Source organism: Paenibacillus sp. NPDC058174, assembly GCF_042883865.1.
Taxonomy (GTDB): domain Bacteria; phylum Bacillota; class Bacilli; order Paenibacillales; family Paenibacillaceae; genus Pristimantibacillus.
In genome coordinates this window covers 127,038-183,706 of the sequence record NZ_JBHVUY010000007.1, presented here as the reverse complement: position 1 = coordinate 183,706, position 56,669 = coordinate 127,038, and the positions used below count along the sequence as shown (strand labels likewise).

Annotated in this window: 58 protein-coding genes (1 of these 58 only partly in view); 45 read left to right on the top strand and 13 right to left on the bottom strand. The window is 49.7% G+C overall.

Features of this window, described 5'->3' with window-relative positions:
• The 3 genes in view from ACFVVF_RS25160 to ACFVVF_RS25150 are tightly spaced (at most 28 nt apart) and all read left to right on the top strand, a layout consistent with a single transcriptional unit that may run on beyond the window.
• On the top strand, positions 1–1,195 hold the 3' portion of the coding sequence (locus ACFVVF_RS25160) for a glycosyl hydrolase (protein ID WP_387815399.1). Its footprint begins 425 nt before the window's first position; the window shows 1,195 of its 1,620 coding nt (coding positions 426–1,620); its start codon lies off the left edge, out of view; the stop codon is at positions 1,193–1,195.
• Positions 1,196–1,223: 28 nt separating this feature from the next.
• Positions 1,224–1,619 carry a hypothetical protein gene (locus tag ACFVVF_RS25155; protein WP_387815398.1) on the top strand — a complete coding sequence of 132 codons (396 nt, stop codon included), beginning with the start codon at positions 1,224–1,226 and terminating at the stop codon, positions 1,617–1,619.
• A gap of 25 nt (positions 1,620–1,644) precedes the next feature.
• Complete coding sequence (locus tag ACFVVF_RS25150) at positions 1,645–1,932, top strand: YqkE family protein (RefSeq protein WP_387815396.1); 288 nt, start codon at positions 1,645–1,647, stop codon at positions 1,930–1,932.
• 17 nt (positions 1,933–1,949) lie between these two features.
• Here the strand turns inward: ACFVVF_RS25150 and ACFVVF_RS25145 are convergent, their stop codons facing one another.
• Both ACFVVF_RS25145 and ACFVVF_RS25140 read right to left on the bottom strand, forming a co-directional pair.
• Positions 1,950–2,168 (bottom strand): hypothetical protein, encoded by a 219-nt coding sequence (locus tag ACFVVF_RS25145; RefSeq protein WP_387815394.1) that lies wholly within the window; start codon positions 2,166–2,168, stop codon positions 1,950–1,952.
• 76 nt (positions 2,169–2,244) lie between these two features.
• Positions 2,245–2,721 (bottom strand): DL-endopeptidase inhibitor IseA family protein, encoded by a 477-nt coding sequence (locus tag ACFVVF_RS25140; RefSeq protein ID WP_387815392.1) that lies wholly within the window; start codon positions 2,719–2,721, stop codon positions 2,245–2,247.
• Between the two features lie 146 nt (positions 2,722–2,867).
• Here ACFVVF_RS25140 and ACFVVF_RS25135 point away from each other — a divergent pair, with 146 nt between their 5' ends.
• Both ACFVVF_RS25135 and ACFVVF_RS25130 read left to right on the top strand, forming a co-directional pair.
• Positions 2,868–3,605: a metallophosphoesterase gene (locus ACFVVF_RS25135; RefSeq protein WP_387815390.1), complete on the top strand. Its 738-nt coding sequence runs from the start codon at positions 2,868–2,870 to the stop codon at positions 3,603–3,605.
• Positions 3,606–3,795: 190 nt separating this feature from the next.
• Positions 3,796–5,694 carry an ATP-binding protein gene (locus ACFVVF_RS25130; protein ID WP_387815389.1) on the top strand — a complete coding sequence of 633 codons (1,899 nt, stop codon included), beginning with the start codon at positions 3,796–3,798 and terminating at the stop codon, positions 5,692–5,694.
• Positions 5,695–5,723: 29 nt separating this feature from the next.
• Here the strand turns inward: ACFVVF_RS25130 and ACFVVF_RS25125 are convergent, their stop codons facing one another.
• The 3 genes from ACFVVF_RS25125 to ACFVVF_RS25115 all read right to left on the bottom strand — a co-directional run bounded on the left by ACFVVF_RS25125 (position 5,724) and on the right by ACFVVF_RS25115 (position 7,773).
• Positions 5,724–5,972, bottom strand: coding sequence for an NHLP leader peptide family RiPP precursor (locus ACFVVF_RS25125; RefSeq protein ID WP_387815387.1), 249 nt, complete (start codon positions 5,970–5,972; stop codon positions 5,724–5,726).
• A gap of 103 nt (positions 5,973–6,075) precedes the next feature.
• Positions 6,076–7,005, bottom strand: a complete 930-nt coding sequence (locus ACFVVF_RS25120; protein ID WP_387815385.1) for a class 1 isoprenoid biosynthesis enzyme — start codon at positions 7,003–7,005, stop codon at positions 6,076–6,078.
• 12 nt (positions 7,006–7,017) lie between these two features.
• Positions 7,018–7,773 (bottom strand): class I SAM-dependent methyltransferase, encoded by a 756-nt coding sequence (locus tag ACFVVF_RS25115; protein WP_387815383.1) that lies wholly within the window; start codon positions 7,771–7,773, stop codon positions 7,018–7,020.
• 285 nt (positions 7,774–8,058) lie between these two features.
• Here ACFVVF_RS25115 and ACFVVF_RS25110 point away from each other — a divergent pair, with 285 nt between their 5' ends.
• Positions 8,059–8,643 carry a hypothetical protein gene (locus tag ACFVVF_RS25110; protein ID WP_387815381.1) on the top strand — a complete coding sequence of 195 codons (585 nt, stop codon included), beginning with the start codon at positions 8,059–8,061 and terminating at the stop codon, positions 8,641–8,643.
• 157 nt (positions 8,644–8,800) lie between these two features.
• Here ACFVVF_RS25110 and ACFVVF_RS25105 read toward each other — a convergent pair whose 3' ends face one another.
• Positions 8,801–9,676, bottom strand: a complete 876-nt coding sequence (locus ACFVVF_RS25105; RefSeq protein WP_387815379.1) for an SDR family oxidoreductase — start codon at positions 9,674–9,676, stop codon at positions 8,801–8,803.
• Between the two features lie 177 nt (positions 9,677–9,853).
• On the opposite strand from ACFVVF_RS25105, the gene efeO reads away from it, so the two are divergent.
• The 8 genes from efeO (at position 9,854) to trhA (ending at position 17,868) form a co-directional block, all read left to right on the top strand.
• Entirely contained in the window at positions 9,854–10,720 is an 867-nt protein-coding gene (gene efeO, locus ACFVVF_RS25100) for an iron uptake system protein EfeO (protein WP_387815377.1), read from the top strand.
• A 3-nt stretch (positions 10,721–10,723) separates the two neighbouring features.
• Positions 10,724–12,058, top strand: coding sequence for an iron uptake transporter deferrochelatase/peroxidase subunit (efeB, locus tag ACFVVF_RS25095; RefSeq protein ID WP_387815375.1), 1,335 nt, complete (start codon positions 10,724–10,726; stop codon positions 12,056–12,058).
• Between the two features lie 45 nt (positions 12,059–12,103).
• A complete protein-coding gene (locus ACFVVF_RS25090; protein WP_387815373.1) occupies positions 12,104–13,954 on the top strand; it encodes an FTR1 family iron permease in 1,851 nt (616 codons plus the stop codon).
• A 106-nt stretch (positions 13,955–14,060) separates the two neighbouring features.
• Positions 14,061–14,417: a LapA family protein gene (locus ACFVVF_RS25085; protein ID WP_387815371.1), complete on the top strand. Its 357-nt coding sequence runs from the start codon at positions 14,061–14,063 to the stop codon at positions 14,415–14,417.
• A gap of 89 nt (positions 14,418–14,506) precedes the next feature.
• Positions 14,507–14,716: a hypothetical protein gene (locus tag ACFVVF_RS25080; RefSeq protein WP_387815370.1), complete on the top strand. Its 210-nt coding sequence runs from the start codon at positions 14,507–14,509 to the stop codon at positions 14,714–14,716.
• A 225-nt stretch (positions 14,717–14,941) separates the two neighbouring features.
• Positions 14,942–16,378, top strand: coding sequence for a glycosyl hydrolase (locus ACFVVF_RS25075; RefSeq protein ID WP_387815368.1), 1,437 nt, complete (start codon positions 14,942–14,944; stop codon positions 16,376–16,378).
• A 70-nt stretch (positions 16,379–16,448) separates the two neighbouring features.
• A complete protein-coding gene (locus tag ACFVVF_RS25070; protein ID WP_387815366.1) occupies positions 16,449–17,150 on the top strand; it encodes a hypothetical protein in 702 nt (233 codons plus the stop codon).
• Between the two features lie 70 nt (positions 17,151–17,220).
• A complete protein-coding gene (trhA, locus tag ACFVVF_RS25065; protein WP_387815364.1) occupies positions 17,221–17,868 on the top strand; it encodes a PAQR family membrane homeostasis protein TrhA in 648 nt (215 codons plus the stop codon).
• Between the two features lie 84 nt (positions 17,869–17,952).
• Here trhA and ACFVVF_RS25060 read toward each other — a convergent pair whose 3' ends face one another.
• Positions 17,953–18,786: a lipase family protein gene (locus ACFVVF_RS25060; protein WP_387815362.1), complete on the bottom strand. Its 834-nt coding sequence runs from the start codon at positions 18,784–18,786 to the stop codon at positions 17,953–17,955.
• A gap of 184 nt (positions 18,787–18,970) precedes the next feature.
• On the opposite strand from ACFVVF_RS25060, the gene ACFVVF_RS25055 reads away from it, so the two are divergent.
• Positions 18,971–19,942 carry a Gfo/Idh/MocA family protein gene (locus tag ACFVVF_RS25055; protein ID WP_387815360.1) on the top strand — a complete coding sequence of 324 codons (972 nt, stop codon included), beginning with the start codon at positions 18,971–18,973 and terminating at the stop codon, positions 19,940–19,942.
• 535 nt (positions 19,943–20,477) lie between these two features.
• Here the strand turns inward: ACFVVF_RS25055 and ACFVVF_RS25050 are convergent.
• Positions 20,478–21,704, bottom strand: coding sequence for a magnesium transporter CorA family protein (locus ACFVVF_RS25050; protein WP_387815358.1), 1,227 nt, complete (start codon positions 21,702–21,704; stop codon positions 20,478–20,480).
• Between the two features lie 133 nt (positions 21,705–21,837).
• On the opposite strand from ACFVVF_RS25050, the gene ACFVVF_RS25045 reads away from it, so the two are divergent.
• On the top strand, positions 21,838–22,368 hold the full coding sequence (locus ACFVVF_RS25045) for a hypothetical protein (protein ID WP_387815356.1): 531 nt from the start codon (positions 21,838–21,840) through the stop codon (positions 22,366–22,368).
• A gap of 65 nt (positions 22,369–22,433) precedes the next feature.
• Here ACFVVF_RS25045 and ACFVVF_RS25040 read toward each other — a convergent pair whose 3' ends face one another.
• On the bottom strand, positions 22,434–23,675 hold the full coding sequence (locus tag ACFVVF_RS25040; protein WP_387815354.1) for an NAD(P)/FAD-dependent oxidoreductase: 1,242 nt from the start codon (positions 23,673–23,675) through the stop codon (positions 22,434–22,436).
• 89 nt (positions 23,676–23,764) lie between these two features.
• The gene (locus ACFVVF_RS25035; protein ID WP_387815352.1) at positions 23,765–24,661 is read right to left on the bottom strand and encodes an AraC family transcriptional regulator; all 897 of its coding nucleotides are present in this window, start codon (positions 24,659–24,661) and stop codon (positions 23,765–23,767) included.
• 169 nt (positions 24,662–24,830) lie between these two features.
• Between ACFVVF_RS25035 and ACFVVF_RS25030 the strand changes: the two genes are divergently transcribed.
• The 4 genes from ACFVVF_RS25030 to ACFVVF_RS25015 all read left to right on the top strand — a co-directional run bounded on the left by ACFVVF_RS25030 (position 24,831) and on the right by ACFVVF_RS25015 (position 29,332).
• Positions 24,831–26,003, top strand: a complete 1,173-nt coding sequence (locus ACFVVF_RS25030; RefSeq protein WP_387815350.1) for a galactokinase — start codon at positions 24,831–24,833, stop codon at positions 26,001–26,003.
• A 47-nt stretch (positions 26,004–26,050) separates the two neighbouring features.
• Positions 26,051–27,040, top strand: coding sequence for a UDP-glucose 4-epimerase GalE (gene galE, locus ACFVVF_RS25025; protein ID WP_387815348.1), 990 nt, complete (start codon positions 26,051–26,053; stop codon positions 27,038–27,040).
• Positions 27,041–27,091: 51 nt separating this feature from the next.
• On the top strand, positions 27,092–28,684 hold the full coding sequence (locus tag ACFVVF_RS25020) for a UDP-glucose--hexose-1-phosphate uridylyltransferase (RefSeq protein WP_387815346.1): 1,593 nt from the start codon (positions 27,092–27,094) through the stop codon (positions 28,682–28,684).
• A 177-nt stretch (positions 28,685–28,861) separates the two neighbouring features.
• The gene (locus ACFVVF_RS25015) at positions 28,862–29,332 is read left to right on the top strand and encodes a hypothetical protein (protein WP_387815344.1); all 471 of its coding nucleotides are present in this window, start codon (positions 28,862–28,864) and stop codon (positions 29,330–29,332) included.
• 134 nt (positions 29,333–29,466) lie between these two features.
• Here the strand turns inward: ACFVVF_RS25015 and ACFVVF_RS25010 are convergent, their stop codons facing one another.
• The gene (locus ACFVVF_RS25010; protein ID WP_387815343.1) at positions 29,467–29,694 is read right to left on the bottom strand and encodes a DUF1128 domain-containing protein; all 228 of its coding nucleotides are present in this window, start codon (positions 29,692–29,694) and stop codon (positions 29,467–29,469) included.
• A gap of 177 nt (positions 29,695–29,871) precedes the next feature.
• Here ACFVVF_RS25010 and yyaC point away from each other — a divergent pair, with 177 nt between their 5' ends.
• The 12 genes from yyaC to tsaD all read left to right on the top strand — a co-directional run bounded on the left by yyaC (position 29,872) and on the right by tsaD (position 41,535).
• Positions 29,872–30,441 (top strand): spore protease YyaC, encoded by a 570-nt coding sequence (gene yyaC / locus ACFVVF_RS25005; protein WP_387815341.1) that lies wholly within the window; start codon positions 29,872–29,874, stop codon positions 30,439–30,441.
• Positions 30,442–30,464: 23 nt separating this feature from the next.
• Positions 30,465–31,283 (top strand): alpha/beta fold hydrolase, encoded by an 819-nt coding sequence (locus tag ACFVVF_RS25000; RefSeq protein ID WP_387815339.1) that lies wholly within the window; start codon positions 30,465–30,467, stop codon positions 31,281–31,283.
• A gap of 28 nt (positions 31,284–31,311) precedes the next feature.
• The gene (locus ACFVVF_RS24995) at positions 31,312–31,962 is read left to right on the top strand and encodes a DUF6483 family protein (RefSeq protein WP_387815337.1); all 651 of its coding nucleotides are present in this window, start codon (positions 31,312–31,314) and stop codon (positions 31,960–31,962) included.
• 106 nt (positions 31,963–32,068) lie between these two features.
• On the top strand, positions 32,069–33,262 hold the full coding sequence (locus ACFVVF_RS24990) for a class I SAM-dependent methyltransferase (protein WP_387815335.1): 1,194 nt from the start codon (positions 32,069–32,071) through the stop codon (positions 33,260–33,262).
• 126 nt (positions 33,263–33,388) lie between these two features.
• The gene (locus tag ACFVVF_RS24985) at positions 33,389–35,041 is read left to right on the top strand and encodes a histidine kinase N-terminal 7TM domain-containing diguanylate cyclase (protein WP_387815333.1); all 1,653 of its coding nucleotides are present in this window, start codon (positions 33,389–33,391) and stop codon (positions 35,039–35,041) included.
• Between the two features lie 437 nt (positions 35,042–35,478).
• Positions 35,479–36,561 (top strand): HD-GYP domain-containing protein, encoded by a 1,083-nt coding sequence (locus ACFVVF_RS24980; RefSeq protein WP_387815331.1) that lies wholly within the window; start codon positions 35,479–35,481, stop codon positions 36,559–36,561.
• Positions 36,562–36,705: 144 nt separating this feature from the next.
• A complete protein-coding gene (locus ACFVVF_RS24975) occupies positions 36,706–37,578 on the top strand; it encodes a YitT family protein (protein ID WP_387815329.1) in 873 nt (290 codons plus the stop codon).
• A 23-nt stretch (positions 37,579–37,601) separates the two neighbouring features.
• Positions 37,602–38,633, top strand: coding sequence for a thiamine-phosphate kinase (thiL, locus tag ACFVVF_RS24970; protein WP_387815327.1), 1,032 nt, complete (start codon positions 37,602–37,604; stop codon positions 38,631–38,633).
• A gap of 20 nt (positions 38,634–38,653) precedes the next feature.
• Positions 38,654–39,157, top strand: coding sequence for a tRNA (adenosine(37)-N6)-threonylcarbamoyltransferase complex ATPase subunit type 1 TsaE (tsaE, locus tag ACFVVF_RS24965; RefSeq protein WP_387815325.1), 504 nt, complete (start codon positions 38,654–38,656; stop codon positions 39,155–39,157).
• Entirely contained in the window at positions 39,144–39,962 is an 819-nt protein-coding gene (tsaB, locus tag ACFVVF_RS24960) for a tRNA (adenosine(37)-N6)-threonylcarbamoyltransferase complex dimerization subunit type 1 TsaB (protein ID WP_387815323.1), read from the top strand. The genes tsaE and tsaB overlap by 14 nt, the downstream gene beginning before the upstream one ends.
• Positions 39,959–40,474, top strand: a complete 516-nt coding sequence (gene rimI / locus ACFVVF_RS24955; RefSeq protein ID WP_387815321.1) for a ribosomal protein S18-alanine N-acetyltransferase — start codon at positions 39,959–39,961, stop codon at positions 40,472–40,474. The genes tsaB and rimI overlap by 4 nt, the downstream gene beginning before the upstream one ends.
• On the top strand, positions 40,471–41,535 hold the full coding sequence (gene tsaD / locus ACFVVF_RS24950) for a tRNA (adenosine(37)-N6)-threonylcarbamoyltransferase complex transferase subunit TsaD (protein WP_387815319.1): 1,065 nt from the start codon (positions 40,471–40,473) through the stop codon (positions 41,533–41,535). The genes rimI and tsaD overlap by 4 nt, the downstream gene beginning before the upstream one ends.
• A gap of 97 nt (positions 41,536–41,632) precedes the next feature.
• Here tsaD and ACFVVF_RS29230 read toward each other — a convergent pair whose 3' ends face one another.
• Positions 41,633–41,791, bottom strand: coding sequence for a hypothetical protein (locus ACFVVF_RS29230; protein ID WP_483875033.1), 159 nt, complete (start codon positions 41,789–41,791; stop codon positions 41,633–41,635).
• 638 nt (positions 41,792–42,429) lie between these two features.
• Here ACFVVF_RS29230 and ACFVVF_RS24945 point away from each other — a divergent pair.
• The 7 genes from ACFVVF_RS24945 (at position 42,430) to ACFVVF_RS24915 (ending at position 49,841) form a co-directional block, all read left to right on the top strand.
• Positions 42,430–43,974, top strand: coding sequence for a 2-isopropylmalate synthase (locus tag ACFVVF_RS24945; protein ID WP_387815429.1), 1,545 nt, complete (start codon positions 42,430–42,432; stop codon positions 43,972–43,974).
• A gap of 581 nt (positions 43,975–44,555) precedes the next feature.
• Positions 44,556–45,284 carry an ABC transporter ATP-binding protein gene (locus ACFVVF_RS24940; RefSeq protein WP_387815318.1) on the top strand — a complete coding sequence of 243 codons (729 nt, stop codon included), beginning with the start codon at positions 44,556–44,558 and terminating at the stop codon, positions 45,282–45,284.
• A 28-nt stretch (positions 45,285–45,312) separates the two neighbouring features.
• Entirely contained in the window at positions 45,313–45,540 is a 228-nt protein-coding gene (locus ACFVVF_RS24935) for a hypothetical protein (RefSeq protein WP_387815316.1), read from the top strand.
• Between the two features lie 30 nt (positions 45,541–45,570).
• The gene (locus ACFVVF_RS24930) at positions 45,571–46,521 is read left to right on the top strand and encodes a polyprenyl synthetase family protein (protein ID WP_387815314.1); all 951 of its coding nucleotides are present in this window, start codon (positions 45,571–45,573) and stop codon (positions 46,519–46,521) included.
• Positions 46,522–46,621: 100 nt separating this feature from the next.
• Positions 46,622–46,783, top strand: a complete 162-nt coding sequence (locus tag ACFVVF_RS24925) for a hypothetical protein (protein WP_387815312.1) — start codon at positions 46,622–46,624, stop codon at positions 46,781–46,783.
• 36 nt (positions 46,784–46,819) lie between these two features.
• A complete protein-coding gene (locus ACFVVF_RS24920; protein ID WP_387815310.1) occupies positions 46,820–49,213 on the top strand; it encodes a sensor histidine kinase in 2,394 nt (797 codons plus the stop codon).
• Entirely contained in the window at positions 49,191–49,841 is a 651-nt protein-coding gene (locus ACFVVF_RS24915) for a response regulator transcription factor (protein ID WP_042170759.1), read from the top strand. Before ACFVVF_RS24920 ends, ACFVVF_RS24915 begins: the two co-directional genes overlap by 23 nt.
• A 291-nt stretch (positions 49,842–50,132) precedes the next feature.
• Here the strand turns inward: ACFVVF_RS24915 and ACFVVF_RS24910 are convergent, their stop codons facing one another.
• The gene (locus ACFVVF_RS24910; RefSeq protein ID WP_387815307.1) at positions 50,133–52,064 is read right to left on the bottom strand and encodes an ABC-F family ATP-binding cassette domain-containing protein; all 1,932 of its coding nucleotides are present in this window, start codon (positions 52,062–52,064) and stop codon (positions 50,133–50,135) included.
• A gap of 156 nt (positions 52,065–52,220) precedes the next feature.
• Here ACFVVF_RS24910 and ACFVVF_RS24905 point away from each other — a divergent pair, with 156 nt between their 5' ends.
• From ACFVVF_RS24905 to tatC, 6 genes are read left to right on the top strand one after another with little or no spacing between them, the layout of a single operon-like run.
• Positions 52,221–52,832 (top strand): 5-formyltetrahydrofolate cyclo-ligase, encoded by a 612-nt coding sequence (locus ACFVVF_RS24905; protein WP_387815305.1) that lies wholly within the window; start codon positions 52,221–52,223, stop codon positions 52,830–52,832.
• Between the two features lie 31 nt (positions 52,833–52,863).
• Positions 52,864–53,352 carry a cyclic pyranopterin monophosphate synthase MoaC gene (gene moaC / locus ACFVVF_RS24900; protein WP_387815427.1) on the top strand — a complete coding sequence of 163 codons (489 nt, stop codon included), beginning with the start codon at positions 52,864–52,866 and terminating at the stop codon, positions 53,350–53,352.
• 38 nt (positions 53,353–53,390) lie between these two features.
• Positions 53,391–53,885, top strand: coding sequence for a MogA/MoaB family molybdenum cofactor biosynthesis protein (locus ACFVVF_RS24895; protein WP_387815425.1), 495 nt, complete (start codon positions 53,391–53,393; stop codon positions 53,883–53,885).
• Positions 53,882–54,922 carry a molybdopterin-binding protein gene (locus ACFVVF_RS24890; protein ID WP_387815304.1) on the top strand — a complete coding sequence of 347 codons (1,041 nt, stop codon included), beginning with the start codon at positions 53,882–53,884 and terminating at the stop codon, positions 54,920–54,922. Before ACFVVF_RS24895 ends, ACFVVF_RS24890 begins: the two co-directional genes overlap by 4 nt.
• A gap of 43 nt (positions 54,923–54,965) precedes the next feature.
• Positions 54,966–55,199 carry a twin-arginine translocase TatA/TatE family subunit gene (locus ACFVVF_RS24885; RefSeq protein ID WP_387815302.1) on the top strand — a complete coding sequence of 78 codons (234 nt, stop codon included), beginning with the start codon at positions 54,966–54,968 and terminating at the stop codon, positions 55,197–55,199.
• Positions 55,200–55,237: 38 nt separating this feature from the next.
• Positions 55,238–56,044, top strand: a complete 807-nt coding sequence (gene tatC, locus ACFVVF_RS24880) for a twin-arginine translocase subunit TatC (protein ID WP_387815300.1) — start codon at positions 55,238–55,240, stop codon at positions 56,042–56,044.
• The last annotated feature ends 625 nt before the right edge of the window (positions 56,045–56,669 follow it).

Genomic DNA, 56,669 nt, shown 5'->3' with positions numbered 1-56,669 from the left:
GCTTGCCAAATTCGAGCCGCCAAGCGGGATGTATATCGGGGCTTATATTGATAAAGACAGCGGCGTTGAGAAGCTGCGGGACGGGAAGTTTAAAGCATTTAACGAGAAGACGGGCAAGCAGCATGCGGTCTATTTCAATTATCATAAGTATGGCAGTCCATTCCCTTATCATTGGGCTGAGCAAGTAAAGAAGGCTGGAGGCGCAATTCAATTGGCGCTGCAGCCGGACAAAGGTCTGAGTGAGGTTAAGGACGATGCTTACTTAAGAAAATTCGCTAAAGATGCGGAAGAGGCGGGCGTTCCGATATTTCTGCGATTCGCTTCGGAAATGAACGGCAGCTGGGTGAAATGGAATGGCAACCCGTCGCTCTATATCGAGAAATTCCGGCTCGTATCCAAAGTAATGAAGGAAGCTGCGCCCAATGTAGCGATGGTATGGTCACCCGCGGCCAATCCGAAGCAAAAAATTACCGCGTATTATCCCGGTGACGATTATGTCGATTGGGTTGGTTTAAGCATTTATAGCGTGAAGTATTTCAATGGCAATGTGAAAACGCCGGCCGATCAGGTCAATCCGCTCGATTCGCTCGATTTCGTATATAAGACGTATGCGGGCCGCAAGCCGATTATGGTGAGCGAATACGGAGCGACGCATTTCAGCAAAGCGGGCAACACGTCGACGGTCAATTTTGCCATTACGAAAATGAATATGCTTTACCATGGCGCCAAGCTGAAATATCCGCGGTTGAAATCGATCAACTGGTTCAGCCTCAATACGCTGACGGATTCGCATAGCGCAGACCGCAGCTTGAATAATTTCAGCCTGACGGAAAGCGCTCCGCTGTTAGCTGCATATAGCCGATTAATTAAGGATCCCTATTACTTGTCTAAGGTTGTGGATACGAATCAGCAAGCCAAAGGCTATGAGAAAAGCGTGACGAAATTCGTAAATCAGGGTACAATCAGCAATACGGCAACCGGGATTGTGTGGGTGAAAACCTATGATCCGTATATTAGCAAGGTGGTAGCCAAGGTGGATGGGATTGAGGTTATGAGCAAGCAGCAATATCCATATGCTTTTACTATAGATCCTAAGAAGCTGAAAACAGGCAGTCATAAACTTGAAATTATCGTATTTGATTCAAAGAGCAGAGTCGCATCCCGAAAGCTGGTCGATTTCAAGACGGCTGGATAGCGGCTTCTTAACTGGGAGGTATATAAAAATGAGCAGTTTTTTCGATAAAGTAAAGGCTAGCGTCGCTGAGGCAGGCGACAAGGTGAAAGCAGGCGTTGTAGAGGCTGGCAACAAAGCAAAGACGGTAATGGAAATTAACAAGCTGAAGCTGCAAAACAACTCCAAGCTGAATGAAATCGAGAGGCAGTACCGTGAAATCGGCAAGCTGGTTTTTGAGACAAAGCAGCAGGATGCCTCAGTAAAGGTAAGCAGTGATGAGCTGGAGCCTTTCGTGAATACGATCAAAGGGCTGCAGGAGGAAATCGAGCATAACTTGAAGGAAATCAAGTTTCTGTCGGATGACAATGTCATTGTCGAGAAGGCTAAAAACGATAAGCCCGTCGTCTTGATGCAATACGAGCCTGAGGAAAAAGAAGAAAAGTAAGTTAAGTATGTTATAATAATGGGCAATGATTGAAGTTGGGGTGATAACATTGTCCAAAAAAAGAAAAACAGCGCCGCAGCCTAACTCGTCTTCACGCGAAGATAAAGCGCCTACGTTGAAGGATATGCTAAGTGCAGACATTCTTCAGAAGCTCAAGCAGCAAGCGGAGGACCTGAAGGCCTCGGAGGAGAAGCAGAAGCAGGATGCCTTGGCCAAAGCAGAGGAAGCCCGTAAGCAAGAGCAAAAGCGGAATGAAAACGATATGAACTATTTGCTGGACCATTACAAAGTCGACAACAGTAAATACAAATAAACCGTTCCTTGGACCAACTAACTACAATAAGCGCCACAAACACAAAAGGAATCGTCGCCGTATGAAGCGTGATTCCTTTTGTGTTTGTTGTATATACGATTTTTTTTGGCCTGAAGGTCTGGTGTTGTACGTGTCGCCGGATTGATGTCATGCCAGCTCCCCCGCAGGCTTTGGGGATTGAGCATACCTTGACGTTCTTGTTTTTGCCGAATCTTCTTTGCTTTGCTTGTCGCCATTGCGATCATAGCCCCTTTCCATTCTGCTTTCCTTTTTATTATAGAATGAATAGGGTTCGGAAGGAAGGGAAAACGTCTAATGACAGGGCATATAACGGTAGTCCAAATAAGCGGAAATTCGCTTTGTTATCATTAATTTTCCGTCAGTCTGTTTGTGGATGCGGTAGTAAACAATGTGATTGCTGTCCGGATCGCCAGACAAGGATGTCCGGACGAGCAGATAACGGCTTGTCTCATTTTTAATGAGCAAAGATACGACTTCAACCGGAACCGGGCCTGGGTCACCAACGATGACATAGAGCCTGCCTTTATATGAAATGGTTTTTAGGTTGCAAAATAAAGTGCTGCTTATTTGGCTGCTCCAATATCGCTTGAAATAAGCGAGCACTTTGGAGCGGGTGCTAAAGCGCAGAGGCAATTGGGCGTATTCGTTTCCGTTGATGCGGATGACTTTACGAGTAGAGGCGGAGTAATAAACAACGAACCAGGCTTGCTCGGCTTTATTAATTAGCGTGCGAAGGCGCGGGAGGGAAGTTTCTTTTAATACAGCCATCGTTCACTCTCCTTTCTATGTTGTTTCTATTAGCATCATATGTAGAATTGCTAGAATGGTGAGAGGCATTCATCGTTTTATGTAGCTGCAATATAGACAGGGGTAATAAACCTCCATCGTATCCGTACAGGAAGGAAGTGGGCGACATGTTCAACAGAACGCTAGTCATAAGCGATATCCACGGCTGCTATGACGCTTTTAACCGGTTGCTGGAACAAGCAGCTTACGATCCGGCAGATGACCTTCTGCTGCTTCTGGGCGACTTTGTCGATAAAGGCCCAGACAGCAGCCTTGTTGTCGAGCTGGCGCTGAGTCTAGTCCGCGATCATGGTGCTATCGCTATAAGGGGGAACCATGATGAGAGGTTTGTTCATATTGCCCGAGGCGGGAACGGTGAAGCGGAAGGGAAGTTTTTCAAGCATGGCGGCTTTGAGACGTTCGCAAGCTATGTGGGGAAGCCTGCTATCAAAGGCACTTCTCCAGAGAAGCTGATAATGGAATTTAGAGAAGCGGTCAACGGAATATATGCCCACCATATTGAATTTTTGGAGCAGCTGCCCTATTATTACGAGGATGACTGGTATATATATGTGCATGCCGGAGTGAACCCGCGGTTCGCGGCGAATTGGAAGCAGCAGCCGAAGCGTGACTTTATGTATATCAAAGAACCGTTCCATTCTGCAGACCGTTTCTTATCCAAAGTAGTCGTGTTTGGACATACGAAGACGGTGGACTTGCATGGCAAACCGGATGTTTGGTTTGGCAAAGGGAAAATCGGAATTGACGGAGGCTGTTCGGCTGGGTTTCAATTGAATGCTCTGGAGATTGCAGGACCGGATCTTCTGCGGACGATTAAGGTGCCGGCTCGGGCTAGAATAAGATAGCTTATTAAACAGAAAAAGGCGTGCATAGCGAATAACCATGCATGCCTTTTTACAGCGAAATCGGCCTTTTACGATAAAAATCGATTAAATATTAAAAAAAGGTAATTGTTAGAAGGAAGACCATCGAAGATTGTCGAAATCTTGAGTATTAAGAACTAAAAATCACTTGTCGAGCTTTGGGGTGTCTTGAATGAATGCGTTCGTGAAACGAATAGCGGTGGTCATGCTGCTATTTATACTTTTTCAGCTTAGCCTTCTAGTTCCCCCGTCATTTGCCGCCGGGAAGGATACCGCTATTACAGTTAATGAGTGGCAAATGAGATGGGAGACAAACGGTACCAATACGATACAATCCACAGATGCAATAGATGATAGTTGGTTTCCTATATATCAAGGAGTATCCGATCCGATTAAGCCTAATGGGGTAAATGCCGCATGGATTAAACTAGAAATACCTAGTGGTTTAGAGGATAGTCCTGGATTGTTAATTACGAAGGCATATGCAGAAAGCGTGCATGTTTATTTAAATGATCGTGATATCTATCACTCGATAAGAAATTACCGCTATGACGTTAATAAAATTTTGCTTCCGCTTGATCCGTCAAATTCCAATAATACGGTCTTAATTAAATTAGAAAGTAAAAATGGACGTATTGGCATTCCTGATGCTTTTATATTTGATGATTATCAAGTGTTATTAAAAAATTTCATGCAGCGGGAAATGATTGATGTCATTCTTGGGTCATCTTTCATCTTTGTTTCGATCATTATGTTTTTATGTGCAGGCTTTGTCAGCCGAAACTTCTTTGTTGGATGGAATGCGCTTAGCGTTACCATTCTTTCAGTAGGTACAATGATTGTGACGTACTCACCGTTCTTATACAGCTTCTATGGTAATTATGGAAAGCTATACTATAAATTATTTGATGTCGCACAGACAGTTACTTTACCTGCAATGATTCTTTTCGTAAGGCAAATTTTTGGTGTCGGGCCTTATTCTTTAATTAAAATTTCTTTCCGGATCACTGTTTCCTATGCAGTCTTTTGTCTTTCTTTTATGACTTTCAATTTGCTTACTCACGACAAATATAATAGTATTTATTTTTTATTTTCGGTATTCCTGTTTGGCATTGTTATGATTGCAAGCGGAGTTGTGCTTGTCTGGGCCCTAGTCTATTATTGTCTGAAAAAAAACAAAGAGGCTTATATTCTATGTGCAGGCTTAGGCATATTCCTTGTGACCGTTAGTATGGAAATACTATGGTTTTATATTAAGGAGACCCATTACGAACTGTATTTATGGAAATGGGGAGTGGTATGCTTTGTCATTTCCTTAATTGTCATTCTCGGGAAACGAATCGCACATAACTATGAGCAAGTCGTTGCCTATTCGAAAAAGCTTGAAATGTACAATAACGAATTGCAGCGCTCGGAGAAAATGGAAATCATTAGTCAATTGGCGGCTTCGGTTGCTCATGAGGTTCGTAATCCTTTACAGGTAACCAGAGGCTTTCTGCAACTGTTGTTTGAGAGGTCGTCACAAGAAAAAGAAAAGAGTTATTTAGATCTTTCTATTAATGAATTAGACAGGGCTTCGGCTATCATCACTGATTTTCTGACCTTTGCCAAGCCGCAGACTGATAATAATGGAGCTCTAGATATCGGTGAGGAATTGGAAAAAATCGTTGGAATTCTTATTCCGCTCGCCAATCTGCAAGGCGGAGAAATTAATTTAAAGGTTGAACGAAAAATGTTTGTACGAGGTAATTCCTCGAAATTTAAACAATGTATTATCAATATTATTAAGAATAGTGTTGAAGCATTGAATGGTGAAGGGAAAATCGATGTAATCGCTCAAATTATTGAGGATAAGGTTCATATACAAGTCCGTGATAATGGCGAGGGGATGTCAGCAAATGAACTGGAGAAGCTGGGAGAGCCATATTTCTCTAAAAAAACAAAAGGCACTGGTCTTGGCTTAATGGTTTCGTTCCGGATTATTGAAAGCATGCAAGGGGAAATTCGTTATAGCAGTGTGAAGGGGAAAGGAACAGAAGTAAATATTAATTTTCCTATCTTAAAAGAATAGCGCCGGGCAAGGGCTCGGCGCCAAGTGTACTACCACATTTCTACTTGAGTAGATGAATCTGAAGATTTAGCAGAAGCTTCAGCCGGATGCTGTGGAATTATGAGGTAGTGGTGCTTGGCAGATTCTTCAACTACAGTAAGCTCAAGTCCTTCAGGGATCTCAACATCGAAAGCTTCCTTGAGTGCACCTTTAGGGTCGCTAAGAAGGCGCGCTTTGAAAGCCTCATCTTCCCAAGCCTTTTTGATAATTTGTTCCTTCAAGATTTGTTCTGCCGACATGATAATCACCCTTTGTCCTATGTAATGTTTTTCTATTCCTAGTTTACCATGACTTAGGGGCTAAATCTATCAATTATTCGACAAAAAAAATCGTTCTATATAACTATTTGGATAGAAACAATTGCAAGCCTCCGCCGGATAACAGCAATGATCGATTCTTTTCGACACGTTTGGCTCCTGATTCAAGATTGGAGCAGATTGACGAATGAAATAAGGAAAGATAGCTCAATGGCACAGATGAATTTTCTAAAAAGGAATGGTTGAGTTTTGCTTGAGCGGAGTAGTCTTTGAGCAAGTCGTTAATGTAGATTGCATTTTGCATTTGTTTTTCTGTAATTGTCCCTGACCAGTCTATTAAATAAGTAGAGGCAGCCAATGATACTAAACAATTGTAGCTGCCTTCTTTCAAGTCTTCATTCCAGTCAGCCCAATCATCTGCCATTTGAAGCGTAACCAGCGTGTATGAAATCAACGTATCAACTTCGCTAATTAATTCAGGTTTCCCGCTCAAAAGAAGAGCCCCAGTACTGGCGAATTTAACGGGAGCGGCTTTGTTAGCTACTTTAAGTCTATCGTTTTGAAAATAATCCTCAATGTTTTCTGCCGCCACACTTACAGCCCATTCTTTTACATATTGTTTCATGTGCTTCCAGAAAGGTGATTCAGCCGGGAAAAATGCCAGCAACAGCCCGTGAGTCTCCAATTGAAATAATTGAGCGATGGAAAGTTTTTGTTTATTATCCGTCTGCACGGAATCCATGGCATCGTCCAATATAAAATAATAAAGCATATTGAACACACCCGCCACCGACAGCTTCCTCGCTTGCTCGTCACTAATAGGAGCGATGTCTCTCATCCAGTAAGGAAGAAGATAGCAAATATAGTTTTTGGCGCTGTCCGTTTGAAAAACGTCAAACTTTTGCAAGTAGTTGAGGCCGATTGCATCAAACGGCTCAGGGAATAAAGAAATCCGCTGCTTAACATCATCAAAAACAATTCGCATTTCGCTTTCGAATGGCGTGAAATAATTCATTCTGTTCCTCCTCTATCGCTTCTGGAATTCAAGGCCGAACATATGGATCTCATGCGAACAGAAGTCGTCATGAAGCCATGCTGACAGTTCTTTTTCCCGCTCCTCTGAGATCGGCTCTTTCGTATATAGTTCTGTCACACATATCATATAGCGGTAAAGCAATCGCTTCGTCTCTCGGTCCTTAGCTGTTAATCGGTAGCGTTCCGTCCGCAAATGAGTAAAGCCTGTATGGGTCATCTCCAGCTTCAGGCGATCGGCGAAGGAAAGCCAACCCTTTGATTGCATGGATTGACGGGATTGTACATATAATTGCGAGAACAGCGGCAAGCGGCCGTTTAACTGCAAGGCGTTATCATCCGCGTCTAGCAATAGAAGGCGGCCCCCGGGAACCATACACTTATAAGCCCACTCGGCAAATTGAATCCGATCCGGGATATGCTGCATAACCAAACGGGCAACGATAGCTCCGGCACTGTCCGGCTCTACTGAAGCAGATTCATAGCTTGATAGCTGGAAATCCAGTCGATCCTTTTGCTTACGTACAGCTCTTTCGAAAATTCCGGCTTCGTATTCTAGTCCGGTTAATGATAACTGAGGATAGGTATCATGCAGCCGAGACAAGTAATCGCCGTTTCCGCAGCCTACATCGATCAGAGTACTGGACTCTTTTTCAAGAAAGTGGAAGAAAAGGTTATTTTCTTGTTCGAAAAAAAGCGTCGTCGTCAATTGGAGCATTTCATCGAATAGGTCGATAGGGAGAACAGTCATGGCTCACATCATTTCTGTTATAATTTTCTAGTCCAACTATAGCACAATGGTCCTGCCTGTTAAATAGAATAGGATAGAGAGAGATTTCTTCTAAATATACAACTTTACTAAGTTTTGGTTGAGAATGCAGACAGATTCCATTAAAATATGGGGTATGGGCTGTTTGCAGAAAAAACTAGACCTTAGTCGTGGACATCGTTAATACCCGAGCAGGTTATGAAACCGTTGCTCCTGCATTAAAGTAATAGAAGGAAAGTGAGCTCTTTAATGTGGAGGTAGTAAGGCATGAGAAGCGAATTCGATGTTTACGTAATATTAACTGATACAGGAACGTTGTTTACAAGAACGATCAAGCTCTTTACGAGAGATCCTCTTAATCACGCCTCCATCGCCTTTGACAGTCAATTGAACGAAGTATACAGCTTCGGACGTAAAAATCCTCATAATCCGTTTTTTGGCGGCTTTGTGAAGGAAAACATGCGTGGACAGTTGTTCGAGCAAGCTTCGTGCGCGTTGTATCGGATTCGTGTTAATCAGGCAGAGTATGTAAGGATGCGCAATTTAATTGAATATATGGAACGCAATCGTGATCAATACCGTTATAATCTGCTGGGTGTAGTGGGCGTACTGTTTAACATTCAGATGAAACGCGAATACGCTTACTTTTGCTCCCAGTTCGTCGCATCTGTCTTTGCGGAGAGCGGCGTGCAGCTGTGCAATAAATCACCACTTATGGTCACACCGGGTGATTTGGAGAATACGCCTGTGCTGGAGCTCGTCTATCAAGGCACTCTGCAATCTTATATGGACAGTGACAGCTGCCTGGGAAGCAGCGTAGCGGGCTTGGGGCGGTCTATGGCTGCTGTATAAGGGACCAGTTAACCGATTAAATGAAATAATCACTATGATAAGAATGCAGATTCGCTTGTACGTATATATGAAAAAAGAGACGCCCTACGTCATGCTGAGATGACAGAGGAGCGTCTCTTATTCGTTTCGCCTGCGCATAGGCACTCAGAGCGGCCTATTAGCCATTAACGATTTCGCCGCCATTGACGTGCATCACTTGTCCCGTCACGTAGCTGGAGTCCTCTGAAGCGAGAAATACGTAGGCGCCGGCCATTTCATGAGGCTGACCGGCCCGCTTCATAGGCGTATCCGCGCCGAAGGTCGTGACAGACTGCTCATCAATCGAAGAGGGGATGAACGGCGTCCAGATCGGTCCAGGGGCTACACCGTTGACTCGAATCCCTTGCTCCGCTAGATTGGCAGACAGCGAGCGGGTAAAGGAAACGATCGCTCCCTTAGTGGCGGAGTAGTCGATTAGTGTTGGATTGCCGCGATAAGCAGTAACAGAAGCGGTATTAATAATGGAAGCGCCTTGTTTCAAGTGCGGGAGCGCAGCCTTGGTCAGAAAGAACATTGCGAACACATTGGTACGGAACGTCGCCTCCAATTGTTTCCCGGTAATATCCTCCAGCCGCTGTTGAACATGCTGTTCGCCTGCATTGTTGACGACAATGTCAAGCTTGCCGAACTCCAGCACCGTCCGTTCGACCACACTGCGGCAAAAGGCTTCATCACCTAGATCGCCGGGAAGGAGCAGGCAGCGTTTGCCGGCCGCTTCAACTTCTTTCTTCACCAGTTGCGCATCCTCATGCTCATTAAAGTAAGGGATGGCGACGTCGCAGCCTTCCAGTGCGAAGGCTACGGCTACCGCACGGCCTATGCCGCTGTCGCCGCCAGTAATGATGGCTGCTTTGCCGGTCAGCTTGCCGGCGGCTTTATAGCTGTCCGACTTGTAGACAGGCAGCGGCTTCATTAGCGATTCGATACCGGGCTGCTGTAATTGATGCTGCGGCGGAAATTGCGGAGTTTTTGGAGTTGCAGATGAGTCTTGCATGTATTGGAGCCTCCTTCTTTTTATTCTATTGTGGTATAGATGAAGAGGGTTCATACGTTGCTTATTTTCAAGCGTCTGTTTAGGAATAAAGTTTCAATTGACAATGATTATCATTCGGGATTATACTTCGTTTTAGTGCTAAAATAAACTTTTTATACAGGCTAAGGGGATATCGGGATGAAGTTCAAATTTATAGCAATGATGCTTGCCAGCGCGTTAATATTTGCGGGCTGCGGTTCGAACAAGGAAGCTGCGGAACCGGCGAAAAACGAACAGCCGGCTGTAGTTGAAGAAAGCGGCCAAGATGCGCCCAAAGTAGAGAACTGGGATGAAATTACGGAGCAATACCGGCAATTCGCTGTGGAACAAGCGGATTCCTTCGTTATTGAAACAGAGAAATTTGTGAAAGCAGTCAAGTCCGGGGATCTGGAAGGCGCGAAAAAGCTCTATGCGCCTACACGGATGTATTTCGAGAGAATCGAGCCGATTGCCGAAGCGCTGGGCGACTTCGATCCGAATATTGATGCACGTGAGAACGATGTGGAAGAGAAGGACTGGCGCGGTTTCCACCGCATTGAGAAAGCGTTGTGGGAGAGCAAAACGACAGAAGGCATGGACGGTTATGCCGACACGCTTCTCCAGGACGCTAAGCTGCTTCGTGCGCTGATGGAAACGGTAGAGGTAGAGCCAAGCCTGCTCGTTACAGGGGCTGTGGAGCTGTTGAACGAGGTCTCCTCTTCGAAGGTTACAGGTGAGGAAGAACGCTATTCCCATACCGATCTGTATGATTTCGCAGCGAATGTTGAGGGTGCGAAAAAAATATATGAATTGCTCCAGACCGAGCTGGGCAAGCAAAACGCCGAGCTGGAAGCGGAAATCGGCACCAGCTTCAAAAATCTTGAAGAGGCACTGGCAACCTACAAGAGCGGGGATGGATATGTCTCCTATCTGGATTTGAAGCAGGAAGATACGAAAAAGCTGAGCCAACTGCTGGACGCGCTTGCCGAGCCGTTGTCGCAGATGGGCACCATTCTGGGGGCATAAGCGATGAACGGCAACGGTAAAGAGCGGAACAAACAACAAGAACTGAATCAAACCTCTTCACCGTCTGGAGACAGCGTGCTGGAGAAACCGCTTAGCCGCAGAGATATGCTGCGGCTTGCGGGAACTGGGGGCGCCGGGCTATTGCTTGGCGCCGCTGGCGTTGGCGGCATTATGGGCGTCTTTAACCGGACCGCTGCAGCGACAGTGAAATCCGCTGAAGCAGCCAAAGAAGCGGATACGATCGGATTTTATGGCGAGCATCAGGCGGGCATCGTTACGCCTGCTCCAGATTTTCTATTGTTTGCGGCGTTTGATCTGACCGTTTCCAGCAAAGAGGATGTCCGCAAGCTGTTTCAAGCGTGGACGAAAGCGTCAGATGCGCTGGCGAAAGGACAATTGCTAGGCGAGAGCAATGATCATCCCAATCTTCCGCCTTCTGACACAGGAGAAGCGGCGGGCTTGTCGCCATCGCGAACGACCATTACTTTTGGCGTTGGTGCATCCTTTTTCGATGAGCGCTTCGGATTATCCGCTAAACGGCCAGCCGCTTTGGTTGATATGCCTGCTTTTGGAGGCGATGAGCTTCAAGAGCAATGGACCGGCGGCGATATCGGGGTTCAAGTGAATGCCGATGATATGCAGGTCGCATTTCATGCGATTCGCAGCTTAGCCAGAATTGCCCGCGGCAAAGCGGTGCTGAAGTGGACGCAAGAGGGCTTTCAACGGACGGGGAAAGCCGATCCTGCTGGCGCGACTCCGCGCAATTTAATGGGATTCAAGGACGGAACGGGCAACCCGGATGTGAAAGATGCGGCGAAAATGAACGATATCGTATGGGCGCAGCAGGCTGACGGGACGCCGTGGATGGCAGGCGGAACCTATATGGTTGCGCGACGTATCCGCATTCGGGTCGAAGTATGGGACCGTTCGACGCTTGGCGATCAGGAGGCCACCTTCGGGCGTCACCGTGAGAGCGGAGCTCCGCTTGGAGGCAGCAAGGAATTTGAGGCCGTTGATTTGAAAAAAACCGGCGGAGACGGAAAACCGGTTATCCCGGTCAATTCCCATATGGCACTTGCGCGAGGGGACGGCTCCATTGAAATTTTACGCAGAGGCTATTCGTATTCAAGCGGCATGGATCATCGGACTGGACAATTGGACGCGGGCTTGATGTTCGTCTGCTTTAATCGTGATCCGCGCAAGCAGTTCATTCCGATGCAGCAGAAGCTTGGACAAAGTGATCGTCTGAACGAATATATCGTTCATACCGGAAGCGCGATGTTTGCTTGTTTTCCTGGCGTTCAGCCGGGCGGCTACATTGGCGAAACGTTGTTTTAATGTTTAGTGCTCTATTGTTCTCATAAGGAAGGGGCGGCCACATCTATGGTTGCACATATAAAGAGGCTATTGCCGCGTAAGCTGGCAGCTTTCAGTCTGCTGCTCGTATTATTATTCTCAGCATTTTCAGCTGTTCTTCCCCATGAGGGAGCCGTTAACGCCAACGCCGCTGTTAGCTCTGATTCGGCCTCAGGAGATCTCAATGATCTTCTGCCGCTCGTGGGGGGAGCGCTGGCTTCTGCCGGCCAAAGCGACTGGAGTGCTGCCGCTGGACATGTGGCGGATGCAAATACGTTGTGGAAGCAGCTGGCGGTGAAGTCAACGAGCCTGTCAGCTGACGTAGAGTCAGCGTTTGCTCATGCCGACAAGGCATTGAAGGCAGCTTCTGAACAGCCGAAGGAAGCAAAGGAAGCTCTATCTGCGTTGACTAAGGCGATTAATAGCTATGTGAAAAGCACAGCAGCTTCGGCTCCGGGGACAGCTGCTGTGGATGGCAAGGAAGCGGCAGCAGGTCTGCTCCCGACTGCTGAGCAGCTGCTGGCTGATATTCAAGCAGGCGACTGGAGCAAGGCAAATGCCGCGTATAAGCTTATTAATGATAGCTGGCCGCCGATCGAGCAAGCGATCCGGACCGATAATACGACGGTTTACGGCAAGCTGGAGACCGCGATGAGCATGATCCGGATTGCGCTGCAGGCAGAGCCGCCGCGTGCGGGGCAGGCAGAGACGGAAATTGCGTCGTTCATTGCCATTGTTCGGGATTATAAGGATGGCAAGCTGAATGTGCAGAATGATGAAGCAGCCACAAGCAAGCTGACGATTGCCGATTTAATTGCGATACTCGACAAAGTATCCAAAGATATAGCATCCTCTCATTTGGAGGAAGCAAACGGGCAGATGAACGCATTCATTTCTACATGGCCGGCGGTTGAAGGTCAGGTTCAAGTGCGGGGAGCCGACATTTACAGCAAAATTGAGATCAAGATGACTGACGTATCGAAGTACTTGCTTGCCAGCCCTCCCGCTCCGGACAAGGCGGAAGCGGTCGTTGCCTCAATGCGCGAGCTGCTGGCGCCTTTAGTGTCGGACCAGAAATATACGGCATGGGATGCCGGCATGATTTTGTTCCGAGAAGGGCTGGAGGCTATTCTCGTTCTGGCTGCCTTGCTTGCTTACCTGAAACGTACAGGCAATCAAGCCAAAAGTGTCTGGGTATGGTCAGGCGTATGGACGGGGCTAGCACTCAGTGTCGTATTGGCGATTGTACTTACGACGGTCATTGCCGAGGCAACTGCCGGCAGCGCTAGAGAAGCGATGGAGGGCATTACAGGCCTCGCTTCCGTCCTGCTCATGCTGACGGTCGGCAACTGGCTGCATAACAAGTCGAATATGCGGGCGTGGAACAGCTATATTGACGGGAAAATGGGCAGCGCTATTGCGCGAGGCAGCTTATGGTCGCTGTTCATCGTATCAGGCCTCGCTATTTTACGGGAAGGGGCAGAGACCACAATCTTCTATGTGGGCATGTCCTCATCCATTGCAGTGTCGGATATGATTATCGGGATTGCCGTCACCTTTATTGTGCTGCTGGCGCTAGGCTTTGCCATTATCCGCTTCAGCACGAAGCTGCCGATCCGGCCGTTCTTCATGGCCGCCTCGGCGTTAATTTATTACTTGGTCATCCGTTTTCTCGGTGAAAGTATTCACTCGCTGCAGGTGGCGGCTTGGCTGCCTGCCCATTCATCGGAGTACTTGCCTAGCATTCGTTTTCTGGGCGCATACCCGACATGGGAAACGGCATTGCCGCAGCTTATCTTCCTTCTTTTTATTATTGGAAGAATCTTATGGGTGCAGCTTGGGAAAACAGCGGGCGTACAAAAGCCGGCAACGGAATAGTTTGTTTTCAAAAGGATGCTTGGCAGCGTCAGCCAAGCATCCTTTTTTTCGACCGAATGTGGTAAAATGAGACAAAAGCATATGGCATAGAAAGTAGGGGAATCCGATGAAAGGTCAGAACTTTCTGATTGCCGCCTTGGCGTTTGCTTTTGTCATCGCCTGGTTTGCGGTCATTAACGTTGACGCGGTGCAAGTTAATTTCATGTTTACGAAAACGCAAATTCCGCTTATTCTCGTTATATTGGCTTCTACGCTATTCGGAGGGCTAATCGTCGGTTCATTCGGCATTATCCGCCAATTCCGTCTCCAGCGCACTGTCCGTTCGCTCGAGAAGCGTCTTGCCGAGCTGGCTCCGCCATCGGAGGATGGAATTGCAGGCGCATCAGCGCATCCTGTATCGGAGAAAGAGACGGAGGCTGCCTCCTCCAAAGCGTCCACGCACGCAAGCGGCTCGGCTGAATAATGCAACATTCGACCTTGCCGTTTGTTTAAAGGCTTGATATGCTTGGGTAGTAAGTCAGTAAGGCTTGTGAATAAAAGCGAGGTGATCGTATGTCCGCTAATGAACAAAATCAAAATGAAGCTGTTGAGCAGCCGAAAAAGCAGCTCACGCAGGCTGAGAAAGCCAAACAGATGCTGGCGCAAAAGAAGCAAGGCCAAGGAAACCAGCCTGGCAAGCAGCACCAATCGACTAATATGCAAGAAATGAGAAGTCAAAACACGAAAAAAGTAAACAATCAGCGTAAAAAAATGGGCGTGTAGCCCTGTGTGCCAGTATCGAAATCGAAGACCTTCAAATCCGTTTTATTCGGATTGGAGGTCTTATTTTATTTAGCGTCTATCCACGCCTCCGAATCGAAGGTATATTCCGCCATTAAATGCCTCATGCTGATTACCAGATGACGAATGAGACGGGAGGATGGCGGTATCGTGCGCTTTTCACGCAAGGGGCAGAAGCTTATATGTCTTGGAGCGGTTACTGTTTTTTTGCTTGTTCAGCAAGGTGTTACTCCGGTTAACTACAAGGAATGGGTTAATCCGGCCACGGCCATGCAGGAGGCGGCTGAAGAAGCAGCAGAGGCAGCAGAGGCAGAAGAGGCAGAAGAGGCAGAAGAGGCAGAAGAGGCAGAAGAGGGTCAGCCTTGGACGGTTCGATTCACCTCCAAAGGCTATAACTATACATTGGCAAAGGCTGAGCCGCAGGACGGAGCCTATTTAGGCGCCTATGTATTGCAAGATCGTGAAATCGGCTACAGCATGGCGGAATTCAATCGTATAACAGAGAAAAAGCATGCGAGTTACTTCAAGTATGTCGGCTATGGCGAGCCTTTTCCTGCAGAGTGGGTGGAGCAGGTGAAGAAAGAAGGAGCGTTTCCCCATATCGCTTGGGAACCAAATAGCGGACTCGATACCGTCAAGGATGATGAATATTTGCATGCCTTTGCCAAAGCGGCAAATGACGCTGATGTTGCTATTTTTCTAAGATTCGCCTCGGAAATGAACGGCACGTGGACTGCGTACAGCGGCGATGCAGAACGCTATATAGGGGTGTGGCGGATGGTTCATGATGTGTTGGAGGCAGAAGCTCCTCAAGTAGCGATGGTATGGACGGTATTAAATGTGCCCGAGCTGCCGATCGAAAGCTTTTATCCCGGGGATGCCTATGTCGATTGGGTCGGTTTGAACGTGTATAATGTAAAGTATCACAACGGAAATGCCAGGCAGGAAGCACATTATGAAGACCCGCTTATGCTGCTTGATTACGTATATAACCGGTTCAGCCGGAGAAAGCCGATACAGCTGTCGGAGTATGGGGCGACCCATTTTACCACCGTTGATGGTATAACTGATCTCGATTTTGCAGCGGGCAAAATAAGAAGACTGTACGAATCACTGCCCGAGCTGTATCCGCGAATTAAGGCGGTTTACTACTTCGATGTAAACAATCTGACGGAATATAATGAATCCCGCCGGGTGAACAATTATGCGATAACGGCGGACGATGAATTGCTGGAGGCTTACAGAAGCGTGATCGACAATGATCATTATTTGAGCAGCAATCAATCAAGTCCGAAGGATAATGGCAGAACGATCAGCGAAACGTTTACGTACCGCGGCTTTATTTTCCGCCAAGATGGCGTGCTTTATGCTGATGAAACGCTGTTTACGAAGCTGCTGAACGTTCAGCTTTATCCTATAGGACCTGATGGCGAACAGGCAGTATTGACCCGTTGGATATCCGGTTCGGATACGTTGAAAACAGCACAGGTTGATGTCATGCACCATAAAATATGGAGCGGCTATAAAATGGACGGCACTGTTCCAATTAACAGGAAGCTGAACGCGCTTCCCTTGCTCTCAACCGTCAAATCGCTGGGCTATAAGGTAAAAGTGAACGGAACTAACATCAACATACGGGAATGAATACGCTCTTACCCTCGCATAATGTACATACATCAACTTTCACATAATGATACATGACGGAGGGATTACGATGACGGCGACCAAATCTTCGATTAGCATCTATTTGCTTGCCGGTGTTGCCACAACTCAGACAGCATTTAATGAATGCAGAGATAAACTTGACCGGCTGTTCCGTTCTGACGGATTGGAGCCGTTTATTCATATTTTGCATCCGTACGGAGATGCAAGCCGTAATTTGTACCGGCAAATCGTAGAAGTTGGAAGCGACCTCAGCAATCGAATAGGAATTGGCCGGGTAGGGGCGAAAGCGGCATTCCGCAAAATTATGGAAACGCTGCGGGACGAGGATGAGCCTACGCTCCTTATTGGACATAGCGGAGGGGGGATCGCCGCTTATCAAGCGGGCAGAATGCTGCATAACCAGCGCCTGGCCCGCAATATGCGGATTGTGCAAGTTGGATCACCGCGCATTGCGATACAGCCAGATCTGAGGGATCGCGTCAGCTACTTTCACTCCGTCGATGCAGAGGGCAAATTGAATGATCCGATAAGCCGGATCGGCAGCTGGGGAGGCTGGCAAGCGGAACGGGGCGGAGCGGTTCCCCGCTGGAACCGGATGAAGCATGCGCCTGTTAAAGTGGAAGGCATTCCGCTAATCGGCGGGCATGCCCATTATTTCCGCCACCAGCAGCCCTTTATCGATCAGGATGCGGTATGCAACCTTGATAAAACAATCGACCGGGTGCGTGTCTGGTTGAAAGGCTGGGGCTGATTCGTTACACTGAAGACAGCAGAGCTTTACTGGGTTTGCTGGATTCGGGAACGAAGGGGTTGTTAAACGTATGGCCAATACCCATACCTACACGAAGCGGGAAGAGATCGCAAATGCTGTTACGCACGGTATCGGCGCCGCATTAAGCGTAGCCGCATTGGTGCTGCTCATCGTCTTTGCCGCCTGGAAAGGCACGGCCTTCCACGTTGTCAGCTTTACGATTTACGGAAGCGCGATGCTTCTGCTCTATGCCGCATCGACACTCGTTCACAGCTTTCCGGAGGGGAAAGCGAAGCGGGTATTCGAATCACTCGATCACTCTTGCATTTATGTGTTTATAGCGGGCACCTATACGCCGATTCTGCTGCATATTGTCCAAGGCACTTTAGGATGGGTGCTGTTCGGAATCGTCTGGGGCTGTGCAATAGTCGGTGTTGTGTTTAAATCCTTTTTCGCTTCGAAATTTCTGTTTACCTCTACAATCGTATACATTGCGATGGGATGGCTTATCGTATTTGCGTGGAAACCGTTAACGGATCATTTGGCACCGGGAGGACTGCAGCTCCTCATAACCGGAGGCTTGCTCTATACGTTCGGAACGATCTTTTATATGTGGCGCGGTTTTCCCTATCATCATGCAGTATGGCACTTGTTCGTGCTTGGAGGCTCAATCGTCCATTTCTTCGCAATTTTGCTCTATATATTGCCGAATGGATAACTTGTTTTGTAATCCTCGCTTTCGTGTTGCTCTTGGGGCAGCGCAAAATAGCGGGGATTTTTTTTATGCGTTTCCTTCAACTCTTCAATCCGCAATCGGGCACCAGCCCGGCGTTTCACCGCATAAAGAAGCAGCGAATATCGGATCTTCTTGAACCAGATCGGCGAAATAACTGCTGAGTATATGATTGCCGGAAACCGAGCCGATGCGGAAAGAGCGCTTGACCTCTCCTTTGACATGCATGTAATAATACGTTTTTTTGGTATCAGGTGATTGATAGACAAGCGGCGGCAGATGCGGCACAATGTCATATTCGTTCTGAAAACGCCAATGGGTCGCAACTCTTGCATTGTATGCGCGCACAAATTTCATGTCGCCAACGCGTGGCGCTCCGAAGGTATATACAATTGGATTTTTAATGGCCGTATTATTCGCAATATCAAGCGCAGCCAGCGTTGAAAGCGAACCGCCTAAGCTATGGCCCGTTATGAATAGGGGCTTGTCGGGTGGCAGCTGCTTGATTAAAGCGAGCATTTGCGGACGGATGGCGGTATAAATATCGGTGAAGCCTTTATGCACTTGGCCGCAATTTTTAACGGGTGTATAGGGCGTTTGCTGAGCGATGAAGTCGGCTACCCAATCAACGGCGGACCCGGAACCCCGGAAGGCCAGCACCGAGGATCTGTCGGATTGGAGCACATAGCCGAACTTTTCCTCCGCATAATCATATACCTGTCCGGCAAAGGAGCCCACCAGGCTGTAATTTCGAGGAACGATGAACAGGCTGTCGCTATTATCGAATTGTACGTATGTTTGTCCGCAAATGGCGGCTAGAAACAAAGCGGTCCGCATATCCAGATTTTGCGGTTGCTGCCGCTGCCGTGTGGGCTGCTGGGTTTTCGTTCGAGTAGCCATCATGAACCCTCCGCTCTCCTGCGCAAGCTGATGTTGTATTGTATGAAGAGGTGGGCAACTTGGTACCAACTGCTCGCTGTGGCAGGCGGCCGCTTCAATTAATTGATGCGGAGCGGAAGGGTTGCGGTTATAATGACGTTGAACAGCGAATGTCATTTTTTATAATCTGGAAGGAGATCGCACACAAATGACTCTTCGAGTTGGGATGGTTGGGACAGGCTGGTTTGGCCGCATGCATGCAGAGAAGCTGTCAAAAATGGACGATATTTATGTATCCGCTTTCTGCGGGACGAGCAAGGAGAAAGCAGAGGCGGCAGCACAGCCTTTTAACGATGCCAGAGGGTATGATTCGATAGCGGAAATGCTGGATGACCGCAAGCTGGATGCGGTATATATTTGCGTGCCTCCTTTCGCGCACGGCGAGACGGAATTGGCACTGGTTGAGAGAGGGATTCCTTTCTTGGTGGAAAAGCCGATCGGACTGGATGGCGAGACGCCGGCAAAGATAGCGCAAGCTGTTGAGCGTAGTGGTCTCATTACGTCGACAGGCTATCACTTCCGCTATATGGAGGGAACGGAGCGGGCAAGAGAGCTGCTCCAGGAAAGAACAGCTTTAATGGCACTTGGTTACTGGATGGGCTCGATGCCGGGCGTATACTGGTGGAGGAAGATGGAAGGCTCCGGCGGGCAGTTCGTCGAGCAGACGACTCATATCGTCGATGCGCTCCGTTATCTGCTGGGTGAAGTGACAGAAGTCTACGCGGCTTACGGAAATCGCATTATGGCAAGCAAAGAGGACGGGGTTACCGTTCCCGATGTGGGAACCGTTACGCTGAAGCTTGCTAGCGGAGCAGTAGCGACGATTAGCAATACATGCGGCATTCAAGGCGGCGATCGTGCCGGTCTGCATATTTATACGGACCAAGGCGTGCTGGAGCTGGGAAGTGACGGCGGCTTGAAGGATTTGCGTTCAAATACGAAGACGGAATACTTGAACCGCAACGACCCTTATCAAGCGGAAAATGAAGCGTTCATTCACGCCGTTCGAACGGGCGACACGAGCCGTATTCGTTCGTCCTATGCTGATGCATGGCTTACGCATCGCGTGACGATAGCGGCGAATCAATCGGCAGAGACAGGCTTGCCGGTTAAACTATAAAGGTAAGCTGAGCTGTACCCGAGAGGTTCAATGTCATTAGGATAAACTTAACATAATGACATTGAACCAAGGGTACAGCTCTTATTTTTGTAATCTGCTGGTATTTTTCAACTCTCTCTAGTGTCACTGGGAATTCCCCTGTGCATGTCAAACTTATGGCAGGCCGGTACAATTCAAAATGTAAAAGTACATGTTGTCAGCCGTTTTTTCGCCGATTTACCGCATCAAAATGCAAAAGTGCAGGTTGATTCGCCTAAAATGCCCCAATTGGCTTAATTTGAAGGTTTTCAAATGTACTTTTACATTTTGAAGGCCTTTCTAGCGCTTTTGGCGCTCATCAAAATGCACTTTTGCATTTTGTTTCATAGTTGAGGCGAGTTAGCTCGCCTAGAACGCTCACTTTACAACAAAAAAGAGCTGAACCCGCGAGGGTCAATGTCACAAGGAGAACTTCTTAACCTAATGACGATGACCCCGTTCAATGTCATTAGGAGAGCTTACTTAATGACATTGAACCGCAGGTTCAGCTCTTTTTTTATTTCGAGGAGGAGCGGCTTCGGCGCTTCGGAAGCGGCGACGAATCATTGTGATCTGCGCTGCTTTCTTGCGGCTGCTTGATGCCGAAGATTTCGCTGATTTTCATACTCTCCGCTTGTCCCATAATATGCTTGTCATTTGGCTTCCGGCCGGTAAGCAAATCCCCGGTCCAGCCTTTGCGCCATAGCCAGATATAGATAAGCACGGTGACAGCGAACACGACGCCGCAGAGCAGCGCGAAGCCCCATTTATGCTCATCAAACGGCAGCCGGGTGAAGTTTGTGCCCCAAATCGCAGCGAGAACCGATGCGGGCGTGAACAATACGGTGAAGATGGTTAACGTCTTCATAATATCATTGCCGCGGAAGCTGGAGATGGAGCCATCCATCGAAATTAGCGTATCAATCTCGAACGCATAATGCTTTAGCAAATTTTCAATCCGGTCCAGCCGGTGCGTCACACGTTGGAAGTTGTCATTTTCAATCAAGAGCTCCATGAAAGCTTCTTTGGCTGCGCCATGAAGCTCGCGGATCGGAAGAAATAAATGGCTCCAGTGCAGCAGATCATAGCGGCGCTCAAAAATGACGTCCATCAAGCCCGTCCGGTTGGAGCTGCGCATCGTGCTCTCCAGCTGGCCAAGCCGGTATTCGAATTCATCCAGACCGCCGTGGAAAGGAGCCAGCACGACGCTTACCATGACGAAGAGAGCTTCAGGAGCTGAAGAACAGCCCTCCAGCCGCGCAACAACGGTATCCTTCTGAAGCCGGATCATGAGACGCAGATCATCATGCAGCGTGACCAGCTTGTTCTGCGACAGCCAGAAATGAAACGGGATCGTATCGCTATGCTGCTCCGATGCTTGGAACATGACGGTACCATAAATAAAGGGGCCGCATTCAAGCGATTCAGAGACGATGACCTGATTGGTTCTTCTATCCCTGCATTCCTCCAGCCAGGCTGTGCATTCAGGAAGCGCGGCTTTGATCTGCGCCAGCTTATAATCCTGATCTTCCATCTCCTGCGATAACCTTATATCGGATTCTCCACCGGCTGGCGGAGAATTATTTTTCTTGAATTTACGGCTTGGCAGCCCGTCTGCCGATACCGCCTGCAGCCGTTCCTGCTGCAGCACATGCCACTCCCACTTAGCGGGATATTGAAGCACCCGATGAATCATCGATTTGCCCCCTGCTTGTCCGATTTCCATTACACTTCCTTCCATCATAACTCGAACCGCTTTGATGCACAACCTGCATGAATGCCTATCTTGAATTGCACATGATTTGAGTGATCCAACTAGAGATTGGGAATAGCTAATTGGGAATAAGCAAAGCTTCACTCAGTCAGGAGGAATTAGGATGGCCAAAAAGATTGCCTCATTCGATACACAACGGCAGGTGATCGATACGATTGCCGCTTTGCAGCATGCCGGGTTTGAGACCGGCGAGCTGAAAATTTACGCTAAGGATGCTACACACTCACGCAGAATTGAAGCGGAGAGCGATATGCATGTCGACGAGATCAGAGAGCTTGCAGAGACGAGAGAGAATACATCTCCGTATGATCGCGCAGGAATGACCTTTGCCGCTCCCGGCATATTGGCAGGCAGCGGAATTAGCGGCACGGCGGGCTGGAACGGCATATTTGGAGCTGCTTTTACAGGAGACGATGCCGGTGTGACGCAAGCCTTGATGGCAAGCGGCCTCGATACGAAGGAATCCGATTTTTGCCGCAACGCTTTGGAGAATGGGCAAATTATCGTAATCGTCGAGACAGATGAGAGCAAGTCGCTGCTCGATAAGGACGGCGGCCCGGATTTGTCCCGGCTGGGCGTAGCCGAATCGGTGTTTCGCCAATATGAAGCACACCGGATCATACCGGGCTCCTAGCGGGGCGATGGTACAAAGAGAAGCCATTGCGGACGCAATGGCTTTTTATGCGATGCTGCTTAACGTTAGATTCTCAACAGGGACGGCCTGTCCAGGGCTACGATCGGGGCAATGGGATGAAGCTTACCGAGAATGCTGTCCCGTATAATTTGCGAAGCGATGATGCTGTATACCGAGCCATTGCCGCCATAGCCAAGACTGTAATAAACCCCTGGCATGCTTGGGTCTTCGCCGATGAACGGCAGGTTATCACAGGACTCGCCGAAGGTAGCGCTCCATTCATATTCGAATGCGGAGTCGAGCTGCGGAAACAGCGCATGCAGCTTATCTTGGAGCTGCCGGATGCGTTGATGCCGCGCCTTCTCGCCTTCAATTGGATGCTCGGTATGCTCGTCCAGACCGCCGATGACGATCCGGTCATCGACGGTAGTCCGCAAGTAGAGGTAGGGTCGTGCTGTTTCCCAGATCATATGCCGCTCCGGCCATAATTGAGCTAGCTGCGATCTGGATTGTATCCGGGTTACTGCGGCAAATGACCGGTTCAGCTCCGCTTTCACCAGTCGGCCCCTCAGCTCTTCAGGCTCGTAGCCAACAGCGAATAAAACATGCTTTGCGTTGACTTCATGTCCTCCGTCAGTTGTTAGAACATACCCGCCGGAATTTGTCGAACGGCGTTGATCAGTAATGCCTGTGTGCTCAAAAATGCGAAGACCAGCGTTGACGGCATGCTCAGCTGCCGTCTGTATGAAGCGAAATGGATTGATTTCGGCGTCGCCCCGGGTAAGGATCGCGCCTGGACGGCGGAACGGAAAGCGGGATGAAATATCGTCAGGACTCCAGAACTCGACATCGAAGCCATGCCGCTTCAAAGTCTCGAACTCCCGCTTCAGCTTGGGGAGATCCTGCTCCGAGCTGGCATAGTAGAGACTGCTGCGATTACGGAAACCGACGTCTCTTGGCAGCTGCCCGCAGATCTGTCCGAAACGCTCGACCGCCTCCTCGCATGCTTGGTAGAACTGCACAGCCGGCCCTTCGCCGATTTGATCAATTAGATCGCATAACATAATGTCATTGGAAAATTGGAGCAGGCCGGTATTGGCGGAGCTGCTGCCGCCGGCGACTGTACCGCGTTCCAGCACAGCTGCGGATATGCCTGCCTCTGCCAGCGATAGACCGCATATAATGCCTGACATTCCGCCGCCGACGATGGCAACGTCAACTTGCAGCGGCGAACTAAGCGGCTCATAGGTTTGAACAGACTGCAAAGTCGTTGGCCAAAATAATTCTCCGGTATGCAATTCTTTCATGGAAGAACGCTCCTTCTTGAACGAATAGGGACAAGCGATAAATTTACTATGTCCAGTCGTACCGGCGCGGATACGACATTCTCAAGGCGCTATTGCGGTTTGTTCAAGCTTCGCATCGCCTCCCGGTAAGAGGTCGGCGACTGGCCGTAAAAACGGCGGAACTGCTTGGAGAAATAAAGCGAGTCCTGCAAGCCGACGGAGGCAGCAATTTGTTCAATCGTCAGCTCGTCGCGTTCCCGGAGCATTTGTCTGGCTTTATCGATGCGAAGCTTCAAAAGAAAAGTGACGGGGGAAACACCGGTATGCCGTTTGAATAAGCGGGACAGGTAGGCCCGGTTGTAGCCAAGCGATTCGGACATCTGCTCAATGGATACCGGATGGGCATATTGGGTCGATAAATAATGAATAACCTGCTGCAGCAGTCGTTCACTGCCATCGGCAGCTTCAGGTCCGGAATTGCCTGCAGCCTGCTGAGCCGCTTCCCGGTACTCGGCAGCCAACAAGTGGAGATAGCCTGCCGCCTTCAAGGGCGCAGAAGAGCCGCCCAGCCGAAAGCTGTTGAAGATAAGGTTATAGAGAACGGGAATACGGCGGTTCGCAGCATTATCCGCGATGGGCTGTGCGGCGGACAAGCCTGCGGCGGCGACAAGTCCCGGAGCTTCCGGTCCGGTAAAGGCGACCCAGCGGTACCGCCAAGGGTCGGCTTGATCGGATTCGTAGCTGACTAACTGCTCAGGCTCGATCAGAAACGTATGGCCGGCCTGAAGTTCATGCCGTTTGCCCCCGCATTCGAATATGCCCTTGCCGCTGAGCACAACATGCATTAAGTAAAAGTCATATACCTTGGGGCCTAGCCGATGCGCAGGCTTGGTCTGGCTTTCTCCGCCAAACAGCACATTCGTCCCAGCCTCTGGAACCATGACAGGATTGGAAGCTACGGTGTAGAAATCTTGTCGCCGCATATGATGATCAGCCCTTCTGTTCATTGAATGGATGAAAACGGGTGTTGTTCTTTTCATAATAACATGCAACAGGCTTAACATAAAAGTCACATAAATCCATGTGAAACTCATTTTCCGCCATTTGTTTACGCACGTCGTTGCGCTATACTGTAGTGGAATCTACTACCTCATAACAAAGGAATGTGATCGCATAATGGCAAACATCCAAGCGCTGACACAGCAATTTATACAGCAGTACGGTGAGAATGAAACACCGATTAGCGTATTTCACGCACCAGGCCGCGTCAATCTGATCGGCGAGCATACCGACTACAACGGAGGCTACGTTTTCCCTGCAGCTCTGACGTTCGGAACGACGCTCCTTATCCGCAAACGTGCTGACCATCAGTTGGGCCTTGCAACGACAAACTTTCCATCCTCCAAGCAATTTTCGCTGGATTCGATCGTTTTCGACGAAGCCGACGATTGGATGAACTATCCGAAGGGGATCGTACATGAGCTTCAAGAAACCGGAGTAAGCTTCAAAAACGGCTATGACCTGCTCTATCACGGTGAAATTCCGAATGGCGCCGGCTTGTCCTCCTCCGCTTCGATCGAAGTTGTAACGGCATATGCCCTGCTTACGCTGGAAGAGCTGCCGACTGACACGGTGAAGATCGCTCTGCTTTCGCAAAAATCGGAAAATGAATTCAACGGCGTAAAATGCGGCATCATGGACCAATTCGCAGTTGCCAACGGCAAGAAGGATCATGCGATTCTGCTGATGTGCGATACGCTGGAATACGATCTGATTCCGTTCCAATCGGGCAGCTACAAGCTGGTTATCGGCAATACGAACAAACGCCGCGGCCTGGTGGACTCCGCTTACAATGAGCGCCGCAGCCAATGCGACCAAGCGGTAGAAGAGCTGAAAGCGGCATTCCCGGACCTGACGCTGCTGGGCCAGCTTACGCTGGAGCAATTCAATGCGAACAAGCACCTGATCAAAGAAGACGTCGTTCGCAACCGCGCACAGCATGTCGTGGAAGAAATCGACCGCGTCCTGCAATCGATCAAAGCGCTGAAAGCTGACGATCTGGCGCAGTTCGGCCAACTGATGAACGGCTCCCATGATTCGCTTCGCGATCTGTATGAAGTAACAGGCGCAGAGCTGGATGCGATGGTAGACGCCGCTCGCGGCGTAGAGGGCGTGCTTGGCTCCCGGATGACTGGAGCGGGCTTTGGCGGCTGTACAGTATCGCTTGTACATGAAGACAGCATCGAACGTTTCAAGGAAGAAGTAGGACGCAAATATACAGAAGCAACTGGTTTGACGGCCGACTTCTATGTATGCAGCATCGGCAACGGCGTCGAGCAGCTGGTTTAATCTTTAACACGGACTCAACTCATCAATAACAAGGGAGAGTGACGGATATGGCAGTATTGGTTACGGGCGGAGCCGGTTATATCGGTTCCCACGCAGTTGCCGCATTGGCGGAACGCGGAGAGGAAATCGTCGTTGTCGACAATTTGCAGCAGGGACACCGCGATGCGGTTACTGGCGGCAAGCTGTATGTCGGGGATTTGAGAGATGCTGATTTTTTGGAGACGGTATTTAAAGAGAACCAAATCGATTCCGTTATTCACTTTGCAGCGAACTCGCTGGTAGGCGAGAGCATGACGCTGCCGGGCAAATACTATCACAACAACGTGTATGGCACGCTTTGCCTGCTGGAAAAAATGATCGAGCACAACGTGCTTCGCATCGTGTTCTCTTCTACGGCTGCAACGTATGGCGAGCCGGAAAACGTGCCAATCGACGAATTTGACCGGACGCTGCCAACGAACGCTTACGGCGAAACGAAGCTGGCGATGGAAAAAATGATGAAATGGTTCGATGTTGCGCATGGCTTGAAATACGTATCGCTGCGCTATTTCAATGCAGCAGGCGCGCATCCTGGCGGCAAAATCGGCGAAGACCATAGCCCTGAGACGCATTTGGTGCCAATCGTTCTGCAAGCTGCGCTTGGCAAGCGTCCGCATATTTCCGTATTTGGCGAAGACTACGAGACGCCAGACGGCTCGTGTATTCGTGACTACATTCACGTCAGCGACTTGGCTGAAGCGCATGTACTGGCTGTACACCGCCTGAGAGGCGGAGCTGACAGCGCGGTTTATAACCTTGGCAACGGTCAAGGCTTCTCGGTGAAGGAAGTTATCGACATCTCCCGCAACGTTACAGGCCGCGAGATCAAGGCTGTAGTTGAGCCGCGCCGCGCCGGCGATCCGGCTGTACTGGTCGCTTCCTCGGAACGCGCCCGCAAGGAGCTGGGCTGGGAGCCGAAGTTCGCAAGCCTGGAAGACATTATCCGCAGCGCATGGAATTGGCATCTGGCTAATCCGGAAGGCTACGCAAAGGGCTAATAGGCCGCAGTTAATAGCCGCGTACAGAATACCGAGAGGAGAACGCACATCATGACCGACTCGCAACACGCACAGGCCGGTGCAGCTCACAACGCTTTGCTGAACATTGAACGGCTCGTCCGCTTCGCGCTTCGCGAAGGGATGATTGAAGCGCTTGACGTTAACGCATCGCGAAACGCCTTGCTCGACTTGTTCGGCTTCACGGAGCCGTATGAGGGAGAAGTGCCGGAAGAACAACTGGATAGCGCAGTAGAGCTGCTGGAATCGCTGCTCGATTACGGACACTCTATTGGCTTGATTACCGATAACATTACGACTTACCGCGATTTGCTGGACGCGCGGATTATGGGGCTGCTAATGCCGCGTCCCTCCGAGACAGCAAACGCGTTCGCCAGAACGGCAGAGCAAAAGGGAGTGGCAGCAGCCACTGATGCTTTCTACAAGCTGAATATCGATTCCAACTATATTCGGATGGATCGTATCCGCCGCAATAAATATTGGCTTCATGATACCGATTATGGCGCTTTGGAAATTACGATTAATCTTTCCAAGCCGGAGAAGGATCCGAAGGAAATTGCCCTGCTTCGCTCGATGCCTCAGGCGCATTATCCGAAATGTCTGCTATGCGCGGAGAATGTCGGCTACGCGGGACGCGCGGACCATCCGGCACGTCAGAACCTGCGGGTACTGCCGCTGACACTGCAAGGCGAGCCGTGGTTCTTCCAATACTCGCCTTATGTGTACTATAACGAGCACAGCATCGTATTCAAAGGCGCGCATGAGCCGATGGTGATCTCGCATGCTTCGTTCGCCCGCTTGCTTGACTTTGTCGAGCAGCTGCCGCATTACTTCATCGGCTCCAATGCGGACCTGCCGATTGTCGGCGGCTCGATTCTGAGTCATGACCATTTCCAGGCGGGACGCCATACATTCCCGATGGAGAAGGCGCCGATTGAAGCGACGTTTGCCGATCCGGCATTGCCTGGCGTTTCTTTTGGCATCGTCAGCTGGCCAATGTCTGTCGTTCGCGTGAGCGGCTCTTCGAAGGACGACGTGCACCGCGCCGCTTGCCGTTTGCTTGACGAATGGCGGGGCTACAGTGACGCTGCTGCAGAAGTGCTTGCCTTTACGGACAATGCCGACGGCAGCCGTACGCCGCATAACACGATTACGCCAATTGCCCGTCTGCGCGACAATGGCGACTATGAGATGGATCTGGTGCTTCGGAACAACCGGACGAGCGATGAGCATCCGGACGGCATTTTCCATCCGCATAAGCACTTGCATCATGTTAAGAAAGAGAACATCGGCCTGATTGAAGTGATGGGTCTTGCCGTGCTGCCGGGACGTCTGAAGGACGAACTGGAGCAAATCGCCGGTTACTTGACGGGAGCGGCAGTAATCGATGCCGGACTGCATGATGCGGAGCACCCGCTTCATAACCATGCAAGCTGGATCGAATCGCTGGCAGCGCAGTATGGCACAGCTTGTACGGCAGAGGAAGCGAAAGCGGCTGTTGAACGTGAGACAGGCGCCAAGTTTCTTGACGTGCTTAAGGATGCCGGTGTATACAAGCGTACCGATGAGGGCGCAGCAGCATTCCGGCGCTTCCTGGACGCAATCGGTTTGCAGGAAAACAAATAAGAAAATTGCGGTCTAAAGACCGCCGCTGTCCTTCGGGATGCTGCGGCGGTTTTTTTTTAATTCTGTAAATAAATTAATTTGAAATGAATCAAAAATTATGGTATTTTTTATAAGAAAAACAAAGCGTTAATTATGATTAATAACGTGTATTTATAAACAACAATCGGAGGGGTTTACGTGCCGGAACAAATTATACCGTTGGACGATTTTTTGAAGCTGGATTCGGACGAGCAAGTAGAAAAGCTGAAGCGCTGGAAGATGGATTATACGCTGAAGGATATCCGCGAGGCCTGGAGCTTCAAGCATTCCGCGCAATATTACATGCTGCTTAAGAAGCTGCGGATCTATGAGCGTGTAGTCAATAAGTCGGACAAATTCTATCCGGTATCAGAGCAATTGCTGGCTCAATCCGGCTCCCAGCAGGATCGCGGCTGGAGAGGCAGATCTGCTTATGTGCAGCACGAGGATCAGCCTGCGGACCGCTTTAATTACCAGTTGAACACGACTCTTAGCGGTTCGGAACTGGCAGAGAAGCTGGAGCGTCTTGCGTTCTTCCTGAAAGGCGAGCAAAAGCAGGTTACGATTACGCTTTCGATCGAATCGGCGGCTGCCGTAAATGCTGCTGAATCAAGCGAGGACGAGGAATAGACTGGCATTAGCGACAAACAAAGGAGCCGCTCATAGAGACGGCTCCTTTTGTTTTAAAAAAATTACATGGTAGTTTGTCGAAAACTGAAATTTAATGTCTGTAAATGGAATAATTTGTGTGTTGATGCTATATTTTATTTATTTCGCAGTTTGCCAAGCTCAGAGACGAGAGCTTCCACCTCGCTGATGCTGAACTTGTCCTTGGATACGACAACCTCATAAAGGTCTTTAATATCTTCATATTGATCGATGCCAAAGTGAGATGCTTGCATCGCCGCGCCTGTTGCCATCCGAAGCTTTGTCTTAATCGTCTCGATCATAAATTCTACATTTTCTTGTGATTGCAGTTCTAGGTTTGCCATTGAATGCAGTCCTCCCTCTAAATGATCCGGACGGCCAAAACGGCCGCTGGACAGCGATTTGCTTCCGCCATTGTACCATATTTCCCATACCCGATGCCTGGAAATTGAACCGCGAAGCCAAATTGGATACAATGAAGCCATAACGAAAATGCAATCATAGAGAAGCGGGTGTGCAGGATGATGGAACAATTGAAAGCCTGCATTGGCAGCATAGAGAAACCAGCGGAGTATTCCGCCGATTTCGAATTGAACATGTTTTTATCCAGCATTGCGGAAAAGCATCCCGCCCGGGATGAAGTATTGTTCCTATGTATCGGAACGGACCGCTCAACGGGAGACAGCTTCGGCCCGCTGCTCGGGACTATGCTTCGGGAGCAAGGCTGGCCTAATGTAGTAGGCACGCTAGAGCAGCCCTGTGACGCTCACAGAGTAGAGCAGGCAGTACAAGCAGCCGCTGCAGAGCATACCGTCGTTATTGCCGTCGATGCCTGCTTGGGCAAGGCGCAATCGGTTGGCGGTTATTTAACCGCTGAGGGCCCGTTAAAGCCGGGACAAGCAACCGGCGCAAATCTGCCTGAAGCGGGACATTACAGCATAGCGGGTATCGTCAATGGCATGAGCCATAAGCCATATATGACACTGCAGACGACGCCGCTGTATCGCGTGCTGCAGATGGCTTCTGTTCTGGCAGAGGCAATTGATACAGCGTGGAAGGAAAACGGCAGCTTTGCAAAATACGGAACCTAGTCGAATGAAGGAGTGACGGAAGAATGAGCAGCAAGGAAACAATCGCGCAGCATCAAGTTCGGCTGGACAACGGCATCGAGCTCGCTTATTACGATTCTGGGGAGCTTAACAAGCCGGTTTTGGTTCTCCTGCATGGCTTTTGCGGCAGCTCGGCTTATTGGGAAAGAGTCGTTGTTAGCCTCGCACGGCATGCAAGAGTTATAGCGCCGGATTTGCGGGGGCAAGGTGCGTCTCCTGCAGCCGGGGATGGCGCATATACGATGGAATTGTATGCCGATGATTTGGCAGGTATGCTTCAGCAGCTGAATATCCCCCGTGTCACCTTGCTTGGTCATTCCTTGGGAGGCTATGTGACGCTGGCGTTTGCCGAGCGCCATCCGGATAAGCTTCAGGCATTTGGTCTCGTTCATTCCACCCCGATGCCGGACAGCGAAGCTGCAAAGGGCAACCGTGACAATGCGGCAGCGGCAATCCGCAAAGATGGCATTACGCCTTTCGTTGATACACTCGTGCCGAAGTTGTTCGCCCCGGATAATCTCAATTCACTCGTTGAGCAAGTGGAACGGGCCAAGGTGATCGGATATGGAACAAGCGAAGCCGGTGCAATCGGAGCTGCATTAGGCATGAAGGAGCGGCCCGACAGAAACGCTGTTCTTGCTGAAACGAAGCTGCCGCTTCTGCTGCTCGCAGGCGAGTTTGATCCGATTATACCGGCGGAGAAAACATTGGTTATTGAAGGGGATAATGTAACGCAGGTTGTTTTGGAAGGCGCCGGGCATATGGGAATGCTGGAGCAGCCCGATACTTTTGTCCAAGCGGTAACCGGATTTTTGAACAAATAAGATCGTCAGGCCTGGGAGGGAGAAATCAATGTTTCAACGGGACTATTTCATGCGGATGATCGGGCAAATGACGGAAGCGATTGGACAGATTATGCAGCTGAAGCGGGAAATGAAGCATGACGAAGCGCTGCTTATTATTGACGAGCTGCTGGACAAGCGATTCGGCTTGAGCGGGAAGCTGATCCGTTCACTCTCGGATAAGGATCTGATCGGGGTCATGACGACGAATGGCGTTGTGGAGACAGATAATCTCCAAGCTATCGCAGTCTTAATGAAGCAGGAAGCTGAATTGCTGGAATCGCAGGGCAAGGAAGAAGCGAGCTTTGTTCATTATTTAAAGTCGCTTCACTTATTTATGCGTTTGTCGCTGCTGGGAGCGGCGCCTACGCTTGTAAATCCGGCAAAAGAAGCGGAGCAGCTTCTGGAGCAGCTGAAGCTCTACGAGCTGCCGGAGGAGACGAAGCTGCTGCGTGCGGAATGGCATGAGGGCGAGTCCCAGTTCGATCAGGCGGACAATGTGCTTCATGAGCTGCTTGAGGATGGCGTTATTCCGAAGGAAGAGGTTATCGATTTTTATCGGCGGCTGCTGCTCTATGATGATGAGAAGCTCGAAGCCGGCGGCTTATCGCGGGAAGAGTTGGAGCAGGGCGTGGAAGAACTGGCAGGCAAGACACAGTAATGATGCAGACGGGAAGCGGAAGGCAGGGGGCAAACTGCGGATCATGCAGCTTGCTCCCTTGTTTCGGCTAGGCCGTTTATATAGAAGATCAGGGAGCTGAACGTTCATGACCGAACAATGGCAGCAAAATTTGCTGCAAAGCATAGACCGAGGAGAGCTGCTGCAAGGCACGCTTAGCCAATTGCGGCGCAAGGATGGAGCGGCGCCGCCGAAGACAATTATTAGACCGATACAGTTGAAGCAAGGGCTGCACTACCAGTTCGAATATCATTACGCAAATAAAGTGACACATGAGAACATCCTGCCGCAGCTGGCTGGAACGAAGCTCGTTGCGCTGTTGAACGAGGAATACCGGCAAGCGCTGGTCAAAACGCCGGAAGCCGATCTTCAATTGCTGTTCAGCAAAAAGGGGAAAGCGACTGTGCTTAGCAAGCCGCCGACGGGCAGCGTGCGCCAGCCGTCCGATCTTCAGCATAACCGCCAGAAACAGCGGATATTGGCAGAAGGAGCGGCGGCGCCATTCCTGGTCGAGCTGGGCATTATGACGAAAGAAGGCATGGTGCATGCCAAGAAGCAGGACAAGTATAAGCAGATCAACCGTTTTCTGGAGATGGTGACGGATGTGCTTCCGCATTTGCCGAAGGACAGGCCGCTGACGATTGTCGATTTCGGCTGCGGCAAATCGTATCTTACTTTCGCGCTTTATCATCTGCTCGCGATCGAGCAGCAGCGCGACATTCGAATTATCGGCCTGGATTTGAAGGCAGATGTCATCTCCTTCTGCTCTGGACTTGCAGATAAGCTGGGATATGCCAACTTGACCTTTATGGTGGGGGATATCGCCGAATATGAAGGGCTGAAGGAAGCGGATATGGTCGTTACGCTGCATGCCTGCGATACAGCAACGGACGCGGCCTTGGCGAAAGCAGTCGGCTGGGGCGCCTCGGTCATTATGTCAGTGCCATGCTGCCAGCATGAGGCATTCCGGCAAATAGAGAGCGACACGCTTTCTCCGCTTTTGTCGCAGGGACTGCTGAAGGAAAGATTTGCCGCTTTAGCTACGGATGCGGCGCGCGGTACGCTGCTTGAGGCGATCGGCTACAAGGTGCAGATGCTGGAGTTTGTTGATCCTGAGCATACGCCAAAAAACCTGCTTATTCGTGCTGTACGCGGGGAGAAGCATGCTGTCTCGGCGAAAAAATGGGAGCAGTACGAGCAATTCCGCAATTTTCTGCATCTATCCCCGTCGCTTGAGGCGATGCTAGGAGACCGGCTGCCAGGCAAAGAGAATCAACAATAATCGGTAAGAAATGAAGTATTAATTGTCGTTATATAAATCATTTGATACAATGGAAATAGATGGCTATATAACGGATGGGTGACCGTATTGGAATTAATAATCTGGTTGGATTTTGCTATTTTCCTTGTGTTACTAGGATTATTCTTCTACGTGTTTGCGGCTAACTCTATCACGGTTCTCCATAAAATCTATTTGGTCCTTCACTTCGTATTTATGGTGTGGCCGTTATTTCAGTTTATTTCGCAAACCGCGATTGATCCGAACTACAAGTTGTTTTATTTAATAGGCGCGTATGTCGCTCTCTCTTTGCTCGGCGTTGGCTGGTTCGTCTTTATTGTCGTTCTAACCGGACAAGCCAAGGTGATCAGAATGAAGAGTATTATTTTGCTGTCTATTCCCGGCATTGTATCTGCTCTTGCTGCATTAGCCAATCCCGGCAATATGTTTCTTAACATTAATTATAGTACGGATCCAAACGGGCAGCTCGAGAACGGGCCTCTCTACTGGATGATGATTGTTCAAGTATTGATCTATCTGTTTATTTCGGTGTTCATTATGGTGTACACGCTTCGCAAAGAAGTGACTTCCCGTCATAAGACGCTTGTCCGGACGGCGATGACTACCGTCTTCCTGCTTATTTTATTCGGCATTGGCGATTTGCTAGTGAACATCGTTTTTATTGATTCCTTCGATAGCTATTTTCCTATCATTTCTTGCGGTATGGCCATTTCGACAGGATATCTGGCGCATGCGATCACGAAGCATCGCGTCTTCAATATCATTCAAGTCGTGCAGCGCGACATTATGAATACGATGTCTACGGGCATTATCGTATTGGATGATAATGATATCGTCATTGATATCAATAAGGCGATGCGGCCCGTTATTCGTCTCAAAATCGGCGACAGCTTCAATCCGGAGGTGCTGGCCTCACAGCTTCCGAAGTCAGCGGCAAGGGATTTTAGGAAGTTTTTTGAAGAGCAGCATGAGAAGCCGCTGGAGCGGATGGAGGTAGAGATTGCGCTTCATTTGGAGCAATCCAGCTACATCGTCATTCAATCCGCGCCGATCTTGAATCAAAACAAGAAAAAGCTGCCGATTGGCCGGCTGCTGACTTTCCATGACGTAACGCAGCTTCGCATTCTGCTGGATGAGACCAACACGCAAAATGAGCTGCTTCATGATCGCAACCGCGAGCTGATGATTATGCAAGAAGAGCTTTCCCAAGCGAATAAGAAGCTGCAAAGTATGGCAATTACGGATAGTCTGACCGGCTGTTTTAACCGCCGCTACCTGCTTCAGCAGCTGGAGCAGGAGGTAGCGATCAATGTTCGCAAAGGCATTCCTTTCTCGATTTTCCTGTTCGATATCGATTTGTTTAAATCGATTAACGATCGCTTTGGGCATTTGGCCGGAGACGAGGTGCTGTGCGGCACGGTTGATGCAGTCCGCAGCATGCTGCGGCTTACGGACATTCTTGCACGTTACGGAGGCGAAGAGTTTACGGTCTATCTGCCCCATACAAACCGGGAGCATGCCGATCTGATTGCGGACCGGATCAAGGAAGCGGTTGAGCATAACGTGGTAAGAACCGGCAATGGCGATCAGACGGTATCGGTCACGATCAGTATGGGCGTGGTCTCCATTGAGCAGTTCGACACGAAGGTGCTGGACGATCCGAAAGCTTTTCTTCGTGAATTATTATCGCAAGCCGACGCTGCGCTATATGAAGCGAAGTACAATGGACGCAATCGCATCGTCAAGCGGAAGCTGGCTTAAATCCGCTGCCTCTCCGACAGCGAATTAGTTGCGAAGATTCCAACGAATGCTTCATCCGAATATTAGAAACCCTCGCTTTTTTTGATAAGCGCAGGGTTTTTTTGTTTTTTTAAGAGAGGTTACTCTACTGTTGTGGAAATATCGTCAGCAGGACTTTTGAATCAGGGTAGCGCAGCGAAAATTTGATCAATGCAGTTGAAAAAACGACATAATTGTTCTCGACAGCCGGAGGAGATGAAACGGCGCCGGCTTTTTTTCGATGCCGATTTGTCTCTTGGATTGCCGTAAAATAGCACAATCTATCGATTTCCCTACAAAATGATAGAGGAAAGCTGGTGATGTATAGAAGAAGGAGAGATGGTCAGTCCCATTCGAATCTGCTAAAATAGATTCATTCCGGTAAGCGCTAGAAAACGATCGAAGGCGGGAACTATCTAATGAGAAAAGTGCAAATTGGATTGGTCAATCCTGGAGACAAACTCGCCAAGCCCATCTTTCAAGACAATGGGAGCGTTCTTCTTGGCGAAGGAGTCGAACTGAGCGAACGTTTTATAAATCGGCTGCAATCACTGGGAATCGATTTTTTGTTTATCGAAGATGGGAAGACAGAAGATTTAATTCCGGAAGAAACAATCAGCGACGAAACGCGCAGGCAGGCTGCTGATGCGATTTATAAAACGATGAATTCATTTAAGGACTTTTCGCCCATGAAGGGAAGGGCTATCGTCCCGGATCTCGGGAGAACCTTTCGCAACGTGTTTGGCGCCATTATGACTGATTTGTCGACGAGACCCAACGTGCTCGTCAATCTGACAAGCATACATACGACTGACGCCTATTTGTTCCAGCATACCGTTAACGTTGCGGTGTTGGCCGGGGTGCTCGGCATCGCCAAGGGCTATAACCGTAACCAGCTGGAGGAGCTCGGTATCGGTGCTCTCATGTATGATATCGGGATGTCCAAGGTTCCGCAGGAGCTGCTCAAAAAACCTGGAACTCTGACGAAGGAAGAACGTTCAATCGTAGAGAACCACACGAAAGACGGTTTTGATATTTTACGTAAATATCATGATATCTCGATCGTTTCCGCTCACTGTGCGCTGCAGCACCATGAGCGATACAACGGATCGGGCTATCCGCGTGGCCTGCAAAAGGACGAAATCCATATGTATGCGCAAATCGTCGCGATCGCCGACGTCTATGATGCCCTGACTTCTCCTAGGCCGCACCGTAAACGATATACTTCGGCTGAGGCCATCGAGTTTTTGTTTGCGGCAGGCAATACCTATTTCGATTTTGATTTGATCAAGCTTTTTTGCCGCCACATTTCCATTTACCCGGTGTCGACGACGCTGCTGCTCAGTTCCGGGCAAACCGCGGTTGTGGCTGTGAACAGCGAGCTGGCGCTCCACCGGCCGCGCGTGCGCATTATTCGTGAAGCGGATGGCAGCGAGCCGGCGCAGCCTTATGACTTGGAGCTAAAGGACGAGCTCCATCTGATGATCGTCAAAGAGCTGTAAATAAAGCTTCGACACAGAACTCCCTCTATCAGCTGCAGCCTGCTGCTCTTGATAGGGGGATTTGCTTTATAGGCCGTTTCCATATCTCCGCTCTTAAGGTAAAATAGAAAGAAAAGGCCGATTCTGGGAGAGGGAGAAGGTTTCATGAGTGAGCATCATCAGCATTTAAAGCTGCCGAAGCTTGAAGTGCTCCGCCGCATGCTTTTTATTACGTTAGGGGCGGCGCTCGTATCGGTAGGACTTGAAATCTTTCTCGTGCCGAATCATATCATTGACGGCGGCATCGTTGGCATCTCGATTATCATTTCGCATTTGACCGGTTTGCCCCTTGGCATCTTCCTCTTTTTACTCAATTTGCCCTTCCTGGTACTCGGCTATAAGCAAATAGGGAAGACGTTTGCGATGTCGACACTGTATGGCGTCAGCGTGATGTCGCTGGGCACGTTTCTGCTCCATACGGTTCCTCCATTGACGGAAGAATACGTGCTGGCGACTATTTTTGGCGGCGTTATTCTCGGCATCGGCGTGGGGATGGTTATCCGCTTTGGCGGCTCGCTGGATGGCACGGAAATTATTGCGATTTTGTTCAATAAGCGGCTTCCTTTTTCAGTAGGGGAAATCGTGATGTTCTTTAACCTTTTTATTCTGTGCAGCGCCGGATTCGTATTCGGCTGGGACCGGGCGATGTATTCGCTTGTGGCCTATTACATTGCATTTAAGATGATCGATATTACGATCGAAGGCTTCGAGGAGTCGAAGGCGGTATGGATCATTAGTGAGGACTCGCAGGAGATCGGCGCGGCTATTATGAGCCGGCTGGGCCGCGGCGTCACTTACTTGCATGGGGAAGGCGGCTTTACAGGAGGCAAGAAGCGGGTCATCTTCTGTGTCATTACGAGGCTTGAAGAGGCGAAGATGAAGTCGATCGTACATGAGCTTGATCCCGTTGCATTTCTTGCCGTCGGCAATATTCATGATGTGAAAGGCGGCCGCTTCAAGAAACGGGACATCCATTAGCGGCTGCGAAGGAGACAAGAGCAGTGGATGAATTTGCAAGCATCCGCCACTGGACGGCGGAGAGGCAAAGCACGGAATGGCAGCGCAGCCGCGGTGTCGTGCTCGGAATCGGCGACGATGCGGCGCTCGTAGACAGTAATTTTTCCATTGCGGACATTAAGGGACCGTATGAATGGGTCATGGCGATGGATACGATGGTAGAAGGCGTTCATTTTGCAGACGCGACGATGGAGGAAGAGGATATCGGCTATAAGGCGCTGGCCGTCAATATTAGCGATATTGCTGCAATGGGCGGCATCCCGCTTCACGCGCTCGTATCCGTAAGCGTGCCGAAGTCGTTCGGGCCGGAGCGAATGCGCCGGCTGTATGACGGGCTGTATGCTTGCGCGGAGCGTTATGGCGTAGCGGTCATTGGCGGCGATACGACATCGTCGCCGCAGCACTTGGTCGTTGCGGTGACGGTGACGGGAGCCGTCGAAGCCGGGCGGGCGCTGCGGCGTTCCGGCGCGAAGCCCGGGGACGCCGTCTTTCTGGCCGGGCCGCCGATCGGCATGTCGGCCGCCGGCCTGCATGGCATGCTCGCGCAGCAAAGCGGCTCGCGGGTAGAACTGCCGGCGGCGCTTGTGCAAGCGCATCGCCACCCGGAGCCTGGCGTACGAGCTGGCCGGATGCTTCTTGAGCGCGGGAGCTGCCATTCGCTCAACGATGTGAGCGACGGGCTGGCCAGCGAAGCGTGGGAAATCGCCGAGGCTTCCGGCCTGGCGATTCTATTACATGAACGCAAGCTTCCGCGCAGCGGCAGCATGGCGAGCTATGCCAGCCGCGCTGCCGTTGATCCGCTGGAGTGGATGCTGTACGGCGGCGAAGACTATGCGCTGCTCGGTACGATAGCGGCATCTGATGCCGAGGCGGCTCAAGCCGCTTTTCATGCAGAAGGGCTGCCCTTCTACATTGTTGGAGAAACGGAAGCAGGTGAGCCGGGCGTGCGTCTTATTGAAGCGGAGACAGAGCGGGCGGTGCCGCTTGCGAAACGGGGCTTTAATCATTTTGGCTGATGAGCAGGTGGTTGATAGATATGAGCAAGCTTATAGGACAGGCTGTCATTCATGTGAAAGATGAGCGGGAAACGGCGGAATTGGCCGAAGTGCTGGCAGGTATGTCTGCTCCCGGCTCGATAATAGCGCTTGATGGCGACTTAGGCGCGGGCAAAACAACGTTCTCGCAATATTTTGCAAAAGCGATTGGTGTAAAGGGAGTGGTGAACAGCCCTACTTTTACGATCATTAAGGAATATGAAGGCGCAGCGATGCCCTTTTATCATATGGACGTTTACCGGCTTTCAATGGAGGAAGCGGATGAGCTTGGCTTGGACGATTACTTTTACGGCAATGGCGCGACAATCGTGGAATGGGCCAGCTTGATTGAGGAGCTGCTTCCGCCTGAGCGGCTCGATATTTATATCGAGCATGAAGGTGAAGCGGGCCGCCGTTTCCGACTGACAGGCATTGGAGAGCCGTACGCTGCATGGTGTGCGGCTTTGGACGAGATAGGAGCAGGGAAGAGCGATGACAGAAACTAAACAACTTCCGGTATTGGCATTTGATACGTCAACTGCTGCGATGTCGGCAGCAATTCGAGCGGGCGAGCAGACGCTGGGCGAAATTCATTCTTTGGCAGAGAGGAACCACTCGGTTCATATCGTTGTCCATTTGAAGCAGCTGCTGGAGCAATGCGGCTTGAAGGGGCAGGAGCTTGGAGCAATCGCTGTCGGCAATGGTCCAGGATCTTATACGGGGATGAGAATCGCCGTAGCTGCGGCAAAAACGCTGGCCTGGGTATGGAAGAAGCCGCTAATCGGCATTTCCAGCCTGGAGGCGCTGGCGTATGGCGGAATTCATCAATCGAATGAAGTAAAAGCTCCGGCTGGCGCGCATTGGATACTGCCGATTATGGATGCACGGCGGGGTCAGGTGTATACAGCTGGCTTTGCGATGAGTGCAGAAGGACAATGGAGCCGTTTTGCCGATGACGGTGTTCGGCTTATGAAGGACTGGGTTGATACGATCGCTGAACTGCTGGCAGATGAAGCCGGCCAAAACCCGGTGGCGATTTCGATTTGCGGTGATCTGTCTCTTCATGAGGCTGAGGCTTTGCGGTTGAAGCAAATTTGCGCAGAAGCAGGCATTGCGACCGAGGTGCTCTTGCAGGCTTATGAGCTGGAAGGCCGATGGGTTGCGGAGCTGGGACAGCAGCGTTTAATTGCTGGACAGTTCGACGATACGCATACGTTTACGCCAAACTATACGCAGTTGACGGAAGCGGAAGTGAAGCTGAAGGAAAAGCTGGCTGAACAAGCCAAACGTATGGAGGAAACGGTAGAATGAGAAAATCTGATATAGACGGGAAGGTTCTCTTCCGGCCGATGGTACTGGAGGATATCGAGCGGATTGTGGCTATCGAGGAAGAGGCATTCGCTACGCCTTGGACGGCGGAAGCGTTCCGCAACGAGCTGTTGAACAATATGTTCGCCAGGTATGTCGTTATGGAATGGAATGACCGGATTATCGGATATGGCGGCATGTGGATCATTATGGACGAAGCTCATGTAACGAATATAGCCGTCGAAGCGGACTGGCGCGGAAAAGGGCTGGGCGAGCGGCTGATGGATCAGCTGCAGCGCAGAGCCGTCTACTATGGCGCGGCAAAAATGACGCTTGAAGTGAGAGCTTCCAACATGATCGCCCAAGGTTTGTATGGAAAGCTTGGCTTTGAGCCTTCCGGCATAAGGCCTGCTTATTATTCCGATAATCAGGAAGATGCAATTATTATGTGGGCGGAGCTGACGGGCGGCATACAGAACAACGATGAGGTTGAGGCGGAGGATCAGGGACTGTGAACGGATTAGAAAATAGTAATGAGAGCAGCAATAACGAAGGCATTATACTCGCAATCGAGACAAGCTGCGATGAAACTTCCGTAGCAGTCATTAGGGATGGAAGTCACATCGCTTCGAATGTTATTTCCAGCCAGATCGAGGTTCATGAGCGCTTTGGCGGCGTGGTGCCCGAGATTGCTTCGCGGAAGCATGTCGAGGTTATTACATTGATGATTGAACAGGCACTGGAGGAATCCGGCTATGGGCTTGACGAAGTATCGGCTGTAGCGGTTACCCAAGGTCCCGGACTTGTAGGCGCCCTGCTGGTCGGGATCGTAGCGGCAAAAAGCTTGGCGATGGCACTTGATGTGCCGCTGATCGGCACGCATCATATCGCCGGACATATTTATGCGAATCAGCTCGTTCATGAGCTTCAGTATCCTTGCATGGCGCTCGTCGTATCGGGCGGCCATACCGAGCTTGTTCTGCTGGAGAGCGAAGGCTCCTTCCGGATGATCGGCAGAACCCGCGACGATGCCGTAGGGGAGGCGTATGACAAAGTAGCGCGTGCGCTCAAATTTCCGTATCCCGGCGGGCCGCATATCGACAAGCTGGCAATGGAGGCTGAGCAGTCCATTACACTGCCGCGCGCTTGGCTGGAAGCCGGCTCCTATGATTTCAGCTTCAGCGGCTTGAAATCAGCGGTGCTTGCCGTCATTAACCAGACTGGCATGAAGGGCGAGGAGCTCAACAAAGCGGCGCTCGCTAGAGGCTTTCAGGAATCTGTCATCGAGGTGCTCGTTGAAAAAGCGCTGCGCGCCGTGCGTGAATTTGGAGCTAAGCAACTGCTGCTATGCGGCGGAGTAGCGGCCAACCGCGGGCTGAGAGAGGCGCTGACGGCAAGATGCGACAAAGAATCGGTGCCGCTGCTCGTGCCTCCGCATCGTCTGTGTACGGATAATGCGGCGATGATCGGTGCCGCGGCTTATTTGAAGTGGAAGCGCGGCGAGTATACACCGCTGGATATGAAAGCCGAGCCTAACTTTTCGCTGGAGGGCTGGGCAGCTGGCGGAACGATCTAAAAAATATGCAGTCAATGTGAATTGACAGAATACTTTTCGGCGAATATAATAAGCAACAATACTTCAATTCTATACTTTGCAAACGCAAGGAACAGGATCAGTAAGGTTTATCCGGGTAAAGAGAGCTGCGGGTTGGTGCAACGCAGTCGAAGGAGACCTGAAACTCGCCTGGGAGCGGAATGACGGAGGCAAGAGCTGACCATGGCAGCTTAAGCGCGTACGTCGTTACGGTTAACCCCCGTAATCGGGTGCGCATCGACTGACATCCGGAGTTGGCGATGTGCCTAAGGTGGACTTACGAGCCTCTGCTATTTGAAGCATAGCGTTCGCAGTCAACAAGGGTGGTACCGCGCAGGACATAACAGCCTGTCGTCTCTTGAATATAGAGACGACAGGCTTTTTTTATTGTCTTGCGAGCAGCAGGCAAGGAAGTATCAGGCGGTAATGCCTGAAGTAATGAGGGAATCCCTCCCTCAACTCAACTGACAAGAATGATAGGAAACTACAATCCCATACACATAACGCTAGGAACAGGAATAGTAGGACAATGGAGCGGAAGCACGGCAGTGAAGACAAGGTTATCCTTGAATAAGCTGCCTCAGAGAGCTGCGGGTCGGTGCGACGCAGTCGAAGCTTAGGTCTGAACTCGCCTGGGAGCGGAATGGTGGAAAGCAGCAGCAATTGCTCGTACATCATTACGGCAAGCCTCCGTCATCGGGCATCAAGCGGGTCTGGAACTTTAGTGCGTTCCGGCCAATTAGAGTGGTACCACGGCGGATCAACAACCTGTCGTCTCTTTCCAGAGACGGCAGGTTTTTTGTATTCAGAACATTCAAAGAATTCAATAAACGGAGGTTTTTTAAGATGAGTGAAACGATGAATAAGGGACAAGAGATGAAAAAAATTCAAATTTTTGATACGACTTTACGTGACGGCGAGCAGTCCCCGGGCGCATCGATCGATCCAGAGCGGAAGATCATTATCGCCCGCCAGTTGGGCAAGCTGGGTGTTGACATTATCGAACCGGGTTTTGCTGTATCGAGTCCGGGCGAGTTTGCTGCTGTTCAGCAAATTTCGCGTGAGCTGCAGCATGTAGAAATTTCCGGTTTTGCCCGCATGATGAAGGTGGATATTGATGCCGCAGTCAAGGCAACGCAAGATGCCGCAAGAAGAAGGCTGCACCTGTTCATCTCTTCCTCGGACATTCATCTGCAGTACCAGCTGCGCAAGTCCCGCGCCGAGGTCGTGCAGATTGCGAAGGAAATGATTGCGTACGGCAAGCAGTTCGTAGATGAAATCGAGTTTTCCGCAATGGATACGACGCGCTCCGACCGGGCGTTTGTCATTGAGCTGGTCGAAGCGGCCATTGCCGAGGGAGCAACAATTATTAATCTGCCGGATACGCTTGGTTATGCGCTGCCGGATGAAATGGAAGAGCTGTTCCGGTCCGTTCGGACGCAAGCGCGCGGAGGCGAATTGGTTCGTTACAGCGCCCATAATCATAATGATCTGGGTCTCGCGGTAGCGAACAGTCTGGCGGCTATTCGCGGAGGAGCGACGCAAATTGAGGTTACCGTCAATGGCGTCGGTGAACGTGCCGGCAACTGCTCGCTCGAGGAGCTGGCGATGATTATTGAAACGCGGAAATCGGTGCTGCAGCTGGAGACAGGAATCCAGCAGCGTGAAATTTATGAAACGTCCCGGATGGTCAGCCATGCGATGCATTATCCGATTGCTTACAATAAGCCGATTGTGGGCCGCAACGCCTTCCAGCATGAATCCGGCATTCATCAGGACGGCCTGCTCAAAAACCGCAATACGTACGAGATTATGGATCCGGAAGCGATGGGCATATCCCGCAGTATGATCATTCTGGGACGCCACTCCGGCCGTCACGCCATTAAACACCGTCTCGCTGAATATGGTGTCGATGTTGCCGATCATGAGCTGACAGCAGTATACGACCGCTTCAAGGCACTGGCTGATGAGAAAAAAATCGTCACCGACGATGAGCTCATCCGCATTGCAGGAGAGACGACGGCAACTCAGCCTGACCCTTATGTACTGGTCGACCTGCAAGTGCTGGCCGGCAGCCATAAATCAAGAATTGCATCGGTAACGGTTAAAAATAGTGCACAAGACGAGGAACGATCCTATACAGGCATGGGTGGAGGGCCGCTCGAGGCGGTTATCCATTGTATTCAACAGGCGATTCCGGTTGCAGCGGAATTCGAGGATCTGGAGCTTCATTCGCTGTCGACAGGAGAAGATGCGCATGGTGAGGCAGTCGTCACGATTGTAAATAACGGCGAGCGATTCCGCGGCACGTCGATCCATAAGGATATTATTTTCGCCGCCGCACAGGCCTATGTTGCAGCTTGCAATCAGGCAGTTATGACCGGGAACAAACGAGGTACGATAGCAAACACCGCCGTTTAGATCTTTTTGCTGCAAATAACTGGTATTATCCACAATAGGGAAGCTATCTGTGGATAATGGTGGAAAACCGTTATGGAATGCGGGTTTTCAGCGGATACGACTGTGTGTGGAAAGTGGACATTTTTTTCACAGCCTTATTGTGAATAATGTTGATAACGTGTATAAGTGTGATCAGCATACAGCTGTTTCCAGTAATTAGCGTCATTAACCTTTACAAATCCTTATTTTTAGGGAAGCGATATCGACAGAATTGACTAACAATTTATCAAGTGATGTGGATAACCCTGTGGATAAGGTGGACAGTTTATGGAAAGCTCTTGCCGGGCGCGGCTTCAGCGCCTTGTGAGAGCTTTCTTTTTTTGCGACGGAAGCCTGCTGGATGATTCGGGGGTGCTTGCGTGACCGCAAAAAGTTTGCGTGGAATCGCACCTAGTATTTCGGTGCAAGATTGCTAGGGATGCGTTAAGGTAGAGTTAATAGAATTGATCAGGCAGGCAGCAGCCGTCAGAAATCGATTCGTCGATTGGTCGGTAAAGAATAGGTTCAATTGCGATTTCCAGCGTGAATGGAGGATTACTACAATGAGAAAGCGGACAGTCATTCAAGTAAGCTCGGTAAGCAAAAGCTATGGGAACAACCAGGCGGTTGAAGAAGTATCCTTTCGTGTGAAGGAAGGAGAGCTTTTCGGAATCATAGGGACCAATGGGGCAGGCAAAACGACGCTGCTGGAAATGCTGATGGGACTGCGGAAGCCGGACAATGGGCGGATTGATGTACTGGGCATAGATGCGATAATGGAAGCGGAGAAGCTGAAGGACTATATTGGCATCTATCTGCAAAGCACGTCCTTGGTGGACAAGCTTACATTGCGGGAAGCGCTGGAGATGTTTCAGTCGTTCTATACGCGGAAAATGGATCTGGACGAACTGATTGCACGGTTCGGGCTGGAGCCTTTTGAGAACAAAATTGTGAAAAGGCTGTCAGGAGGCTGGCAGCAGCGCGCAGCACTTGCGATTGCACTTGTAAACGATCCCAAAATTATATTTCTGGACGAGCCGACAACGGGGCTCGATTGGCAGGCTAGAGCTGAATATTGGTCATTAGTGCTAGATTTGAAGCGTCAGGGGAAAACGGTTGTAATCTCGTCTCATGACATGGGCGAAATGCAGCGTAATTGCGATCGGATAGCCGTATTACGCAAAGGCAGCATTGTAAAATGCGATACGCCGGGAAAATTGATATCGCAAATCCCTGCAGGAGGCTTGACGATGGAGGCCGTTTACGTTCACTTCGCTTACGCAGAGGTGTGACCGCCCCCAGACCTGGAGGAGGGCTTTTTTGAAAAAGGATCAAAGAAACGACATCAAAAGTCCGTCAGTGCATCGTAGCGAGGTTGTCGAAAAACGTATGGAAATGCTGGCAACGCTGCTCGATAAATTGAATGAGGAGGCGATTGCTGAACAAAGACTGCAGAAGGAAAAAGCGGAATCCACCAAATGGAAGGGGAGAAATAAGAGAAGATTTATGCGGGCGGTTGTCGGCATTTTCTTCCATCGTGTAGAATGAAGTCATTCATAAGAAGACGGAGGTTTTCCGATGGAAGATTTTGCGCCGCTTATCAGACAGGAAATGAAACAATTCGCAGTGCGGTATTTCAAGGATGAGAAGCTGCTCTATTATGCGAATCTATTTATGGAACGCAAATTTACCGAACCGATGAAGTTCGGACCGCTTACGGTGCTCCATTACCGGCTGTTCGGCGGTACATCGCCAGAAGCAGCCTGTCGTGCTGGTGCGTCTGTTGAGCTGTTTATTCTGGCTTCGGATATATTGGATGATTTGCAGGATCAGGATGCGCCTCACCAGCCATGGTCGCAGGCGCCTTTGCCGATCGCGCTGCATCTGGCTACTGTATTGATGACGCTGTCGCAGCAAGCGATGACGGAATGCGGACTGGATTCGGGTACGGTGCTGCCAGTTATCGATATGATGAACAAGCAGCTGCTTATTGCAGCAAATGGACAAATGGCCGATCTTGGCAATTTGGCTGCGGATGAGGCCTCTTATATCGATATTGTCAGAAACAAATCAGCGGCATTGCTGGTCCTTGCCTGCATGACCGGAGTCATGCTGACAGGCCGGGAATGGCATGCAGGTGTGGCGGAGTATGCGGAGCAATTGGGCATAGCGGCTCAAATTGAAAATGATAGAAGGGACCTGCTCCGCTGGGACGAGAAAAACGATTTTCTGCAGCGCAAAAAAACGCTCCTGACGCTTTTTTTACTAGAGGACTTGGGAGAAGGGGACAGCTGGGTTGCGGATTACTACGCCGGCAAATTCAATGAGTCAGATGTCTTGGGTATGCAGGCGGAATTTGAGCAGCTTTGTGAGCGGTCGGGTACAATGCTGTACGGCTCGGCTATGTTCAGCCTTTATTTCAACCGGTTCCAGGAATTGCTTGGCGGCATACCGGAAACAGCCGGGAAAATCGACGAAATAATGGCCATTGTGTCGGGAAAAATAGCGAATGCCGGGATACCGCAATGAACATTGCGGTAAATACGAACTAGATTAGCGTTTGCTGTCGATAGAATTCCTGCTATATTAGAATCAGTAATTGATTCTAATATAGCAGGAGGAGATTTTAATGTTAAAAGAAACAATTCGTTCGTTGGCAAGCAATGGATTTGTACTGGGTGCACAACCGCAACTGGCTGGCGTATCCGCAGCTGAGCACAGCGCTCTCCAAGATGCATTGAAGAATCAACAAGAGAAAAAAGGCAACTATCAACTAGCATTCTGGGGCTAGTCCTTAAGCGATAGGATATGATGCAGGGGGAGAAACATGCGTAATATACATATCAAGAGCACAATGACCTTTCTCTTTCTGCTCATCCTGTTGTCTACCTTGCTTTACTTGACTTTGACGGTTGTCAGAGAGCCGTTTATCGGAATGGAAGTCAAAGAAACGTCAGGGAGATATTTTGTAGAAGCGATTGAACCTGCGGGGCAAGCGATCCTTAAAGGGGTAGCAATTGGCGACGAGATTGTCGAAGTGAACGGCAAGGCCGCTACGGAGTATCATTATTTGAACAAGTTTTTCTCGGTTGAGAAGGCTGTGACAGTAATGGTCAAACACACGAATGGCGAGTATGCTCTCGTCTCTTTCAGCAAAGGCTGGAACGGGGAGCATACGGGCTCGGAATTGCTCATTCAACTTTACTTGCCGTTATGCTCGCTAGTTCTATTTACCGGTCTATCTGTGTTCCTGTACCGGAAACGCAAGGACGATCAGGCAGCACTTATTCTGATGATGTTTTTTGTCATTATCGGACTAAGCTACTATTCATCTGCAGCGTCTTATCGCAGCGATTTGGTAGGCTACTCTATTATTTATGTAGCTATCCCGTTTATACCTTCTCTTTTTTTGCTGTTCATGAACAGCTACCTTAAACGGTATGACGTAGTTTTTATCGGCAAGCGATGGCTGATCTCTTTATTTGCCATTTCAGGTATCGTGCAATTGAGCTGTCTGATCTACGTATGGACAGAGATGATTCCGAGCAACGTTTTCGTATCCATTCGCACGGTCTATTATGGTACTTTGCTGGTCGGCAATTTCCTTTGTATTCTGCTGTTGGTCAAAAAGTATTTGTACCACAGGCATACGAAGCTGAACTCCTTGTTCAAAATTACGCTGACTTCGCATATTGTGGCGTTTACTCCGTTTACGGTGATGAACGTATTGCCGCTTTTTGTTGGAAGCGCACAGTTTTTACCGGCAGCATTTACTGCACCATTCTTATTTGTATTGCCGGTTGTCTATTTCTACTTGCTCACTTCCAATCAGCTATTTGACATTGACTTCATCCTTACGAGGTTTAAATACTATACGTTTCTGGCCTTGCTGCCTTCCGTCCTCATTACCTTTGGTGTAACGGCGGTTATGAAGAGCCAATCCAGCATGTCCTGGATCATGTTTGTACAAACCTTTGTGATCGTCTATACGGGGGTAACCCTTTTCTTGTATATCAAGGAACAGATCGATCATAAGTTCCGGCCTAAGCTATTCAAGGCTATGTACAGCTATCAGGACAGTCTGGACCGCTTCTCCCGTAAAATCGCGAGAGTAATGAAGCGAGCGGACTTGGAGGCTGTGCTTCGCCAGGAACTCAATGAGCTGCTGCCCGTCAGCCGAATCGATTTTTTGCTTGTCGATCAGACGGACTCCGTCGTGAAGCCAATTGGCGACACACCTGAAGAGCAAGGAACGGCGATTTTCCTGCTGCAAGTAGCAGACACGCTGAAGGTAGGCGAGATGGTAGAGCTGCCGCATGGACTTGGTCTAGTAATCGGCAGGCAGCGTTCGAAATACCATGTCGTATGGATTGGTTCCAAAACCAATCATACCCGCTTCAACTCGGACGAGCTCCGCTGGTTGAAAACAATGGCGAACTATGCCAGCATCGTGTTCGAGAATCTCTACTTAATTGAAGGGCTCATCGAAGATCTGGAATCGGAAGTCCGGAAGGAACAGACGACAGCACCGTGGGTGCTTCGCCTCTTATTCTGTCTTTCCGAGAATGAACGCCGCAAGCTTGCAGCTGATCTGCATGATTCTGCGCTGCAGGATCAGCTGCTGTGGTACCGCAAGCTGGAATCGGTCATTATGGACCATCCAATGTCAGACAAGCTGGGACATGAGCTTGAAGATATCAAAGAAGGCCTGCTTGACGTCATTCACCAAATTCGTGAGACCTGCAATGAGCTTCGTCCTCCATTGCTTAAGGAGATGGGAGTTGTCGAAGCGGTAGAATCGATTGTGGAGCATTCGCAGATGCGGGACAACTTCGCTATTGATTTCCGTCCGAAGACATTCCATCAGCCGCTCAATGAGGAGCAAATTACAGCGATCTACCGGATTGTTCAGGAGCTGCTGCGCAATGCAGCCAAGCATTCTCATGCTAATCTGGTTAACCTGGAGCTGGAGCAGAGAACGGATGAGATTTACTTCCGTTACAAGGATGACGGCAAGGGCATGGATGTTGATTATATGAAAGCGTCTTTCGAGCATATGGGATTATCCGGCATCAAAGAAAGAGTTGCGAGCCTAGAAGGAGAAATTTCATTCCGATCGAAGCGTGGAGAAGGTCTTGAAGTTGTTATTAGTTTGCCTGAAACGATGACAAACGGCCGATCGGAAAGGGGTTTACTGCGTGATTCGTATCTTATTAGTTGATGACCACCCTTCGGTAGGCGAAGGCACCAAAACGATGATTGAACAGGATCCGGAAATGAAAGTAACCGTTGTGCTTTCTGCGATGGAGGCTCTCGAAGTCGTTAATAACGAATCTTTCGATATCATATTATGCGATTTGAACATGCCGGGAATTAGCGGTTTGGAACTGACGAAGCGATTGATCCAGCAGGTTCCGGACCGCAGGGTGCTCATCTATACCGGCTATGAAATTAGCACCCACTTTAACCTATTGATTGAATGCGGCGTATCTGGCTTTATCTCGAAGACAGTTTCCCGCGAACAGCTTCATAATACGATTCGTTGCGCCATGCGTGGTGAAGCGGTCATTCCAATCTCGCTGCTGAAGCAGCTTCGGCGTAATGAAGTCAAGATTACACGGGCGGAGAAAGCAATCGAGGAAGTTTCGATCAATGAGCGTGACCAAGATATACTCCAGGAAGTTGCGAATGGCAATAGCAACAAGGATATCGCAGCAAAGCTGCATATGAGTCAGCGGACGGTTGAATATAATCTTACCCGTATTTTTGAGAAACTAAGTGTCCGATCCCGGTCGGAAGCGATTGTGGAAGCAAAAAGGCTCGGCTTAATTCGAATGGAACAGTTTTAATTGCATCCTAACTTTTGAGAATACGATCACTCTGTTGATTTTCTACGACGGAATGACATTCAAATATTCTAAGTAAGGGATAACTTCCTTGGCTTGTCCATTGAAGCATCGTATCCCGGCAGTAATGGCAAGTGCCAGTCCAAGCAAGCAGCAGTACCCTAACGATGGTTTCCCTCTCAATGCTTACGCTTTTATAGCGTAAGCATCTTTTTATGGAATAAAAAACGGACCCGTTTGGTCTAGTGCAACCAAAGACGAGTCCGTTATCACAATCAAGCTGGATTTGTTCTGCTATTCACTAAGCTGTTCCCATTCCTCGTAGGCAGTTGCCAAAGCGGTGCGATGTTTGTCGATTTGAGCTTGAATTTCTTGAATGCGCATATAGTCGTTAAACACGGAAGGGTCAGTTAGCTGAACTTCCAGCTCAGCAATCTGCTCTTCCAGTTCGCTAATGGTCTGCTCGGTTTGCTCCAGCTTGCGTTGCCGGGAGCGCTCCTCGCGCTTGGCTTGTTTATCAATCTCGTAAGAGCTGGGCGCAGCAGCTGACGTCTGCTGTTTATTGGAGGCAGCAGTCAGCTTAGCAGCCGCTTCCCGGCGTATTTCTTCAAGCTCGGCTTTTTTCTCGATCATATCGTCGTAATTTCCTAGGAAATGTTCAGTGCCGTTTGGCGACAATTCGACAATACGTTCAGCCATTTTGTTCAGGAAATACCGGTCATGAGATATAAATAACAGCGTTCCTTCAAAATCAAGCAGGGCAGCCTCCAGCACCTCTTTACTGAACAAATCGAGATGGTTGGTCGGTTCGTCTAGAATGAGAACATTCGCTTGCAGAAGCATGAGCTTAGCTAGTGAGACTCTCGCTTTCTCGCCGCCGCTAAGTGAACTGATCCTTTTCAATACATCTTCACCGCTAAACAGAAAGCTTCCGAGCACTGTGCGAATACGAGCTTCCTCCAAGTGCGGATACTCGCTCCATAGTTCCTCCAGCACCGTGTTAGAAGGCGTAAGGCCGGTCTGCTCCTGATCATAGTAGCCAAGCTTGACGTTGGAGCCCCATCGCACAGTGCCGATTGTAGGCTGGCGTTGTCCGACAAGCACTTTAAGCAAAGTTGATTTTCCAATGCCGTTTGGTCCTATGAGTGCAACCGTCTCGCTTCGTTGAAGCTGGAAGGATACTTGATGGAATAATGTGCGTGTCTCGTCGAATTTTACCGACAAATCGGCGACATCAAGCACATCTTTTCCAGTATGCCGTTCAATTTGAAATGTAAAGTTCGCTTTCTTCAAGTCGCCTAGCGGTCTATCAAGCACATCCATTTTATCTAACGCTTTACGCCGGCTTTGCGCGCGTTTTGTCGTCGAGGCTCGTACGATGTTTTTTTGAATGAATTGCTCCATCTTAGCAATCTCATCCTGCTGCTTTTCGTATTGCTTCAGCTCTGATTCGTATTCCGCTGCTTTTAGTTCCATATACCGGCTGTAGTTGCCGGTGTAACGTTTGGCAGCGTGCCGTTCGATCTCGATGATCGTGGTCGCCAGCGCATCGAGGAAATAACGGTCATGGGATACGACGAGAATGGCGCCGGAGTAGCTGCGCAAATAACTTTCAAGCCATGTCAGCGTTGGAATATCCAAATAGTTGGTTGGCTCATCAAGCATGAGCAAGTCAGGTGATTGCAGTAAAATGCGGGCAAGTGCGAGACGTGTTTTTTGTCCGCCGCTCAAGGTTACGATTCTTGTATCGGAAGGAAACTCGCCAAATCCCATGCCGTGAAGGACGCTGTTAATGCGAGTATTGATTTCAAATCCGCCTTGCTCGCGGAACCAGTCCGAACGGCGGGCATAGCGCTCGAGAACTTCTTCGTACCTCTTTGGCTGATTATGCAGCTCAGGATCGGCAATTTGCTGTTCGAGCTGACGGAGTTCCTGTTCCGCATCCAGCAAATGGGCGAAGACAGCGCGCATTTCTTCTTCAATGGTCCGATCAGATTGCAGGCCGCTGTTTTGGGCTAAATAACCGATCCGTGTTTCTTTGGCTTTATGGATGGCGCCGGAGTCAAAGCTTAACTCCCCGGCAATGATTTTCAGAAGGGTAGACTTGCCTGCGCCGTTAACACCGACGAGCCCGATTCGCTCACGTTCGAGCACCTGCATGGATATATCTTGCAATATGACATCGATGCCATAGCTTTTACGAATATTCGACACTTGAAGCAGCATATCAACAATACCTCCACCAAATAATGGCAAGATGCGGGGATGCTTGCCGTTTCATTCTATATTACCACAAACCGCCGTCAACATTGGCGAAAGTTGCATAACAATGGTAAACTACAAGTAACGAAAAGGGAATGACGGGAAGGCTGAGACAAACCGATGGACGAGCAATTGAACTTGGCTGCCGGCCCAGACAAAAACAAGCTGCGCCAGAATATGCTGGCGGCACGAAACGGCTTATCTGCGGAAGAACGTGTGGAGAAATCGGCAGCGGTATGCCGGTATTTATCCGAATGGCTGACAGAAAAGTCTGCTAAGCGCATAATGTGCTATGCGCCGTTTCGATCCGAGCTGAATACGAGACCTCTTATGGACTGGGCTTGGCAATCGGGGATAGAAGTCGTGCTGCCTAGAAGTGAGCCTGCAGATCGTTCAATGACACTCCACCTTGTTTCGCAGTGGGAGGATTTGATACCGGGAGCTTACGGTATTTTAGAGCCAGACCCTGCCGCCAGCCCAGTGCTTGCACAGAAGGAGTGGCCGAGGATTATTATCGTTCCAGGTGTAGCATTCGACCGGTATGGCGGACGTCTCGGTTATGGCGGCGGTTATTACGACCGGTTTGCCGAGCGATTAGGGCATGAGAGCGTATGGATGGGGGCCGCCTTCGACATCCAGCTCATGGATAGGGAGATGGAGAAGCTGCCGATGCAGTCCCATGACAAGCGTATGGACGGTCTCGTTACAGAAAGCGGCATGTACGTATTTTGAGCGGAGAAATCAATATAACGGGGTGACCATGATGGACTTGACGCATTTCAACCAACAGGGCAGGGCTAAAATGGTCGATGTAACCGAGAAGGAAATTACCTCTCGCACCGCGGTCGCCCGAACGAAGGTTATGATGCATGAGGAAACATTAAATCGCATCAAGCAAGGAAAAATTGGGAAGGGCGATGTACTCGCCGTATCCCAGGTTGCTGCCATTATGGCAGCCAAAAAAACATCGGATTGGATTCCGATGTGCCATCCGCTGCCGTTGACGGGCATAGACATCCAATTTGACGATAATGGCAAGGATGAGCTTTACATAGAAGCGACGGTAAAGACAACTGGGAAGACCGGTGTTGAAATGGAAGCCTTAACGGCCGTTTCCGCTGCTGCTCTGACCGTTTATGATATGTGCAAAGCGCTGCAGAAGGATATGATCGTCGGGCCAACTTATTTGGTTTCCAAAACGGGCGGGAAAAACGGCGATTATCGCGTGGACAGAGAAAAAGAAGAAGCCTAGCAGCTTGTCAATGAGCCGGGACGGGAGGAATGGATATGTTGGATTGGAAGGTTGCGATACTGACAGCAAGCGATAAAGGCTCGCGCGGCGAGCGTGAGGATACGAGCGCGCAAGTCATTCGCGAGCTTGTAGAGGAAGAACTTGGCGGGGAAATCGTCGATTATCGGATCGTCCCTGACGAGCAGGATGAAATTATGGCCGCCATCATTGAAATGACCGAATATTATCAAGCGGATCTCGTATTGACGACCGGCGGAACAGGGCTGGCGGCTAGGGATATTACACCGGAGGCAACACTTAAGGTTGTAGACCGGTTAGTACCTGGTCTGGCTGAGGCGATGAGAATGGGTGCTCTGCAAAAAACGCGTAGAGCGATGCTCTCACGCGGAGTTTGCGGCATTCGCGGACAAACGCTGATCATTAATCTGCCGGGAAGCCCGAAGGGTGTGCACGAGGGATTGATGGCGATTATGGATCAGCTCCCGCATGCTTTGGAGATCGTCTCTGGCAGATACGGGGAGCACAGTGAATGAACGACAGCAACGAGATGAGCAGCAGAGCAGGAGGCTCGGTTTTGGTCGAGGTTCCAGTTAGGGAAGCAATCGGCATGAGGCTGGCACATGATCTGACTCAGATTTTGCCTGGAAAATTTAAGGGGCGGCTGTTTAAAAAGGGTCATGTCGTGATGGAAGCGGACATACCGAGCTTGCTCGATATTGGCAAAGAGCATATTTATATTTTGGAGCTTGGTGCTGGAGAGCTTCATGAAGATGATGCTGCGGAGCGGATGGCTCAAGCTTTGACAGGTGATGGCATTGCAACGACTGAGCCGCATGAGGGCAAAGTCAATTTGAAGGCTGTCGGGCTGGGTTTGGCCTATGTGGATGAGACGATCGTTCGCGCGATTAACGATATCGGCGAAATTGCGCTTGCCACGGTGAAATCGAATACGGTGCTGCAAGCTGGCAAGTCTATAGCCGCGACGAGAGTGATACCGCTCGTAGTCGATAAAGCAAAGGTAGAAGCCGTAGAGAAGCTGGCGGCGGATTACCGTGCTGCTAATGGCGGACAAGCACCGATTAGGGTTGAACCTTTTCGCAAGCTAAAGGTTGGTCTGCTGACGACTGGAGGGGAAGTGTTCTCCGGCCGGATTCAGGATAAATTCGGACCGGCTGTTCACGCCAAAATCGAAGCATTTGGCTCGGAAATCGCCGAGCAGCGCTTTGCTCCTGATGATCGACAAATAATTGTCAAGGAAATACACTATTTGCTAGAGCAGCGTTATGATATGATACTGGTAACAGGCGGAATGTCGGTAGATCCCGATGATCGCACACCAGGGGCAATCAAAGCGTCAGGCGCGCGAATAGTCAGTTATGGAACGCCAATGCTGCCCGGATCGATGCTGTTGATGGGATACATAGGAGAAGTTCCGATTATGGGCTTGCCAGGTTGTGTGATGCATGATCCTTATACATCATTCGACGTGCTCCTGCCCCGTATTCTAGCTGGGCAAACGATCGTTCGTAATGATATTGTTCAGATGGGCTACGGAGGTTTGCAATCGTAATTCATTGTAGATGTATGAAAGACAAATTTGGAGGTGGAATGTAATGTCAGGAATTGGAACGACAGGCGTTATCCTGCTCGTGCTCGTCGCTTTGCTGCTGTTCGGACCGAATAAGCTGCCGGAGCTGGGCCGCGCTTTTGGCCGCACGCTGAGAGAGTTTAAGGCAGGTGCCAAAGATATTATGGGTGACGATGATCAGAAAGATAAGAGCAGCAAGCGGGTCGATGTAACCGAGAGGGAACATAACGATTCGAACAACAAGCGGCTTCCGGACTAACCGGGCCCGCTTTTTTTGCTGAAAAGGAGGCTATTCAGATGGGAACGTCGCAGCGCGAAGCTTCCGAAGAGCCCTTCGACAGGAAGCGGATTCAGGAAGAGGGGCTAATGCCTCTGTTGGAGCACTTAGGCGAGCTTCGCAAACGAATCATCTATATGCTGATTATTATCGTAATTGGTATGGTGATCGGGTTGGTAGTCGCAGATCCAGCCTATACTTTTCTAATGAAACAGGAGCCGGCGAACGGATTGTCGCTGCATGCCTTCTCTATGTGGGACGGCATCGGCATGTATATGAAGTTTGCGCTCGTAATCGCACTTATTTTAGCGATTCCGTTTACGGCTTATCAGCTTTGGGCTTTCGTAAAGCCGGCGCTTAAGAAGAATGAGCAGCGGGCAACGCTCAAATACATACCGTTCGCGTTATTTATGTTTCTGCTCGGGCTGGCATTTTCGTATTTTGTTGTGTTCCCGCTCGCATTTCATTTTACAAGAACGGTATCGGCTAATTTGAATTTAGAGGAAACGATTGGCATTACCCAGTATTTTTCTTTTATGTTCAGTATTTTAATTCCGATCTCGCTGTTGTTTGAGCTGCCGCTTGTCATTATGTTTTTGACGGCTATTCGTGTGCTGAATCCGATACGGCTGCGCAAGCTTCGGAGATTGGCGTACTTTATTATGATATTTATCGGAGTTGTCGTTACACCTCCTGATTTCATATCGGACATACTGGTGGCGATCCCGCTCATTCTTCTTTATGAATTCAGTGTGTTCTTATCCGCCATGGTGTATAAGAAGCAGCTTGCGAAAGACAAGCAGTGGGAAGATGATCAGGAAGATTAGTTTGTATGCAGTGCTGAGAATGGAGATCCTCTGATGGAGGAATGGTAAGACTGTCGAGATGCTCGACAGTCTTTTTTGTTGTAACTTGAACACGGCTAGCGCCGGGCTCGCTGTGCGTTTCGGTTCATTCTGCCATTCTTGATTCCATTCTCACATCGTATACACGGTGAAAATGAAGCGAATCGTCAAAAAGTCATCATGAACTCGAAACACTCCGCTTACCCTGTCGCATCGCACAACATGATCACAACAACAAAAACAACATAGCAGGCTGCATTCCTTTTTTTATCTGTTGATTTTGAAGATGGGGTTTATCTCAAGCTTCACTCTGTAGTCGAAATTAGCGAAGCAAGTTCGCAATATAACGAAGGCAAGTTCGCAAATCATGGGGAAAGCAGCCGAATCCCGGCCACGCTCCAGCATTAGCGAAGCAAGTTCGCAATATAACGAAGGCAAGTTCGCAAATCATGGGGAAAGCAGCCGGATCCCGGCCACGCTCCAGCATTAGCGAAGCAAGTTCGCAATATAACGAAGGCGAGTTCGCAAAACATGGGGAAAACAGCCGGATCCCGGCCACGTTTCAGCATTAGCGAAGTGATTTTCGCAATTGGAGAAGCTAGGTTCT

Bases quoted from the DNA above. Each gene is read 5' to 3' on its own strand.
- ACFVVF_RS24890 (WP_387815304.1), top strand. From the start codon at position 53,882: ATGAACGACAGCAACGAGATGAGCAGCAGAGCAGGAGGCTCGGTTTTG.
- ACFVVF_RS25020 (WP_387815346.1), top strand. From the start codon at position 27,092: ATGACCGACTCGCAACACGCACAGGCCGGTGCAGCTCACAACGCTTTG.
- ACFVVF_RS25050 (WP_387815358.1), bottom strand. From the start codon at position 21,704: ATGATGGAAGGAAGTGTAATGGAAATCGGACAAGCAGGGGGCAAATCG.
- ACFVVF_RS25035 (WP_387815352.1), bottom strand. From the start codon at position 24,661: ATGAACAGAAGGGCTGATCATCATATGCGGCGACAAGATTTCTACACC.
- rimI (WP_387815321.1), top strand. From the start codon at position 39,959: ATGAGAAAATCTGATATAGACGGGAAGGTTCTCTTCCGGCCGATGGTA.
- ACFVVF_RS24975 (WP_387815329.1), top strand. From the start codon at position 36,706: ATGAGTGAGCATCATCAGCATTTAAAGCTGCCGAAGCTTGAAGTGCTC.
- ACFVVF_RS24995 (WP_387815337.1), top strand. From the start codon at position 31,312: ATGTTTCAACGGGACTATTTCATGCGGATGATCGGGCAAATGACGGAA.
- ACFVVF_RS24940 (WP_387815318.1), top strand. From the start codon at position 44,556: ATGAGAAAGCGGACAGTCATTCAAGTAAGCTCGGTAAGCAAAAGCTAT.
- tsaB (WP_387815323.1), top strand. From the start codon at position 39,144: ATGACAGAAACTAAACAACTTCCGGTATTGGCATTTGATACGTCAACT.
- ACFVVF_RS25155 (WP_387815398.1), top strand. From the start codon at position 1,224: ATGAGCAGTTTTTTCGATAAAGTAAAGGCTAGCGTCGCTGAGGCAGGC.
- ACFVVF_RS25130 (WP_387815389.1), top strand. From the start codon at position 3,796: ATGAATGCGTTCGTGAAACGAATAGCGGTGGTCATGCTGCTATTTATA.
- ACFVVF_RS24905 (WP_387815305.1), top strand. From the start codon at position 52,221: ATGGACGAGCAATTGAACTTGGCTGCCGGCCCAGACAAAAACAAGCTG.
- ACFVVF_RS24945 (WP_387815429.1), top strand. From the start codon at position 42,430: ATGAAAAAAATTCAAATTTTTGATACGACTTTACGTGACGGCGAGCAG.
- ACFVVF_RS29230 (WP_483875033.1), bottom strand. From the start codon at position 41,791: ATGCGCACCCGATTACGGGGGTTAACCGTAACGACGTACGCGCTTAAG.
- ACFVVF_RS25150 (WP_387815396.1), top strand. From the start codon at position 1,645: ATGATTGAAGTTGGGGTGATAACATTGTCCAAAAAAAGAAAAACAGCG.
- ACFVVF_RS25045 (WP_387815356.1), top strand. From the start codon at position 21,838: ATGGCCAAAAAGATTGCCTCATTCGATACACAACGGCAGGTGATCGAT.
- ACFVVF_RS25105 (WP_387815379.1), bottom strand. From the start codon at position 9,676: ATGCAAGACTCATCTGCAACTCCAAAAACTCCGCAATTTCCGCCGCAG.
- efeB (WP_387815375.1), top strand. From the start codon at position 10,724: ATGAACGGCAACGGTAAAGAGCGGAACAAACAACAAGAACTGAATCAA.
- ACFVVF_RS25145 (WP_387815394.1), bottom strand. From the start codon at position 2,168: ATGGCGACAAGCAAAGCAAAGAAGATTCGGCAAAAACAAGAACGTCAA.
- ACFVVF_RS25055 (WP_387815360.1), top strand. From the start codon at position 18,971: ATGACTCTTCGAGTTGGGATGGTTGGGACAGGCTGGTTTGGCCGCATG.
- ACFVVF_RS25110 (WP_387815381.1), top strand. From the start codon at position 8,059: ATGAGAAGCGAATTCGATGTTTACGTAATATTAACTGATACAGGAACG.
- ACFVVF_RS25140 (WP_387815392.1), bottom strand. From the start codon at position 2,721: ATGGCTGTATTAAAAGAAACTTCCCTCCCGCGCCTTCGCACGCTAATT.
- ACFVVF_RS25060 (WP_387815362.1), bottom strand. From the start codon at position 18,786: ATGATGGCTACTCGAACGAAAACCCAGCAGCCCACACGGCAGCGGCAG.
- moaC (WP_387815427.1), top strand. From the start codon at position 52,864: ATGGACTTGACGCATTTCAACCAACAGGGCAGGGCTAAAATGGTCGAT.
- ACFVVF_RS25125 (WP_387815387.1), bottom strand. From the start codon at position 5,972: ATGTCGGCAGAACAAATCTTGAAGGAACAAATTATCAAAAAGGCTTGG.
- ACFVVF_RS25010 (WP_387815343.1), bottom strand. From the start codon at position 29,694: ATGGCAAACCTAGAACTGCAATCACAAGAAAATGTAGAATTTATGATC.
- ACFVVF_RS25040 (WP_387815354.1), bottom strand. From the start codon at position 23,675: ATGAAAGAATTGCATACCGGAGAATTATTTTGGCCAACGACTTTGCAG.
- ACFVVF_RS24980 (WP_387815331.1), top strand. From the start codon at position 35,479: ATGAGAAAAGTGCAAATTGGATTGGTCAATCCTGGAGACAAACTCGCC.
- efeO (WP_387815377.1), top strand. From the start codon at position 9,854: ATGAAGTTCAAATTTATAGCAATGATGCTTGCCAGCGCGTTAATATTT.
- ACFVVF_RS24910 (WP_387815307.1), bottom strand. From the start codon at position 52,064: ATGCTGCTTCAAGTGTCGAATATTCGTAAAAGCTATGGCATCGATGTC.
- ACFVVF_RS25070 (WP_387815366.1), top strand. From the start codon at position 16,449: ATGACGGCGACCAAATCTTCGATTAGCATCTATTTGCTTGCCGGTGTT.
- ACFVVF_RS25085 (WP_387815371.1), top strand. From the start codon at position 14,061: ATGAAAGGTCAGAACTTTCTGATTGCCGCCTTGGCGTTTGCTTTTGTC.
- ACFVVF_RS24990 (WP_387815335.1), top strand. From the start codon at position 32,069: ATGACCGAACAATGGCAGCAAAATTTGCTGCAAAGCATAGACCGAGGA.
- ACFVVF_RS25115 (WP_387815383.1), bottom strand. From the start codon at position 7,773: ATGACTGTTCTCCCTATCGACCTATTCGATGAAATGCTCCAATTGACG.
- ACFVVF_RS24925 (WP_387815312.1), top strand. From the start codon at position 46,622: ATGTTAAAAGAAACAATTCGTTCGTTGGCAAGCAATGGATTTGTACTG.
- ACFVVF_RS24930 (WP_387815314.1), top strand. From the start codon at position 45,571: ATGGAAGATTTTGCGCCGCTTATCAGACAGGAAATGAAACAATTCGCA.
- ACFVVF_RS25135 (WP_387815390.1), top strand. From the start codon at position 2,868: ATGTTCAACAGAACGCTAGTCATAAGCGATATCCACGGCTGCTATGAC.
- ACFVVF_RS25030 (WP_387815350.1), top strand. From the start codon at position 24,831: ATGGCAAACATCCAAGCGCTGACACAGCAATTTATACAGCAGTACGGT.
- ACFVVF_RS25120 (WP_387815385.1), bottom strand. From the start codon at position 7,005: ATGAATTATTTCACGCCATTCGAAAGCGAAATGCGAATTGTTTTTGAT.
- galE (WP_387815348.1), top strand. From the start codon at position 26,051: ATGGCAGTATTGGTTACGGGCGGAGCCGGTTATATCGGTTCCCACGCA.
- ACFVVF_RS25080 (WP_387815370.1), top strand. From the start codon at position 14,507: ATGTCCGCTAATGAACAAAATCAAAATGAAGCTGTTGAGCAGCCGAAA.
- ACFVVF_RS25000 (WP_387815339.1), top strand. From the start codon at position 30,465: ATGAGCAGCAAGGAAACAATCGCGCAGCATCAAGTTCGGCTGGACAAC.
- trhA (WP_387815364.1), top strand. From the start codon at position 17,221: ATGGCCAATACCCATACCTACACGAAGCGGGAAGAGATCGCAAATGCT.
- tsaE (WP_387815325.1), top strand. From the start codon at position 38,654: ATGAGCAAGCTTATAGGACAGGCTGTCATTCATGTGAAAGATGAGCGG.
- ACFVVF_RS24920 (WP_387815310.1), top strand. From the start codon at position 46,820: ATGCGTAATATACATATCAAGAGCACAATGACCTTTCTCTTTCTGCTC.
- ACFVVF_RS24885 (WP_387815302.1), top strand. From the start codon at position 54,966: ATGTCAGGAATTGGAACGACAGGCGTTATCCTGCTCGTGCTCGTCGCT.
- tatC (WP_387815300.1), top strand. From the start codon at position 55,238: ATGGGAACGTCGCAGCGCGAAGCTTCCGAAGAGCCCTTCGACAGGAAG.
- ACFVVF_RS25090 (WP_387815373.1), top strand. From the start codon at position 12,104: ATGGTTGCACATATAAAGAGGCTATTGCCGCGTAAGCTGGCAGCTTTC.
- yyaC (WP_387815341.1), top strand. From the start codon at position 29,872: ATGATGGAACAATTGAAAGCCTGCATTGGCAGCATAGAGAAACCAGCG.